The sequence below is a fragment of the Sphingobium aquiterrae genome (assembly GCF_037154135.1).
Lineage (GTDB): Bacteria > Pseudomonadota > Alphaproteobacteria > Sphingomonadales > Sphingomonadaceae > Sphingobium > Sphingobium aquiterrae.
In genome coordinates this window covers 109814-167484 of record NZ_JBANFL010000008.1, presented here as the reverse complement: position 1 = coordinate 167484, position 57671 = coordinate 109814, and the positions used below count along the sequence as shown (strand labels likewise).

48 protein-coding genes and 1 pseudogene (2 of these 49 running past the window's edge) are annotated in these 57671 nt (G+C 66.6%); 26 read left to right on the top strand and 23 right to left on the bottom strand.

Translation table 11 applies throughout. From position 1 onward, the window contains the following. A protein-coding gene (gene thiS, locus WFP78_RS10695; RefSeq protein WP_336961662.1) for a sulfur carrier protein ThiS crosses the window boundary here: on the bottom strand, window positions 1–888 show its 5' portion. 117 nt of this gene lie to the left of the window's left edge; 888 of the gene's 1005 nt are visible here — the first part of the coding sequence; its start codon is at window positions 886–888; the stop codon falls past the left edge of the window. Between the two features lie 166 nt (window positions 889–1054). Here thiS and aroQ point away from each other — a divergent pair, with 166 nt between their 5' ends. The 4 genes from aroQ to WFP78_RS10675 all read left to right on the top strand — a co-directional run bounded on the left by aroQ (window position 1055) and on the right by WFP78_RS10675 (window position 3748). Continuing rightward, window positions 1055–1495, top strand: coding sequence for a type II 3-dehydroquinate dehydratase (gene aroQ / locus WFP78_RS10690; RefSeq protein ID WP_336961660.1), 441 nt, complete (start codon window positions 1055–1057; stop codon window positions 1493–1495). A gap of 76 nt (window positions 1496–1571) precedes the next feature. Further along, a complete protein-coding gene (accB, locus tag WFP78_RS10685) occupies window positions 1572–2039 on the top strand; it encodes an acetyl-CoA carboxylase biotin carboxyl carrier protein (RefSeq protein ID WP_336961658.1) in 468 nt (155 codons plus the stop codon). Window positions 2040–2048: 9 nt separating this feature from the next. Next, window positions 2049–3407 (top strand): acetyl-CoA carboxylase biotin carboxylase subunit, encoded by a 1359-nt coding sequence (accC, locus tag WFP78_RS10680; RefSeq protein ID WP_336961655.1) that lies wholly within the window; start codon window positions 2049–2051, stop codon window positions 3405–3407. Continuing rightward, entirely contained in the window at window positions 3404–3748 is a 345-nt protein-coding gene (locus WFP78_RS10675; protein WP_336961652.1) for an arsenate reductase family protein, read from the top strand. Before accC ends, WFP78_RS10675 begins: the two co-directional genes overlap by 4 nt. 25 nt (window positions 3749–3773) lie before the next feature. On the opposite strand, the gene WFP78_RS10670 is transcribed toward WFP78_RS10675, so the two are convergent. The 3 genes from WFP78_RS10670 to WFP78_RS10660 all read right to left on the bottom strand — a co-directional run bounded on the left by WFP78_RS10670 (window position 3774) and on the right by WFP78_RS10660 (window position 6549). After that, window positions 3774–4214, bottom strand: a complete 441-nt coding sequence (locus tag WFP78_RS10670; RefSeq protein WP_419722948.1) for a c-type cytochrome — start codon at window positions 4212–4214, stop codon at window positions 3774–3776. A 55-nt stretch (window positions 4215–4269) separates the two neighbouring features. Further along, a complete protein-coding gene (locus tag WFP78_RS10665; protein ID WP_336961646.1) occupies window positions 4270–5448 on the bottom strand; it encodes an ROK family protein in 1179 nt (392 codons plus the stop codon). Between the two features lie 96 nt (window positions 5449–5544). Next, on the bottom strand, window positions 5545–6549 hold the full coding sequence (locus WFP78_RS10660) for a LacI family DNA-binding transcriptional regulator (RefSeq protein WP_336961643.1): 1005 nt from the start codon (window positions 6547–6549) through the stop codon (window positions 5545–5547). Window positions 6550–6786: 237 nt separating this feature from the next. Here WFP78_RS10660 and WFP78_RS10655 point away from each other — a divergent pair, with 237 nt between their 5' ends. Next, entirely contained in the window at window positions 6787–7539 is a 753-nt protein-coding gene (locus WFP78_RS10655) for a ParA family protein (protein WP_336961640.1), read from the top strand. A gap of 143 nt (window positions 7540–7682) precedes the next feature. On the opposite strand, the gene WFP78_RS10650 is transcribed toward WFP78_RS10655, so the two are convergent. After that, entirely contained in the window at window positions 7683–9434 is a 1752-nt protein-coding gene (locus tag WFP78_RS10650) for a fatty acyl-AMP ligase (RefSeq protein WP_336961783.1), read from the bottom strand. A gap of 149 nt (window positions 9435–9583) precedes the next feature. Between WFP78_RS10650 and WFP78_RS10645 the strand changes: the two genes are divergently transcribed. The 4 genes and pseudogenes from WFP78_RS10645 to WFP78_RS10630 all read left to right on the top strand — a co-directional run. Then, the gene (locus tag WFP78_RS10645) at window positions 9584–10159 is read left to right on the top strand and encodes a regulatory protein RecX (protein WP_336961636.1); all 576 of its coding nucleotides are present in this window, start codon (window positions 9584–9586) and stop codon (window positions 10157–10159) included. 152 nt (window positions 10160–10311) lie between these two features. After that, window positions 10312–10929 (top strand): DUF192 domain-containing protein, encoded by a 618-nt coding sequence (locus WFP78_RS10640; protein WP_336961632.1) that lies wholly within the window; start codon window positions 10312–10314, stop codon window positions 10927–10929. A gap of 85 nt (window positions 10930–11014) precedes the next feature. Then, window positions 11015–11395 carry an NADH:ubiquinone oxidoreductase subunit NDUFA12 gene (locus tag WFP78_RS10635; RefSeq protein ID WP_336961629.1) on the top strand — a complete coding sequence of 127 codons (381 nt, stop codon included), beginning with the start codon at window positions 11015–11017 and terminating at the stop codon, window positions 11393–11395. Further along, window positions 11392–11784 (top strand): annotated as a pseudogene (locus WFP78_RS10630) (DUF2155 domain-containing protein); the annotation flags it as partial. The gene WFP78_RS10635 and the pseudogene WFP78_RS10630, both read left to right, overlap by 4 nt. Window positions 11785–11819: 35 nt before the next feature. Here the strand turns inward: WFP78_RS10630 and aat are convergent. Both aat and fsa read right to left on the bottom strand, forming a co-directional pair. Next, a complete protein-coding gene (gene aat / locus WFP78_RS10625) occupies window positions 11820–12587 on the bottom strand; it encodes a leucyl/phenylalanyl-tRNA--protein transferase (protein ID WP_336961626.1) in 768 nt (255 codons plus the stop codon). A gap of 484 nt (window positions 12588–13071) precedes the next feature. Then, window positions 13072–13725 carry a fructose-6-phosphate aldolase gene (fsa, locus tag WFP78_RS10620; RefSeq protein WP_336961623.1) on the bottom strand — a complete coding sequence of 218 codons (654 nt, stop codon included), beginning with the start codon at window positions 13723–13725 and terminating at the stop codon, window positions 13072–13074. A gap of 159 nt (window positions 13726–13884) precedes the next feature. Here fsa and WFP78_RS10615 point away from each other — a divergent pair, with 159 nt between their 5' ends. Beyond that, window positions 13885–14424, top strand: coding sequence for a gamma carbonic anhydrase family protein (locus WFP78_RS10615; RefSeq protein ID WP_336961620.1), 540 nt, complete (start codon window positions 13885–13887; stop codon window positions 14422–14424). Window positions 14425–14458: 34 nt separating this feature from the next. On the opposite strand, the gene WFP78_RS10610 is transcribed toward WFP78_RS10615, so the two are convergent. Continuing rightward, window positions 14459–16957, bottom strand: coding sequence for a zinc-dependent metalloprotease (locus WFP78_RS10610; protein WP_336961617.1), 2499 nt, complete (start codon window positions 16955–16957; stop codon window positions 14459–14461). Window positions 16958–17158: 201 nt separating this feature from the next. Then, window positions 17159–17680 (bottom strand): Lrp/AsnC family transcriptional regulator, encoded by a 522-nt coding sequence (locus WFP78_RS10605; RefSeq protein ID WP_336961614.1) that lies wholly within the window; start codon window positions 17678–17680, stop codon window positions 17159–17161. Between the two features lie 403 nt (window positions 17681–18083). Here WFP78_RS10605 and WFP78_RS10600 point away from each other — a divergent pair, with 403 nt between their 5' ends. The 4 genes from WFP78_RS10600 (at window position 18084) to WFP78_RS10585 (ending at window position 26042) form a co-directional block, all read left to right on the top strand. Further along, complete coding sequence (locus WFP78_RS10600; RefSeq protein WP_336961611.1) at window positions 18084–20972, top strand: TonB-dependent receptor plug domain-containing protein; 2889 nt, start codon at window positions 18084–18086, stop codon at window positions 20970–20972. A gap of 89 nt (window positions 20973–21061) precedes the next feature. Then, complete coding sequence (locus WFP78_RS10595) at window positions 21062–22666, top strand: amidohydrolase (RefSeq protein WP_336961608.1); 1605 nt, start codon at window positions 21062–21064, stop codon at window positions 22664–22666. Between the two features lie 83 nt (window positions 22667–22749). Next, window positions 22750–24357 carry an amidohydrolase gene (locus WFP78_RS10590; protein WP_336961605.1) on the top strand — a complete coding sequence of 536 codons (1608 nt, stop codon included), beginning with the start codon at window positions 22750–22752 and terminating at the stop codon, window positions 24355–24357. 80 nt (window positions 24358–24437) lie between these two features. Continuing rightward, window positions 24438–26042, top strand: a complete 1605-nt coding sequence (locus tag WFP78_RS10585; protein ID WP_336961602.1) for an amidohydrolase — start codon at window positions 24438–24440, stop codon at window positions 26040–26042. Window positions 26043–26063: 21 nt separating this feature from the next. Here the strand turns inward: WFP78_RS10585 and WFP78_RS10580 are convergent, their stop codons facing one another. Continuing rightward, window positions 26064–26738, bottom strand: a complete 675-nt coding sequence (locus tag WFP78_RS10580) for a TetR/AcrR family transcriptional regulator (RefSeq protein ID WP_336961599.1) — start codon at window positions 26736–26738, stop codon at window positions 26064–26066. Window positions 26739–26825: 87 nt separating this feature from the next. Between WFP78_RS10580 and WFP78_RS10575 the strand changes: the two genes are divergently transcribed. Genes WFP78_RS10575 through WFP78_RS10565 form a run of 3 tightly spaced genes read left to right on the top strand, consistent with a single transcriptional unit; the run spans window position 26826 to window position 31007 of the window. Further along, window positions 26826–28298 (top strand): efflux transporter outer membrane subunit, encoded by a 1473-nt coding sequence (locus WFP78_RS10575; protein WP_336961596.1) that lies wholly within the window; start codon window positions 26826–26828, stop codon window positions 28296–28298. Beyond that, window positions 28291–29433, top strand: a complete 1143-nt coding sequence (locus WFP78_RS10570) for an HlyD family efflux transporter periplasmic adaptor subunit (RefSeq protein WP_336961593.1) — start codon at window positions 28291–28293, stop codon at window positions 29431–29433. The genes WFP78_RS10575 and WFP78_RS10570 overlap by 8 nt, the downstream gene beginning before the upstream one ends. A gap of 44 nt (window positions 29434–29477) precedes the next feature. Continuing rightward, entirely contained in the window at window positions 29478–31007 is a 1530-nt protein-coding gene (locus WFP78_RS10565) for a DHA2 family efflux MFS transporter permease subunit (RefSeq protein WP_336961590.1), read from the top strand. A 99-nt stretch (window positions 31008–31106) separates the two neighbouring features. Here WFP78_RS10565 and WFP78_RS10560 read toward each other — a convergent pair whose 3' ends face one another. Together WFP78_RS10560 and WFP78_RS10555 are read right to left on the bottom strand one after the other, a co-directional pair. Continuing rightward, the gene (locus tag WFP78_RS10560; RefSeq protein ID WP_336961587.1) at window positions 31107–31823 is read right to left on the bottom strand and encodes an alpha/beta fold hydrolase; all 717 of its coding nucleotides are present in this window, start codon (window positions 31821–31823) and stop codon (window positions 31107–31109) included. A gap of 5 nt (window positions 31824–31828) precedes the next feature. Continuing rightward, on the bottom strand, window positions 31829–33040 hold the full coding sequence (locus tag WFP78_RS10555) for a BaiN/RdsA family NAD(P)/FAD-dependent oxidoreductase (protein WP_336961584.1): 1212 nt from the start codon (window positions 33038–33040) through the stop codon (window positions 31829–31831). Between the two features lie 152 nt (window positions 33041–33192). Between WFP78_RS10555 and WFP78_RS10550 the strand changes: the two genes are divergently transcribed. Continuing rightward, on the top strand, window positions 33193–34644 hold the full coding sequence (locus WFP78_RS10550) for an ABC transporter substrate-binding protein (RefSeq protein WP_336961581.1): 1452 nt from the start codon (window positions 33193–33195) through the stop codon (window positions 34642–34644). A 24-nt stretch (window positions 34645–34668) separates the two neighbouring features. Next, complete coding sequence (locus WFP78_RS10545) at window positions 34669–35091, top strand: DUF4112 domain-containing protein (protein ID WP_336961578.1); 423 nt, start codon at window positions 34669–34671, stop codon at window positions 35089–35091. A 275-nt stretch (window positions 35092–35366) separates the two neighbouring features. Here the strand turns inward: WFP78_RS10545 and WFP78_RS10540 are convergent, their stop codons facing one another. The 6 genes from WFP78_RS10540 to WFP78_RS10515 form a co-directional block, all read right to left on the bottom strand. After that, window positions 35367–36125: a ribonuclease T2 family protein gene (locus tag WFP78_RS10540; RefSeq protein ID WP_419722950.1), complete on the bottom strand. Its 759-nt coding sequence runs from the start codon at window positions 36123–36125 to the stop codon at window positions 35367–35369. A 124-nt stretch (window positions 36126–36249) separates the two neighbouring features. Then, on the bottom strand, window positions 36250–37119 hold the full coding sequence (gene nadC / locus WFP78_RS10535; protein ID WP_336961573.1) for a carboxylating nicotinate-nucleotide diphosphorylase: 870 nt from the start codon (window positions 37117–37119) through the stop codon (window positions 36250–36252). 82 nt (window positions 37120–37201) lie between these two features. Continuing rightward, the gene (gene cls, locus WFP78_RS10530) at window positions 37202–38617 is read right to left on the bottom strand and encodes a cardiolipin synthase (protein ID WP_336961781.1); all 1416 of its coding nucleotides are present in this window, start codon (window positions 38615–38617) and stop codon (window positions 37202–37204) included. 297 nt (window positions 38618–38914) lie between these two features. After that, window positions 38915–39901, bottom strand: a complete 987-nt coding sequence (gene nadA, locus WFP78_RS10525) for a quinolinate synthase NadA (protein WP_336961570.1) — start codon at window positions 39899–39901, stop codon at window positions 38915–38917. Between the two features lie 48 nt (window positions 39902–39949). Continuing rightward, a complete protein-coding gene (locus WFP78_RS10520) occupies window positions 39950–40663 on the bottom strand; it encodes a DUF4230 domain-containing protein (RefSeq protein ID WP_336961568.1) in 714 nt (237 codons plus the stop codon). Beyond that, window positions 40657–41541: an MBL fold metallo-hydrolase gene (locus tag WFP78_RS10515; RefSeq protein WP_419722947.1), complete on the bottom strand. Its 885-nt coding sequence runs from the start codon at window positions 41539–41541 to the stop codon at window positions 40657–40659. Before WFP78_RS10515 ends, WFP78_RS10520 begins: the two co-directional genes overlap by 7 nt. Window positions 41542–41822: 281 nt before the next feature. On the opposite strand from WFP78_RS10515, the gene WFP78_RS10510 reads away from it, so the two are divergent. After that, window positions 41823–43799: a putative bifunctional diguanylate cyclase/phosphodiesterase gene (locus WFP78_RS10510; RefSeq protein ID WP_336961562.1), complete on the top strand. Its 1977-nt coding sequence runs from the start codon at window positions 41823–41825 to the stop codon at window positions 43797–43799. Window positions 43800–44020: 221 nt separating this feature from the next. Here WFP78_RS10510 and WFP78_RS10505 read toward each other — a convergent pair whose 3' ends face one another. Further along, window positions 44021–45616: an isocitrate lyase gene (locus tag WFP78_RS10505; protein WP_336961559.1), complete on the bottom strand. Its 1596-nt coding sequence runs from the start codon at window positions 45614–45616 to the stop codon at window positions 44021–44023. Between the two features lie 170 nt (window positions 45617–45786). Between WFP78_RS10505 and WFP78_RS10500 the strand changes: the two genes are divergently transcribed. From WFP78_RS10500 to egtD, 5 genes are all read left to right on the top strand, one after another. Next, complete coding sequence (locus tag WFP78_RS10500) at window positions 45787–47202, top strand: helix-turn-helix domain-containing protein (RefSeq protein WP_336961557.1); 1416 nt, start codon at window positions 45787–45789, stop codon at window positions 47200–47202. Between the two features lie 152 nt (window positions 47203–47354). Beyond that, the gene (locus WFP78_RS10495) at window positions 47355–49691 is read left to right on the top strand and encodes a TonB-dependent receptor (protein ID WP_336961555.1); all 2337 of its coding nucleotides are present in this window, start codon (window positions 47355–47357) and stop codon (window positions 49689–49691) included. 3 nt (window positions 49692–49694) lie between these two features. Further along, complete coding sequence (locus WFP78_RS10490; protein ID WP_336961552.1) at window positions 49695–50753, top strand: alkaline phosphatase D family protein; 1059 nt, start codon at window positions 49695–49697, stop codon at window positions 50751–50753. Between the two features lie 164 nt (window positions 50754–50917). Continuing rightward, the gene (egtB, locus tag WFP78_RS10485; RefSeq protein WP_336961549.1) at window positions 50918–52186 is read left to right on the top strand and encodes an ergothioneine biosynthesis protein EgtB; all 1269 of its coding nucleotides are present in this window, start codon (window positions 50918–50920) and stop codon (window positions 52184–52186) included. A 3-nt stretch (window positions 52187–52189) separates the two neighbouring features. Further along, entirely contained in the window at window positions 52190–53209 is a 1020-nt protein-coding gene (gene egtD / locus WFP78_RS10480; protein ID WP_336961546.1) for an L-histidine N(alpha)-methyltransferase, read from the top strand. 211 nt (window positions 53210–53420) lie between these two features. Here egtD and WFP78_RS10475 read toward each other — a convergent pair whose 3' ends face one another. Both WFP78_RS10475 and WFP78_RS10470 read right to left on the bottom strand, forming a co-directional pair. Further along, complete coding sequence (locus WFP78_RS10475) at window positions 53421–54725, bottom strand: HD-GYP domain-containing protein (protein WP_336961543.1); 1305 nt, start codon at window positions 54723–54725, stop codon at window positions 53421–53423. 148 nt (window positions 54726–54873) lie between these two features. Then, window positions 54874–55872, bottom strand: a complete 999-nt coding sequence (locus tag WFP78_RS10470) for a FecCD family ABC transporter permease (RefSeq protein ID WP_419722946.1) — start codon at window positions 55870–55872, stop codon at window positions 54874–54876. A 110-nt stretch (window positions 55873–55982) separates the two neighbouring features. Here WFP78_RS10470 and WFP78_RS10465 point away from each other — a divergent pair, with 110 nt between their 5' ends. Further along, window positions 55983–56828 (top strand): ABC transporter substrate-binding protein, encoded by an 846-nt coding sequence (locus WFP78_RS10465; RefSeq protein WP_419722945.1) that lies wholly within the window; start codon window positions 55983–55985, stop codon window positions 56826–56828. On the opposite strand, the gene bluB is transcribed toward WFP78_RS10465, so the two are convergent. Both bluB and cobO read right to left on the bottom strand, forming a co-directional pair. After that, window positions 56815–57459 (bottom strand): 5,6-dimethylbenzimidazole synthase, encoded by a 645-nt coding sequence (gene bluB / locus WFP78_RS10460; RefSeq protein WP_336961540.1) that lies wholly within the window; start codon window positions 57457–57459, stop codon window positions 56815–56817. The genes WFP78_RS10465 and bluB overlap by 14 nt on opposite strands. A gap of 2 nt (window positions 57460–57461) precedes the next feature. After that, on the bottom strand, window positions 57462–57671 hold the end of the coding sequence (gene cobO, locus WFP78_RS10455; RefSeq protein WP_336961537.1) for a cob(I)yrinic acid a,c-diamide adenosyltransferase. The gene runs 396 nt beyond the window's last position; the window shows 210 of its 606 coding nt (coding positions 397–606); its start codon lies beyond the right edge, outside the window; it ends in the stop codon at window positions 57462–57464.

Genomic DNA, 57671 nt, shown 5'->3' with positions numbered 1-57671 from the left:
TACAGGATCGCGCGCCTCGGCGATAGCGGTGTTCATCAGCACGCCGGTGCATCCCAGCTCCATCGCCACCGCCGCATCGGATGCCGTGCCGACCCCCGCGTCGACCAGCACCGGCAGGCTGGTGCCCTCCACGATCAGGCGGATCGTCACCCTGTTCTGGATGCCCAGGCCCGATCCGATCGGCGCGCCCAGCGGCATGATGGCGACGGCGCCGGCATCCTCCAGCCGCTTGGCCGCGATCGGATCGTCGACGCAATAGACCATCGGCTTGAAGCCTTCCTTGGCCAGCACTTCGGTCGCGCGCAGCGTTTCGTGCATGTCGGGGTAGAGCGTGCGTGCCTCGCCCAGCACCTCCAGCTTCACCAAGTCCCAGCCGCCCGCCTCACGCGCCAGGCGCAGCGTGCGGATCGCCTCCTCGCCGGTGAAGCAGCCGGCGGTGTTGGGCAGATAGGTGACTTTCTTCGGGTCGATATAGTCGGTCAGCATCGGCGCCTTGGGGTCGGAGACATTGACCCGGCGCACGGCGACCGTGACGATCTCCGCGCCCGAAGCCTCCAGCGCGGCGGCGTTCTGCGCGAAATCCTTGTACTTGCCGGTGCCCACGATCAGCCGCGAGCGGAACGTCCGGCCGGCGACCGTCCAGCTATCGTCGCTCACGGCCGCGACATGGTCGCCGCCACCGACAAAATGCACGATTTCCAGCTCGTCGCCATCCTCCACCAGCACCTGCGCCAGGGTGGAGCGCGGCACCACTTCCAGATTGCGTTCCACCGCCACCTTTTCCGGCACCAGCCCCAGTTCGCCCGCCAGCCCGGCCAGGGTGATCCCCGCCCGCACGCGCCGATGCTCGCCGTTCAGATGGATGGAAATGGTGCCGTCAACGCTCATGCCTGGTCCTGTCGCTGCATATTCTCTCGCGCAGGGCGGGCCTGCGCATCATATCATGTCTCGACTTGGCGGGACACGAACGGCTAAGGACGTCCCCCAAGGGGACAAGCCGCTGACCGCATATAGGGACAGCACAGGCCCGCCCGCAACAGACAAGGATGCGCCGATGGCCGATGCCCGGAAAATCTACGTGCTGAACGGTCCCAACCTGAACCTGCTGGGAACGCGCGAGCCCGATATCTATGGCTATGACACGCTGGACGACATCGCCGAGCGGATGGACGATGCCGCCGCCCGCGCGCATGTGGAGGTGGATTTCCGCCAGTCCAACCATGAAGGCCATCTGATCGACTGGCTGCACGAAGCCAATGCGGAAGGCGCGCACGCCGTCATCATGAACCCCGGCGGGCTGACCCACACGTCCGTCGCGCTGCTGGATGCGATCAAGTCCATCACCGTCCCGGTGATCGAAATCCACCTGTCGAACCCGCATGCGCGTGAGCCTTTCCGGCACAAAAGCTATGTCGGCATGGCGGCGAAGGGCACGATCGCGGGCTTTGGCCCCCTCTCCTACATGCTGGCGCTGGAAGCCGCGCTGGAGCTTTGAGCGGTTGCACTCCGGGGCAAAGCGCAATAGGCGCTGGCGCCAATCCAAAGAACCGTAGAGATTTTCGAGGGTCGGAATGAACGACAAGAATGAAAAGGGCGCCATGAACGTCGATGTGGAACTGGTGCGCCAGCTGGCCGAGCTGCTGGATGTGACCCACCTGACCGAGATCGAGGTCGAGGACGGCGACCGCAAGATCCGCGTGGCGCGCAAGGCCGCCGCCATCGCCGCGCCCGCCTATGCCCCGGCACCAGCGCCGGTTGCAGCGGCCGCTGTCGCAGCGCCCGCCGCCGAAGCACCGGTGCCGGCCGCCAATGCCGTCAAATCGCCGATGGTCGGCACCGTCTACCTTGCGGCCGAGCCGGGCGCCGCGCCCTTCATCGCCGTGGGCAAGCAGGTGAAGGCCGGCGACACGCTGCTGATCGTGGAAGCGATGAAGGTCATGAACCCGATCACCGCGACCGCCGGCGGCACCGTGAAGGCCGTGCTGGTGGAGAACGGCCAGCCGGTCGAATTCGACCAGCCGCTTGTCGTCGTCGAGTAAGGCAAGGCCATGACCATCGAGAAGCTGCTGATCGCCAATCGCGGCGAGATCGCGCTGCGCATCCACCGCGCCTGCCATGAAATGGGCATCAAGACGGTGGCGGTCCACAGCACGGCCGATACCGACGCCATGCATGTGCGGCTGGCCGACGAAGCGATCTGCATCGGGCCGCCGGCGGCCAAGGACAGCTATCTCAACATCGCCAACATCATTTCCGCCGCCGAGATTTCCGGCGCGGACGCGATCCATCCGGGTTACGGCTTCCTGTCGGAAAACGCCCAGTTCGCCGAGATCGTGGAAGCGCATGGCATCGCCTTTGTCGGCCCGAAGCCCGAGCATATCCGGATCATGGGCGACAAGGTGGAAGCCAAGCGCACCGCCGGCGCGCTGGGCCTGCCGCTCGTCCCCGGCTCCGCCGGTGCGATCAGCGATGTCGCGGAGGCCAAGGCGATCGCGGCCGAAATCGGCTATCCCGTGCTCATCAAGGCGGCATCGGGCGGCGGCGGGCGCGGCATGAAGGTCGTCCCCTCCGAAGACCAACTCGAAACGCTGATGAAGCAGGCGGGCAGCGAGGCCAAGGCGGCGTTCGGCGACGACACCGTCTATATGGAAAAATATCTCGGCAATCCGCGCCATATCGAATTCCAGGTGTTCGGCGACGGCAATGGCAACGCCATCCACCTTGGCGAGCGCGACTGCTCGCTGCAGCGCCGGCACCAGAAGGTGCTGGAGGAGGCCCCCTCCCCCGTCATCTCGTCCGAGGTGCGCAACAAGATGGGCGAAGTGGTGCGCAAGGCGATGGCCGACATGAGCTATCGCGGCGCCGGCACCATCGAATTCCTCTACGAGGACGGCGAATTCTACTTCATCGAGATGAACACCCGGCTTCAGGTCGAGCATCCGGTGACGGAGATGATCACCGGCGTCGACCTTGTCCGCGAGCAGATCCGCGTTGCCGAGGGCAAGCCGCTCTCCGTCGAACAGGAAGACCTGCGCTTCACCGGCCATGCGATCGAATGCCGCATCAACGCGGAAGACCCGCGCACCTTCGCCCCCTCGCCGGGCACCGTCACCAGCCTGCACGTGCCGGGCGGCATGCATGTGCGCGTCGATAGCGGCCTGTATCAGGGCTATAAGGTGCCGCCCTATTATGACAGCATGATCGGCAAGCTGATCGTCTATGGCCGCACCCGCGAAGGCTGCATCATGCGGCTGAAGCGCGCGCTGGAGGAATATGTGATCGAGGGGATGAAGACCACGATCCCGCTCCACCAGGCACTGCTGAAAGACCCGGACTTCCAGAACGGCGACTATACGATCAAGTGGCTGGAAGAATGGCTGGCGAAGCAGAATGAGAGCGCCGCATGAAGGCGACCATCTGGCACAACCCCAAATGCGGCACGTCGCGCAAGACGCTGGCGATCCTTGAGGAAACGCCGGGCGTCGATGTGGAGGTGATCGAATATCTCAAGCAGCCCTATACGCGTGCCAAGCTTGCCCAGTTGATCGCCGACGCGGGCCTCACCCCGCGCGAGGCGCTGCGCCTGATGGGCACGGATGCCGAGGAACGCGGCCTGCCGGAGATGGACGGCGACGCCATCCTGGACGCGATGACCGCCGACCCCGCCTATGTGAACCGGCCCTTCGTGGAGACGGAAAAGGGCGTGCGCTTCTGCCGCCCGCAGGACAAGGTGCGCGAAATCCTGTAGGGATTGCGCCGGGCATGGCCGTGGCTCAGTCCGCCTGCGTCCGCAGATAGGCGATGATATCCGCCCGGTCGAGCGGGTCGGGCACCCCGGCGAAGGTCATCTTCGTGCCCGGCGCGAAACGCATCGGCGCGGCGATCCACGCATCCATGCGCGCGTCATCCCACCGGCCGCCCGCCGCGGACAAGGCATAGGTATAACCATAGTTCGGGCTGGCCCCGCCCACCGGCTTTCCCAATATGCCATGCAGATTCGGCCCCGCCAGGTCGAGCGCGCCCTTCCCGATGGAGTGGCAGGCCAGACATTGCCCGAATTTCCCCGCGCCCGCGTCCACGCTTGCAACCTTGAGCAACGCGGCAAGCGTCGGCCTGGGGCCGGCGGCGCGAAGCCGGGCGGCGTGATCGTCATCGGAACAGCCACCAAGGACCGCCGCCGACAGCAGGACCAGCGTGGAGATGAGCACGCGCATGAGCATGGCGCCCGTTAGCGCAGGCCGGGCGTTCTGGCCACCATGTCGCGCGCCCTTACAGCCCCGCCGCGTCGATCCCCAGCACGATGGCGCCCAGCGGGCCGGCATCGGCGCCCAGTGCCGGCGGCACCAGCAGCGCCGCCATCGCATCGGCATCCAGATCGTCCAGATAGCCGCCCAGCAGGCCCAGCGCATGGGCGCGGATGCGCGGCAGCAGCGCGCGGCGGGACTGGATGACGCCGCCGCCCAGCACCAGCCGCTCGGGCGACAGGGCAAGGATCAGCATCGCCGTCCATTCGGCCAGGTCGATGGCGACCCGCTCCCACAGCGGATCGTCGTCCGCCACCTGCGCCAGCGGACGCGGCGCGCGGGCGATCAGCCCCGGCCCGCTCACCAACCCTTCCAGGCAATCGCCATGGCTGGGACATCCGCCGGCAAAATCGTCCCCCGCCTGCCGCCGGATGCGCATATGCCCGGCCTCCGGGTGCAGGCGGCCATGGACCGGCCTGCCGTCCACCACCAGCCCCAGGCCGACGCCGGTGCCGATGGTCGCATAGCCATGCACGCCGCAGCTCACGGACGCGCCCCATCGCCCCTCCGCCAACGCGGCGCCCGCGACATCGGTGTCGATGCCGATGGGCACGGCGAAGCGGCGGGCGAAATGGCCATGGATGTCCACCCCCGCCCAGCCGGGCTTGGGGGTATTGCCCATATGGCCGAAGCCGGGCTTTGTGGGGTCCAGATGCAGCGGGCCGAAGCTGGCGATGCCGATCGCGGCAAAGGGCGACTCCCGCGCCCAGGCCGCCAGCATGCCGGACATCAGGTCCAGCGTGTCCGGCGTGCCGGTGGGCCAGCGCTGCTGGCGCAGGATCGTGCGGCCGCGCGCCAGCGTGGCGATGCATTTGGTGCCGCCCAGTTCGATCCCCGCGACCAGCGGCCCGTCCACCGGCTCCTGCGCGCTCATGCCGGCCTGGCCCGCGCGCCGTCCGGCATCGGGCGCGGTTGCGGGGCAGGCGTTCCGCCAACATGGGCGCGCGCGGCCACAACGGCCCGGCATGGGTGGGAAAGACCGATCATATCGCCCAAGGCTCTGCACCGTCGGATCGGGCAGGACAAGACCGCAATGGGCCTGAAATGGTGCTTTGCCCGGATTGGCCCCGGCGCCCGCAGGATGCTGGCGGACGCTCCATTCCGCCACGCCCCGCTCGCCCACGACCATATGGTGGAACGCCATCGCGTTACGATCGAGCGAGACGATTGCCGAAGCGAACCATTTTTGACAGCGACGGTGTGCCCTGTCCCCATGCGCCCGAACATTCAGGTCGGGCACTCAGGCCGATGCGCGCTTCACCAGGGTCGGCGCCATGCAGACCGATTCCGCGTCCCGCCCGGCCATGCGCGCGAACAGCAGGTCGACCATATGCCGGGCACCGCGCGCCACATCCTGCCTGACGGTGGTGAGCGGCGGCGTGGCCTGCGCGGCGATCATCGCATCGTCATGGCCGATCACGGCCACGTCGCCGGGCACCTGCAGCCCGGCCTCGGCCAGCGCCTGCAACGCGCTCATCGCGATCATGTCCGACGCGGCGACGATGCCGTCCAGGGCCGGCCGCTGGGCCAGGAAGGCGCGGATGGCCGCGTGCGAGGATGGTGGCGCCCAATGTGTCGGCAGTAGCAGCCCCGGCCCCTTGCCCGCCTGCGCCAGCGCCTGACGGAAGCCAGCAAGGCGCGCGGCGCATCCGGGCACCAGCGCATTGCCGAAAAAGGCCAGATGCGCGCGGCCCTGCGCCAGCAGATGTTCGGCAGCGATCCGGCCGGCCGCGACATTGTCCGTCCCCACGGTCAACTGGCGATAGCCGTCCATCGCGGCTCCCCACACCACCAGCGGGCGATATCGCGCCGCGACCCGCTCGATCATGTCGATCTGGCCGGATTGCCCGATCAGCAGCACGCCATCCACCCTGCCCCCGCGGACGATCCCGTCCAGCCATGCGCCGTCGCCCGGCATCGCGCGCGACAGCAGCAGGTCATAACCCCGCGCCGCCAGCGCATCGACCAGCGGGTCGAGCAGGCGCATGGCAAAGGGATCGGGCAGAGGCCGGTCGGCGCCCCGCCCCGGCGGCAGCACGACACCGATCGCCCCGGCGCGCTTCAGGCGCAGATTGCGGGCCGCGCGATTGATCTGGAAGCCATGCCGCTCCGCCAGCGCCGCGATCCGCCGGCGAGTCGCCTCCGCGATCATCGGGTTGCCGGCCAGCGCGCGCGAGACGGTGGACACCGAAACGCCCGCGATCCGGGCAAGCCCCGCAAGGCTGGAGACGGTTGGGGGTGGCATTTCGGAAAGAGCTTACACCATCGCCGTCGCACGCCAATCCGTGGCATGCGGCCGTCGCCATATCGCCTGCCCGGCGCGATGCATGATATCATATTGCGACGCGAACCTGCCCGGCAGGCGCCCCTGCCCTTCCTTGAGGGCGCACGCCCCATCGGCATGTCGCGCCGATGTCTCCATTCCGTAACATTCGCGTGATTGAACTTGCCACGGGGGGGCGGCAGGACTTAGCCTGCCGTCATGAACAAGGACGATACCGCATTGGCGACCATCGCTGTCTACAGCCTGAAGGGCGGCGTCGGGAAAACCACGGTTGCCGTCAACCTTGCCTGGGCCTCCGCCACCATCTCGAAACGCCGGACCTTGCTGTGGGATCTCGATCCGCAGGGCGCATCCAGCTGGCTGCTGTCGGGCGCGCCGGCGTCTAAGGATGCCGCGCAGGCGATCTTCAGCAAGGATGTCGACATCCGCGCGCTGATCCAGCCGTCCTCGGTGCCGGGCATCGACCTGATCGCCGCCGACACGTCGCTGCGCAGCCTGGACCATCTGTTCCGCGAGATGGACAAGAAGAAGCGGCTCGCCAAGCTGATCGACGGGCTGGGCAAGGATTATGACCGCATCATCCTGGATTGCCCGCCCGGCCTCACCGAAACCAGCGAGCAGGTGCTGCGCGCCGCCGATCTGGTGGTGGTGCCGGTCATCCCCTCGCCGCTGTCGCAGCGGGCGCTGGGCGAAGTCGCGCGCTATCTGGTGCAGCGCGGCGGCACCCACGCACCGATCCTGCCGGTCTATTCGATGGTCGACCGGCGGCGCGGCCTGCACCGCTCGGCGATCGAGGCGCAGCCCGACTGGCCCGTCATCCCGATGGCCAGCACGATCGAGCAGATGACGGTGCGCCGCAAGCCGCTGGGCAGCTTTGCGGGCACATCCCCGGCCGCGCAGGAATTTGCGGGGCTGTGGACCGCGATCGAGCGGCAGCTGGCGACGCGCTGAACGCCCAAGGCGTGTGCAGACCATGCCGCGCTCCTGCGGAGGCAGTCGAGATGAGTCACGTGCCTCACTCGACCGGCGCGTAGAAAAGCGGCCTCGGTCTTGAAACCCCTGGGCTCCTGCTTTCGCAGGAGCACGGGAACGGTTCAGGCCGCGATGTCGTAAGGCCGGATTTCACCCGAAAGATACAGGTTGCGCGCCTTCGAACGGCTGAGCTTGCCCGAGCTGGTGCGCGGCAGGGTGCGCGGCGGCACCAGCTCCACGACGCAGTTCATGCCGGTGATCGCGCGGACCCGCTCGCGGATCTGGTCGCGCAGGCGCGAACGCTCCTCATTGTCGGAGGTGCGGCAATGCACCAGCACGGCGGGCGTTTCCTCGCCGCCCGGCGTGGTGATCGCAAAGGCGGCGATATCGCCCTGCTTGAAGCCGGGAAGCTGTTCCACCGCCCATTCGATATCCTGCGGCCAGTGATTCTTGCCGTTGATGATGATCATGTCCTTGGCGCGGCCCACCACATACAGATAGCCGTCGCTCAGATAGCCCATGTCGCCGGTGTCGAGCCAGCCGTCGACCAGGCAGGCGTCGGTCGCCTCCTGGTCGCGGAAATAGCCGACCATCAGGCTGGGGCCGGTCGTCCACACCTTGCCGATCTGCCGTTCGGACAGGAGGGCGCCGTCCTCGTCGCGGATTTCGACCTTCATGTCCTTGGCGGGCTTGCCGCAATTGACGATGGCGCGGAAACGCTGGGGCCGCCCCTCGGTCGAATCGCCGCCCGAAAGGTCGGTCTCCTCGACCAGCTCGACCATGATGCCCTCGCCGGGCGGCATGATGGTGACGGCCAGCGTCGCTTCGGCAAGGCCGTAGCTGGGCAGGAAGGCGCCGGGCGAGAAGCCCGCGTCGCCGAACGCGTCGACAAAGCCCTGCATCACGTCCGGGCGGATCATGTCGGCACCATTGCCGGCCAGCCGCCAGCGCGACAGGTCGAAACGGTCGGCCGCCTTGGTCTGGCTGGACATGCGGCGCGCGCAGATATCGTAGCCGAAGGTCGGCGAATAGCTGATCGACGTGCCTTTGTTGCGGCTGATAAGGTCCAGCCAGGCGAGCGGACGGCGCGCGAAATCCTCTGTCTTCAGATAATCGCCCGATACCTGGTTGGCGATGAGCCCAAGGAAGCAGCCGACCAGACCCATGTCATGATACCAGGGCAGCCAGCTGATGCAGCGGTCGCTTTCCTGCAGGTGCATGCCATGGCTGTGCGCCGACAGATTGTGCAGCAGCGCACTGTGCGTCACCGCCACGCCATGCGGGAAGCGGGTGGAGCCGCTGGAATATTGCAGATAGCAGATATCGTCGGTCGACGCCTGCGGCAGCGGGCATTGCTGCACCGGCCGGGCGATGAAATCCTCGTAGGACATCGGCGCCACGCCATTCTGCCGCGCGGCCTCGCTCGCCATGTCGCCAAGCTCGGCGGGATAGAGCAGCATCCTGGGGTCGCAGCTCTGCAGCTGGACGGCGAGCTGGTCGATATAGCTTTCCTTGCCGCCGAAGCTGGTAGGCAGCGGCAGCGGCACCGGCCAGGCGCCGGCATAGACGGTGCCGAAGAACAGCTGGGCGAACTCCGTGCCCGTTTCGGCGACCAGCGCGATCCGGTCCTGCGGGCGCACGCCCTGCGCGATCAGGCGATAGGCGCAGGCCAGCGCATCGGCGCGCAGCTCCGAAAAGCGATAGGGCCGCACGAGATTGCCGCGCGGATCATGGAAGTTGAGGCCGCGCACGCCCTCCCCGGCATAATCCAGCGCCTCCCCCAGCGTGGCGAAATCCGAAAAACGGCGCGGCAGCGCATCGTTGGTGGGAGTCGGCGCGAGTGCAGCCTGCTCACCCTTGTGCGAACCCGTCATCTTGGTGTCACCCAATCTTTATATCCTGAAAGTTGCGACGTCCGGTCAATATCGTTCAGCCGGTCGCCTCGCATATTGCAACCCGGCCAGCGTTTCTACCCCATAAGCTGCGTTCAAATTCCGCCGTGACTGTGGCACAAACATGGCGCGTGAGCCCTTACCCACCCAGAAACGCCAGAAATGGCCGCCCCGCGCGTCCGCGCCCGCCGCTTGACGAAGAGTCCCTTCGCGCGCTCGCCCTGCATTATGCCGGGCGTTATGCGACGACGCGTGCCAGGCTGGCCGCCTATCTCCATCGCAAGATCGGCGAGCGCGGCTGGGGGGAGGAGGCGCCGGCCGATGTCGATGCGCTGGTCGATCGCTTCGCCGACCTGCGCTATGTCGACGATGCCGCCTATGCGCAGATGAAGGGCGAGGCGCTGGTCCGGCGCGGCTATGGTGCCCGGCGGATCGGCGAGACATTGCGCGCGGCGGGGGTGGGGGAAGAAGACCGGCAGCGGCCGGAAAGCGCCGCGCGGGCGAACCGCTGGGACGCGGCGCATATCCTTGCCCGGCGCAAGCGGATCGGCCCCTTCGCCACCGCACCCGCCGACCGGCCGACACGCGAAAAGCAGATTGCCGCCTTCCTGCGGGCAGGCCATGACTATGACACCGCGCGCCGCTGGGTCGACGCGCTCCCAGGAGAGATGCCCGATCGTGACCCGAGCGATGATTTTGAAGATTAATATGATGGAGATGAAGCTCATGCCATCAAAAGCTCGTCACCCTGAACCTGGTTCAGGGTCCATTTCCCCCACATACTGCGTCACCCAGAGGCGCAATAGATGCTGAAACAAGTTCAGCATGACGATCCTTATGTGACGGATTTCTGTTCCAGATGACAAGGCCAGCCTGCATCCTCATGGCGCTTGCCCTTGCCGCCTGCGGGGCCAAACCTGCATCCGATACGGCCAACGCGACCGGCAACGACGCGGACAACGCCGTCGCGGCGGCGGCGCAGGGCGCGACGATCCCGCTCACCATCGACACCGGCAAGGGCGTGCATCGCTTCACCGTGGAAGTGGCGCTCTCGCCCGAGCAGCAAGCGCAGGGCCTGATGTTCCGCAAGGAACTGAAGCCCGATGGCGGCATGATCTTCCCCATGACGCCGCCGCGCACCGCCAGCTTCTGGATGAAGAACACCGTGATCCCGCTCGACATGCTGTTCATCAACCCGGACGGCACCGTCGCCATGGTCGCCGCCAACACCAGGCCCTATTCGCGCGAGCCGGTATCGGCGGGCGTGCCCGTCTCCGGCGTGCTGGAGCTGGCGGGCGGGCGCGCGGCGGCCCTGGGCATCGGCACCGGCGCGGTGGTGCATTGGGGCAATTGCACCGCGCCGCAGCGGCCGGACGAGGCATGGGACAGCGTGAATTTCTGCCCGCCCTCACCCCGGCCCTCACCCGCGCCCTTGCCCACATCGCGCCCTGCCGCCGCCGCGGCACCGGCCGGATGAATCTCGCAAAAACCGGATGAATCTCGCAAAAGGACGCTACAACCGCCTTGCCAATCCACCGCCTGAAAGGCTAAGCGCTTCGCCCATGGGAATCCTCTCCAAGATCTTCACCTGGTGGGACGGCGCCACCATCGGCACCGCCCTCTGGAGCAAGCGCAACGGCACGCGCGTCGGCGAGGACCACGCCGGCAACGTGTATTTCGAGGGCAAGGGCCGCCGTTGGGTGATCTATAACGGATCGAACGACGCGAGCCGCGTGCCCGCCGAATGGCATGGCTGGCTGCACAACACCTTCGAGGACGCGCCCGAAAGCTTCCTGCCGCCCGCCCGCATCTGGGAAAAGGACTCCACGCCGAACCTGACCGGCACGGCTGCCGCCTATCGGCCGGGCGGCGCCATCGAAAAGGGCGGACGCCGCCAGATGGCCACCGGCGACTATGAGGCGTGGAGCCCCGACGCGTCATGATTCGCCTGACGGCGGGGGTCGTCCTGCCGGTTTCGTTGCTGTTGCTGTCCGCATGCGACAACAAGATCCCCGAAGCGGAAAAGACAGGCCCTGTCCGAATCGAAGGCAGCGGCATCGGGCAGCAGGGCGGCGCCACCCTGCCCGGCACGCCGATGGCCCAGCGCCAGGCCGTGATCGGCCTGCTCAACAAGCGCAACGGCCTCACCACCGACCTGCGGATGAAACCCGGCGAAGCGCTGCGCATCGGCGACGCCATCGTGCGCCTGCGCGCCTGCGAGACGACGGCGCCATGGGAGAACACGCCCGAAACCGGCGCCTTCGTGCAGCTGGATGTGCGCAGCCCCGCCGACAACAAGTGGCGGCGCAATTTTTCCGGCTGGCTGTTCAAGAACCGGCCGGACCGCAATGTCGTGCAGCACCCGGTCTATGACGTCTGGGTCAAGAGCTGCGCGATGGCATGGCCGGAAACCGGCCCGGAGACCCTCTCCGTCGGCGGCAAGGGGGACAGCAAGGCCGACGGCAAGGCCGGCGCCTCCACCCCGGCCAGCGGATCGAACGCCAGCGAAGCGGCCGAACCCGGCCCGACCGACAGCAGCACGCGCCCGGCGCCCAGCGGCACGCCGGCAACCGACCGGCCCAGCAGCGTCAGATAATCCGGCTGCCCGATCTCGATCGCGCCCAGCGATTTGAGATGATCGGTCATGAACTGGCAGTCGAGCAGGGTGAAACCGCCCACCCGCATCCGCGCCACCAGCCAGGCCAGCGCCACCTTCGACGCATCGGTGCGCCGCGACACCATGCTTTCCCCGAAAAAGGCGTCGCCCAGCGACACGCCGTACAGCCCGCCGACCAGCTCATCCCCCTCCCAGCATTCGATGCTGTGGGCAAAGCCGAGTCGGTGCAGCTCCAGATAGGCGGCCTCTATGTCATGGCTGATCCAGGTCGACGGGCGATCCGGCGCCGCCTCCGCACAGAGCGCGAGAATCGCGCCGAATGCGCGATTGGCCGTCACCGCGAAGCGTTCCCGCCGGATCGTCTTGCCCAGCGAATGGGAGAGGCGGAAGCCTTCGAGCGGCAGGATCGCCCGCTTTTTGGGCTCCACCCAATAGATTTCGTCCGCCTCGCGATCGTCCGACATCGGGAAGACGCCGATGGAATAGGCCTGCAGCAGGAGAAGCGGGTCGATGGTCATCGAATGCCTGCTGTAGAGCCTTTTCGCCGCAGGGGGAATCACCTGCTCGCTCGGAACCGGCGGCAAATCGAAAATCCGCAGGGGCCATGCGATCCGTTGGCACCACAAAGCGGCAGCAGGCGCTGGCGAGCATGTGCATTGCAGGGGGCGGAACGGCAGGCTGGTACACGCTCATCCTGCGGGCGGGTTTTCGACCGGCACCGCCTTTACCCTCGTCCCGGACAGGCGTGACGGACAGCGATTCCTAGAGCAGATTTCGATCCGTTTGCGTCGGCTCAATGCTCTAGCCCGTGAGACATCACGCCAACCTCGTGCCGTCATGCCGGACTTGATCCGGGACCCATTGACCACGACGGTCGCGCATGCGTGCAATGCTTGCGCTCATGGATGCCGGATCAAGTCCGGCATGACGGCATAGGGGGAAGGTCCGCGCGCTGCCTGTCCCGACGGCAGCCGTTGTGGGGACAGGCCCGGCGGCCCGCGATCAGCCGATGGTCTGGCCGGTCTTGGCCCAATCGTCCATGAATGCGGCGATGCCCTTGTCGGTCAGCACATGGTTGAACAGCGAGCGGATGACGGCCGGGGGCGCGGTCATCACGTCGGCGCCGATCTTCGCGCTTTCCAGCACATGGATGCCGTGGCGGACGCTGGCGACCAGGATTTCGGTGCCGAAATCATAATTGTCGTAGATCAGGCGGATGTCGGCGATCAGCTCCATGCCGTCGAAGCCATTGTCGTCATGACGGCCGACGAAGGGCGAGATGAAGCTCGCGCCCGCCTTTGCCGCCAGCAGCGCCTGATTGGCGGAGAAGCACAGGGTCACGTTGACCTGCGTGCCTTCCGACGAGAGCGCCTTGCAGGTCTTGAGGCCATCGACGGTCAGCGGCACCTTGATGCAGACATTGTCGGCGATCTTCCGCAGGATCTCCGCTTCCTTCATCATCGTTGCATGATCGAGCGCGACGACTTCGGCGGACACCGGGCCATCCACCAGCGCGCAGATTTCCTTCACGACTTCCAGGAACTGGCGGCCGGACTTGTGGATCAGGCTGGGGTTGGTGGTCACGCCGTCCAGCAGGCCGGTGGCGGCGAGATCGGCGATTTCCTTGGTGTCGGCGGTATCGACGAAGAACTTCATGGGCTCACTCCTCAAAAGGGCGGCAGGGGCCACATCGCGCGCCCTCCCGGGAATGGCGAGCCCCTTGCACCATCATGCCAAAAGTCTCTACCCCTATTTTCGCGAAATGGCCCGCCAGCCGGGCCCGGAAATGTGAACCCGAGATGGAGAAGACGCCCCATGCCCCTGTATGAATTCGAAGGGCAGCGCCCCACCCTGCCCGCCGACGGCTCCGCCTGGGTCGCGCCCTCGGCCGACCTGATCGGCGACGTGCGGCTGGGCGCACGGGCCAGCATCTGGTTCGGCGCCGTCATCCGCGCGGACAATACGCCGATCATCGTCGGCGACCGCAGCAACATCCAGGAAGGCGCGATGCTGCACTCCGACCCCGATGCGCCGCTGAGCGTGGGCGCGGACGTGACCGTGGGGCATCATGCCATCCTGCATGGCTGCACGGTGGAGGACGGCGTGCTGATCGGCATGGGCGCGATCGTCCTCAACGGCGCGCGGATCGGCGCGGGCAGCCTGGTGGGCGCGGGCGCGCTGGTGACGGAGGGCAAGAGCTTCCCGCCCGGCAGCCTGATCATCGGATCGCCGGCACGCGCGGTCAAGGAACTGCCCCCCGAAGCGCGCGCCGGGCTGATGGCGTCGGCGGCGGGCTATGCCGACAAACAGGCGCGCTTCGCCAAAGGATTGCGCCGGATCGACGTGGCGGGCTGACCCCCCTCCCCGATCCGGCCACGTCAGAACGACATCAGGACGGCAGCAGCCCGTCCGTCCAGTCGCCTTCCATCCATTCGGACTGGGCGCCGCCGATCGGCATGCCCGGCGGGATTTCCGGCGCGCGCGGCTTTTTCGCCAGTTCCTGCTCCAGCCCGTCATTGTCCCGCAGCAACCGGGCCAGTGCCGTGCCCCAGACCGCGTCCTCGCCGCCGCCCGACAGCTTCGCCAGACGATCGGCCAGCACGACCAGCCGTGCCGTCAGGATGCCGGCCGCTTCGGGCGATGTCGCCTTGTCCCGCGCGGCGCGGGCCATTTCCATCGCCGTGCGATAGGCGATGCGGCGGGCGACGGCGCTGGTGCGATTGTCGATGCTGGCGGCGAACAGCCGGTCGAGCAGGGCCTCCACCCCCGGCATCGCCGAGTCGCGCCGATGCTGTTCGAACAGGCGGGTGAGGCGCGTGGGCGCAAGCAGGGTGGAGAGCGTCACCTGCGCCGCGACATCGGCCGCGACCAGCGGATCGAAGGCGGACGGCCCGGCATTTTTGAGGATCTCGATCTCGAACGGCTTGTTCGACGCGCCCTGCAGGCCCGAGGAGAGCTGGAGCGTCAGCGCGTCGGGCACGGTGAGCGCCGCAGGCGAGAGCGTCGTCATCAGCGCGTCCAACGCCGCATTCTGGGCCGCGGCCGACACCGGCACCGGGGCCGGGCGACCGTCGCCCGCCACCGCATAGGCATAGTCGATGCCGCCCACCAGCTTGGCCGCCGCATCCACCTGATAGCGATGGAACAGCCAGACGGGGACGAACTTGCGCCGCATCTCCGCCAGCGGCTCGCCCGCGCGCAACACGCCGGGGCCGAAGCGGGCGATGGCGACCTTTCGCACATCCATCAGCCGCACCAGCTCCGCCACCGGATCGGGCCCATTGTCCCACATGCTGGTCCACGGGCTGGGCGCGTCGGGCGCGCGGCCGTCGACATCGGTCATGAAACGCATGGCGAGCGCCCTGGGGCTGGCGAGTCGCGCCTGCGCATCCGCATCGGGATCGACGCCGGGCGCCGCCTGACCATAGAGCCAGTCGACCGCCACCTTGTCCCACGCGCCGATACCGGCTGCATAGGCGTCGGACAGGTCGATGGCGCCGTCCGTCACCTTCACCAGCGGGCCGGGATAATCCATCACCGATGCGCGATCCTCGATGCTGGCGGCGAAATTGTGCATGAAGCCGATGGCGTGGCCGACTTCATGCGCGCCAAGCTGGCGGATACGGGCGAGCGAGGCTTCGACGGGGTCGTTCGGCCCGCCCTTGCCGGTATTGGCGGCGCCGGCCAGCCCTTCGAAGATCACCATGTCCTGCCGCACGCGCAGCGAGCCCAGCACGACGCTGCCCTTCACGATCTCGCCGGTGCGCGGATCGGCGATCACCTGACCATAGGACCAGCCACGGGTGAAACGGTTGGTCCAGTTGACGACATTGTAGCGCACGTCGAGCGGATCGGCGCCCGGCGGCAGCATCTTCACCTGGAACCCGCCGATGAAGCCCGCCGCGTCGAAGGCATCGGACCACCAGCCCACGCCTTCGAACAGCGCCTGACGGATCGGTTCCGGCGCGGCCGTGTCGATATAGAAGATGATCGGCTTCTTCACCGGCGAGCGGGCAGCGGCCGGATCGACCTTTTCCAGCCGGAAGCGGTTGGCGAGCTGGTGGACCAGATCCTGCCCCAGCGGGCGGGAGAAATCATAGACCTGGGTCGCGAAGCCGCCGGCCCGGATGTCGAATGCGCGCGGGGTATAGCCAAGGTCCGGCAGGCGGATCAGGCTGTGGTGGACGGTGAAGCTCACCTGCCGGGGCTCGGGCGTCATCGCCATCACTTCCGGGCCGGGCGCGTCGGACTGGAAGGTCTGCAGCGCGTCGATCTCGATATTGTCGGGGAAGACCTTGACCGAGGATGGATCGATAAGGCTCAGCGCATCCGTCATCTTGTAGCCCTTGCCGTCGCGGTTGAGGCGCCCGGCGATGTCCATGGCGTCGCGGGTCAGGAAAGACGTAATGTCGACCACGAGGCCGCCGCCCGGATCGGTCGAGACGATGTCCCCCACCCAGACCATGGATGTCGCGAAGCTCTCCCGCACGCCCTTCTGCACATCGGCGGAACCGCCGGTGTGGCGGAATTCCGGCTGCTCGAAGACGACCGTCATCTTCTTGCCCAGCCGGCGGAAGGCCAGCATCTGGGTGGGGCCGTTGCCGCCATGGTCGAGCCGCATATTGGGCGAGCCGAGGCCGCTGCGCAGCGAGGTCGCATAGAGGAAGCGCCCGGCATAGCCGTCCCTGTCGGGCGCCGGCAGGGTGATCAGCACCCTGCCTTCATTGGCGACGACCTTGACGGGGAGCAGCCCAGCCTCCGCCGGGCTGGCGGCGCTTGCCTGGGCCATGGCGGGCGCGGACGTGCCGGCCGATGTCGCCAGGGCCAGCGCGAGCGCGGAAACCAGCGCCATGCGGCGCGCGGGCGCGATCCTGTGAAATGCTGTCATGCGTTCCCCCCAATATGATGACGCGCGATGCGGACGATCGCGAAGCCTCCGGAGGCTAGCATCAAAAACAGCGTATGTTCCGCACATCTGCCATAAAAAACGCAGAACGCACGCAATATTCCTGCGCAATTTCAGGAATTGTCGCTGCTTTCCTGCATCCTGCATGCGAATCGCGCAGGATCGCCCATGCCGGCGGCGGCACTATTTCTTGCGGTCGAACAGGATCGGCGGATTGATGCGCCGGGCCACTTCCCGCATGACGAAGCTGCTCCTGATCTTGGCGACATTCGGCAGGATCGACAGTTCCTTGCGATAGATCAGATCATAATCGTTGAAGGAGTGGACGTGGATGATGATGATGAAATCCGTGTCGCCCGAAACGAAGCCGCAATAGGACATTGACGGGCATTTCACGACCTCCTGCTCGAATTCGTTGAGCACATTCTCCGCCTGCGACACCAGTTCGATCGCCACCACCACGACGCCGCTGAAACCGAGCGCCGCCATGTTCAGATTGGCGTTATAGGCCGAGATGATCCCATGCTCTTCCATGATCTTGCGTCGCCGGGCGACGGCAGTGCTGGAGAGGTTGATCCGCTCCCCCACGGAGACATCCGACGCCCGTCCATCATCGGAAAGCGCGCGAAGGATTCGAAAATCGACAGCATCCAGCGAAACAGTGATGGATTTTCTCCCATATTCCAGAAACGACGCATGATTCATGCCACGACATGCGGATAATTGCCGCAGAATCATGAGAACCGCAACAAACAATCTGATAGCCTCTAAATTGCGAAACGGGATTGCGGTTTTTGATCCGCCGACCGTTTTTCAACAGCAGGCGTGACCGCACAGGGCGGACTGGCAGTCTTGGCCGAAGGGGCCGGCGTGACAACGCCGGAACGGCAGTTTTCTGGCGAAAACTCGCCATGGAGTGCGCGTGCAAGGGAGCATGAACGGCCGGATACAGGCTGTCGTGCTGGAGGATGCCCGAGTTGGTGGAGGTCAACATAAGGGGGTAATAATGGGCGCTCAGCTTTTTTCGCGACGTGATGTGGGACAGTCTCCGACGAGGCTCCTGAAGCGTCATGCACTTGCAAGCGCAGGCATTGCCGCGCTCTGCCTCATGTCCCATCCGGCCTATGCGCAGGCCCTGCCGGAAACGCCGCAGGATGCGCAGGCATCGGATGATACGCCGGACATCACCGTCACCGGATCGCGCATCGTCCGCGACGGCTATGACGCGCCGACCCCGGTCAGCGTCATCAGCACCAAGGAACTGAAGGCCGAAGCGCCGGCGAACATCTCCGATTTCGTGAACACGCTGCCGGCCGTGCGCGGTTCGGGCACGTCGGCCAACTCCAACGGCTCGCTGTCCAACGGCGCGGCAGGCATCAACAGCGTCAATCTGCGCAATCTGGGCGCGAACCGCACGCTGGTGCTGTTCGACGGCCAGCGCTCGGTCGCGTCGACCGCGACCGGCCAGGTGGACGTCAACACCTTCCCGCAGGCGCTGATCGAGCGGGTCGAGGTCGTGACCGGCGGCGCCTCTTCGGCTTATGGCTCGGACGCGGTGTCGGGCGTCGTCAACTTCATCCTCAACAAGAAGTTCACCGGCTTCAACGTGGAATTCGAGCATGGCGTCACCACCTATGGCGACGCGCCGAACTACAAGATCGCCGCAACGGGCGGCAAGACCTTTGCCGACGGGCGCGGCCACATCATCCTGTCCGGCGAATATTTCAGCCAGAAGGGCGTCCAGACGATCGACCGCGACTGGAACGAGAGCGGCTATTTCACCGTCAACAATCCGGCCTACAGCGCTTCGGCCTGCTCCGACAGTTCGGCCAGCACGACCTGCTATCCTGAATTCCTGATCACGGCGGGCGCCGGCACGGGCACGTTCAGCCCCGGCGGCCTCGTGACATCCGGGCCGCTACGCGGCACCTATTTCGGCACGATCGATCCCGCCACGGGCAAGGCGACCGTCAACCAGCTCGCCTTCGGCACGACCAGCAGCCAGTGGATGGTCGGCGGCGATTACAACATCACCAGCGCCGGACATCGCGGCAGCGCCACGCTGCAGCCATCCGAAACCCGCCGCAGCGCCTTTGGCCGCCTGAGCTACGAACTCTCGCCCGCGATCGAAGTCTACGGCCAGGCATCCTACAGCCGCTATAGCGGGCAAAGCTATTATCAGCAGACGCCCACCACCGGCGTCACGATCCGGGTCGACAACGCCTATCTGCCGACCTCGGTCCGCCAGCAGATGATCGCCAACAATCTGACGTCGATCTCCATCGGCACCAGCAACGTCGATCTGGGCCAGCAAGGCAGCGACAATACCCGCGAAGTCTTCCGCTATGTCGCGGGTGCCGGCGGCGAATTCCGCGTGATCGGCGCGGATTGGAAATACGACGCCTATTTCCAGTACGGCAAGACCAAGACGCATGAAATGCTGACCAATGCGTGGAACCTGGCGCGCATGACGCTGGCCACCGATGCGGTCGTCGCGCCCGCCGGAAATGCGGCGGGGATCGCGGCGGGCACCATCGTCTGCCGTTCGACCCTCACCAGTCCGTCCAACGGCTGCGTGCCCTTGAACCGCATCGGCGTGGGCGGCGCTTCGGATGCGGCGATCAACTATGTGATGTATGACGGCGCCCAGCCGGTCCGCGAACAGAAGCTGACGCAAAAGGTCGGCGCGGTCAGCTTCTCGACCAACGATCTCTTCTCGCTCTGGGCCGGCTCGATCTCGCTGGCCTTCGGTGCCGAATGGCGCGAGGAAGCGGTGAGCGGCTTCGTCGATCCGCTCTACCAGCCGGTGGTTGCCAATGGCGTGACCAGCGGCACCTGGATCTACGGCAACTACCTGCCCACCTTCGGCAAGTACAACGTCAAGGAAGCCTTTGTCGAAACCATCATCCCGCTGTTCAAGGGCATGGATTTCAACGGCGCCTTCCGCGCGACCGACTATTCGACGTCGGGCACCGTCACCACCTGGAAGACCGGCCTCACCTGGCAGGCGATCCCGGACGTCAAGTTCCGCGGCACCATCTCCCGCGACATTCGTGCGCCCAACCTGCAGGAGCTGTTCGCAGCGGGCACCGGCCGGACCAACACCGTCACCGTGCCGAATGCAAACGGCACGCTGCGCACCGACCAGTTCAACGAATCGACGATCGGCAACACCGGCCTCAAGCCGGAAGTCGCCAAGACCTATGGTGCCGGCGTGGTCCTGACCCCGACGTTCCTGCCGGGCTTCGCCTTCTCGGCTGACTATTACAACATCAACCTGAAGAGCGCGATTTCCTCGCTCACCGCCCAGCAACTGGTCGACCAGTGCTATAATGACGGCAACACGGACTCCTGCTCCTTCATCTCGACCACCGGCGGCCGCGGCGTCGTGACGCCGGGCCTCGCGATCACCAGCATCGAGATCAAGCCGTTCAACTTCGTGGGCATCAAGACCCAGGGCATCGATTTCGAGGCGAGCTATCGTCGCGAGGTCGGCCCCGGCAACCTGACCCTGCGTGCCCTAGCCAGCTATGCGATCAGCCTGAAGACCGACAATGGCGTCGCCGCGGTGACGGACGATGCCGGCCAGAATACCGGCGGCCTGCCCGACTGGACCTATCGCTTCTCGGCGGGCTACGATCTTCATTCCGGCCTTGGCGTCCAGCTGGTTGCGCGTGGGGTCAGCCCCGGCAAGTACAACAACAATTATGTCGTCTGCACCACCGATTGCCCGGCATCGACCACCGACTACCGCACCATCAACTACAACCATATCGATGGCGCCTTCTTCTTCGACCTGAACACCAGCTACAGTTTCAACATCGGCGGTACGAAGGCCGAAGCGTTCCTGTCGGTGCGCAACGTCTTCAACAAGGACCCGGTTCTGGTCGCCATCGGCCCGAACGGCAACAATACGCCCGCCTATCCGCAGACCAATCGCGCGCTCTACGACGTGATGGGCCGCGTGTTCCGCATGGGCTTCCGCGTGAAGATCTGACCTGTTCCACCCGCCGGGGGCGATGTTCCCGGCGGGTCATGCTTTGACGTCCGTTATTTTTCCTAAACTTCTCAATTCCCGGGGGATGTATGATCAGGGGTTCCAAGCTCATCGCAGGCCTGTTGCTGTCGTCGGCGCTCACCATGCAGGCGGTCCCCGCCTATGCCGACGCCAGTCCCAAGCTGAAGAAGGAAGCCGAAGCCGGCGTCGATGCCCGCGCCAAGATGGTGCAGGAGATGGTCGATTCCGTCTTCTCCTTCGCCGAGCCCGGCTTCCAGGAGTTCAAGACCTCCGAATATCTGACCGGCATCCTGGAGAAGAACGGCTTCAAGATCACCAAGGGCGTCGCCGGTATCCCCACCGCCTGGACGGCGACCTGGGGCGAAGGCGGGCCGCTGATTGCGCTGGGCAGCGACATCGACGGGCTGCTCGGCCTGTCGCAGGTGCCCGGTTCCGCCAAGATCATGCCGCTGGTCGCGGGCGCGCCGGGCCATGGCGAGGGCCATAACAGCGGCATGCCGCTCGTCATCGCCGCCGCGCTCGCCGCCAAGGACGTGATGGTGAAGAACAACATCAAGGGCCGGCTGATGCTGTGGCCCGGCGTTGCCGAAGAATTGCTCGCGACCAAGGCCTATTATGTCCGCGCCGGCCTGTTCAAGGGCGTGGACGCTTCCATCTTCACCCATGTCGGCAACGGATTCAGCACCGGCTATGGCGAGATGGGCAATAACGGCATGGTCTCGGTGGAATATAGCTTCCACGGCAAGACCGCCCATGCCGCCGGCCAGCCCTGGTCCGGCCGCTCCGCGCTGGACGGCGTGGAGTTGATGGACATCGCCTGGAATTTCCGGCGCGAGCATCTGCCGCTCACCCAGCGTTCGCACTATGTCATCACCAATGGCGGCGGCCAGCCCAATATCGTGCCGGGCGAAGCCTCCGTCTGGTATTATTTCCGCGAGCAGACCTTCAAGTCGATCCGCGAACTCTACGATACCGGCAACACCATCGCGGAGGCCGCCGCCAAGGCGACCGGCACCACCGTCACCCGCAAGGTGCTGGGCTATGCCGCGCCCAATTTCGGCAATAAGCCGATAGCCGAGGCGGCGTACAAGAACATCCAGGCCGTCGGCATGCCCAAATGGACCGCCGACGACCAGGCATTCGCCAAGGCGGCGCAGGAAGCCAATGGCTTCAAGCTCCAGCCGCTGGCAACCACCGTCCAGCCGCTCTCCACGCCGGAAAGCCGCGGGCCTTCCATGGGCGGCGGTTCGGATGACATCGGCGACATCATGTGGACGGTGCCGACCATCACCATCCGTTTCCCCTCCAACATCCCGGGCATGATCGGCCACAATGTCACCTCCGCCTTCGCGATGGCGACGCCGATCGCGCACAAGGGCGCGGTGGTCGGCGCAAAGGCGCTGGCGATGACGGTGCTGGACCTGATGACCACGCCGACATTGATCGCGCAGGCCAAGGATTATTTCACCAACGTCCAGGGCAAGACCGACACATATGACCCGGTGCTGACCCCCGAAGACCAGCCGGCGATCTGGCTCAATGAAAAGACGATGAAGGAAATGCGGCCGCTGATGGAGCCCTATTATTACGATCCCGCCAAATACAGCTCCTACCTGGAACAGCTGGGCATCACATATCCCGTGAGCCCGACCGCGCCGCCCACGGCCAAGTGATCCACGGGGCCACCCCGGCCGCATGGCTGCGGGTGGCCCCTTTTTCCATCCGAAAACAGGACAAGGGCCGGAGTCGCGCCGCCATGAAGATGAGAACACGGACATTGGCCGCCCTGCTGGGAACAGCCGGCATCGTCGCGGCGACCATGGGCACCGCCCATGCGGACGCCAGCCCGAAGCTGAAGACGGAGGCCACCGCCAATGTCGAGGCGCATGCCAAGCTGGTGCAGGAGATGGTGGATTCCGTCTTCTCCTTCGCCGAGCCCGGCTTCCAGGAGTATAAGACCTCGGAATATCTGACCGGCATCCTGGAGAAGAACGGCTTCAAGATCACCAAGGGCGTCGCCGGCATCCCCACCGCATGGACGGCGACCTGGGGCGAAGGTGGGCCATTGATTGCGCTGGGCAGCGATATCGACGGCCTGCTCGGCCTGTCGCAGGTGCCCGGTTCCGCCAAGGTCATGCCGCTGGTCGCCGGCGCGCCGGGCCATGGCGAGGGTCATAACAGCGGCATGCCGATGATGATCGCGGCGGCCATCGCGGCCAAGGACGTGATGGTGAAGAACGGCATCAAGGGCCGGCTGATGCTGTGGCCCGGCGTTGCCGAGGAACTGCTCGCGACCAAGGCCTATTATGTCCGCGCCGGCGTCTTCAAGGGGGTCGACGCCAATATCTTCGCGCATGTCGGCACGGGGTTCGGCACCGGCTATGGCAAGCTGGGCAGCACCGGCATGGTCTCGGTGGAATATACGTTCAAGGGCATCACCGCCCATGCCGCCGGCCAGCCCTGGTCGGGCCGTTCCGCGCTGGACGCCGCCGAACTGATGGACGTCGCCTGGAACATGCGGCGGGAACACCTGCCGCTGACCCAGCGTTCGCACGATGTCATCACCAATGGCGGCGGCCAGCCCAATATCGTGCCGGGGGTCGCCTCCGTCTGGTATTATTTCCGCGAAAACACCTTCGATGCCGTCCGCAATCTCTACGAAACCGGCAACAGCATCTCCGAAGCCGCCGCGCAGATGACCGGCACCACCGTCACCCGCAAGGTGCTGGGCTATGCGGCGCCGACCTTTGGCAACAAGCCGCTGGCCGAGGCCGCGTACAAGAATATCGTCGCCGTCGGCATGCCCAAATGGTCGGCGGACGATCAGGCCTTTGCGCGGTCGATCCAGACGACCAACAGGTTCAAGGAATCGCTGCTGCCGACCACGGTGTCGCCGCTCTCCACGCCGGAAACGCGCGGCCCTTCCATGGGCGGCCCCTCCGACGACATTGGCGACGTGATGTGGAACGTGCCGACGATCACCGTCAGCTATCCCTCGAACGTCAACAACATCATCTTCCACAATGTCACCGCCGCGATGGCGATGGCGACGCCGATCGCGCACAAGGGGGCCGTTGCCGGCGCCAAGGCCGTGGCGATGACCCTGCTGGACCTGATGACCACGCCATCGCTGGTGGCCGCGGCCAAGGATTATTTCACCAACGTCCAGCTCAAGGAAGACAAATATGCGCCGGTGCTGTCGGCGCAGGACCAGCCCGCGATCTGGCTCAATGAAAAGACGATGAAGGAAATGCGGCCGCTGATGGAACCCTATTATTACGATCCCGGCAAATACAGCTCCTACCTCGAACAGCTGGGGGTCACATATCCCGCCAGCCCGACCGAACCGCCAAAAGTCAGATAATGTCAATGACCTGCGCCTGTCCGGCCATCGTCGGACAGGCCACCCCTCGGTGTCGCACACCCCCTCTGGAGACCTTGAAGATGAAGATAGCATCACGGTCACTTCTGGCATTGTTGAGTGCGGGCAGCATGATCGCTGCCGCCACCGGCACCGCCCATGCCGACGCCAGCCCCAAGCTGAAGGCCGAGGCCACCGCCAATGTCGAGGCGCATGCCAAGCTGGTGCAGGAGATGGTGGATTCCGTCTTCTCCTTCGCCGAGCCCGGCTTCCAGGAGTATAAGACCTCGGAATATCTGACCGGCATCCTGGAGAAGAACGGCTTCAAGATCACCAAGGGCGTCGCCGGCATCCCCACCGCCTGGACGGCGACCTGGGGCGAAGGCGGGCCATTGATTGCGCTGGGTAGCGATATCGACGGGCTGCTCGGCCTGTCGCAGTTGCCGGGCACGCCCAATATCACCCCGCAGGTCGCCGGCGCACCGGGCCATGGCGAGGGTCATAACAGCGGCATGCCGCTGATGATCGCCGCCGCCATCGCGGCCAAAGACACGATGATCAAGAACGGCATCAAGGGCCGGCTGATGCTGTGGCCCGGCGTTGCCGAGGAACTGCTCGCGACCAAGGCCTATTATGTCCGCGCCGGCCTGTTCAAGAATGTCGACGCGTCGATCTTCACCCATGTCGCGTCGGAATTCGGCACCGGCTATGGCAATACCGGGCTCAACGGCATGGTCTCGGTGGAATATACCTTCCACGGCAAGACCGCCCATGGCGCGGCGCCGTGGAACGGCCGTTCGGCGCTGGATGGCGTGGAACTGATGGATGCGGCGTGGAACATGCGGCGGGAGCATCTGCCGCTCACCCAGCGCTCGCATTATGTGATCACCAATGGCGGCGGCCAGCCCAATATCGTGCCGGATACCGCATCGGTCTGGTATTTCTTCCGCGAGCGCGATTTCGCTTCGATCCGCGCGCTGTTCGAGACCGGCAACGAGATTTCCGAAGCCGCCGCGCAGATGACCGGCACCAAGGTCTCGCGCCAGCTGCTGGGCTATGCCGCGCCCAATTTCGGCAACAAGCCGCTGGCGGAACTGGCCTACAGGAACATCCAGGCCGTCGGCATGCCGAAATGGTCGGCCGACGACCAGGCTTTCGCCAAATCGGTGCAGGCCACCAACAGCTTCCCGCTGAAGCCGCTGGCATCGACCGTTTCGCCGCTGTCCACGCCCGAACTGCGCGGCAACGCCAATTTCGGCGGATCGGACGATATCGGCGACATCATGTGGGCGGTGCCGACGATCACCATCTGGTTCCCCTCCAACATCCCCAACACCATCGGCCACAATGTCACCTCCGCCATGGCGATGGCGACGCCGATCGCGCACAAGGGTGCAGTCGCGGGCGCAAAGGCGGTGGCGATGACGGTGCTGGACCTGATGACCACGCCCGGCGTCATCACCGCCGCAAAGGATTATTTCACCAACGTCCAGGGCAAGACCGACAGATACGACCCGGTCCTGACCGCTCAGGATCAGCCGGCCATCCACCTGAACGAGAAGATCATGAAGGACATGCGCCCGCTGATGGCGCCCAATTATTACGACCCGGGCAAATACAGCTCCTATCTGGAGCAGCTCGGCATCGATTATCCGAACCCGCCCAAGGGGCAGCCCAAGGCGCAATAGCGCAGGCCATGCGCCGGGGCGTCACGACGCCCCGGCGTCGCCCCCCTTCGGGTCTTCCTTCGCCGGGGCATAGGCGCGCAGGAAAATATCCGCCGCAAAACACGCATCCGCTTCGATCTTGGCGGGATCGCGCGTCTCCACACGCCACATCATCCGCTGGTGATGCCCGCCGATGCACAGGGAGACGAGCGCCCGCGCCGCCAGCAGCGGGTCGTCCGCCCGCAAGCCGCCCCTGGCCATATGCTCCTCCAGGAAACCGGAGAGCAGCCTGAGTGTCATCATCGGCGCGCGCTCGAAGAAAATCGGCCCCAGTTCGGGGAAACGCGCGCCCTCCGCCTGGATCACCCGATGCAGGGCCAGCGCTTCGGGCGATGTCACCTTTTCCAGGAAGCCCCTGCAGAACCGTTCCACCGTGGCGCGCAGGTCATCGCCCGGATGCAGCAGCACCTTGAGCCGCTCGCGATATTCCGCCGTCGCGCTTTCCAGCACGGCCGAGAACAGGGCCTCCTTCGACGGGAAATAGGACCATAGCGTGCCCTTCGATCCCCCCAGGGTCGCGGCGATGGCGGACATCGACGTGCCTGCATAGCCCTGCTCAAGAAACGATGCCTGCGCGACCGTGATGATGGCGGCGCGGCGGTCTTCCTTACGGGCTTCGCGGCGAGTTTGCGCCTTGTTGGTCCAGCAGCTTTCCATAACCATACTATAGAGTACGATTTTCGATTGACAAGATCGGGGATACCCCCCACATGCGGTTCCGTACCAACCAGTACGGTTTTAATCATGAACGCAAATCACACATATGGGCGGATTTTCGCGGCTCTGCTTGGCAGCGCTGCCATGCTCTCCGCCTGTGCGCCGGTGCCGCAGCTCGGCGCCCGGCCACAGGTACGCGCGGCCGGCAGCATCGCGGCGGAACGCTCCCTGGGTGCCGCGACGGATGCCGCCACGCAATGGCCCGGCGCCGACTGGTGGTCGGCCTATGCCGACCCGCAACTGAGCGCGCTGATCGAGGAAGGACTGAAGGGCGCGCCCGATCTGGCCGCCGCGATCGCCCGTGTGCGCCAGGCCGATGCCTATGCACAGCAGGCGGGCGCCGCCCTGCTGCCTCGCCTGAACGTCGACGGGACGGCGAGCGAAAACAAGCAGAGCTACAATAACGGCATCCCCGCCGAATTCGTGCCGAAGGGGTGGAACGACACCGGGCGCGTGACCGCCAATCTGGGTTTCGACATCGACCTGTGGGGCCGCAACCGCGCCGCGCTGGCGGCCGCGACATCCGATGCGGAGGCCGCCCGGCTGGAGCTGGCGCAGACCCGCCTCACCCTCTCCACCGCCATCGCCACCGCCTATGCCGATCTCGCCCGGCTCCATGCCGACCGCGACGTGCTGGCGGCGACGGTGGACATCAGAACGCGCACCCAGGCGCTTGTCGCCCAGCGCGTCGCCACCGGGCTTGGCAATCGCGCCGACCTGAAGCTGGCCGATGCCGCCGTGCCGACCGCCCGCGCGGAGCTGGCCGCGACGGACGAATCGATCGCCCTCACCCGCAACCGGATCGCCGCGCTGATCGGCGCCGGGCCGGATCGCGGCCTTGCCATCGCGCGGCCAGGCGCAACGGTCGCCGCGCGCGGCATCCCCGCCGGCGCGACGACCGATCTGGTCGGCCGGCGCCCGGACGTCGCCGCAGCCCTTGCGCGGGTGCATGCGGCCGCCAGCCGGATCAAGGTGGCGCGGGCGGATTTCTACCCCGCGCTCAGCCTCAACGCCCTGTTCGGCGTCCAGTCTCTGGGCCTGTCCAACCTGTTCGACGGCGGCTCCACTTATGGCAATGCCGGCCCGGCGATCAGCCTGCCGCTGTTCCAGGGCGGCGCGATCTCCGGCCGTTACCGTGGCGCGCGCGCCACCTATGACGAGGCGGTCGCGAGCTATGACAAGACCGTCGTCGGCGCCTATCAGGATGTCGCCGATGCGGTAACGAGCCAGACCATGCTGGTCGCGCGCCTTGCCGATGCGCACAAGGCTTCGTCGGACACGCAGGAAGCCTATGATCTGGCGCTGCAGCGCTATCGCGGCGGGCTTTCCACCTATCTCGACGTGCTGACGGCGGAGCAGAACCTGCTCGCGAGCCGCCGCACCGTCGCGACGCTGGATGCGCGCGCCTTCACCCTCGACGTCGCGCTGGTGCGCGCGCTGGGTGGCGGCTTTTCCCGTTCCTCCCTCTCCATGACGTCCAAGGACAAGACCCGTGGCTGACACTGCAGAAACCCAGGCCCCCGACCAGAACGGGGCAGAAAAGAATGGCGCGGCGCGCCGCAAGCTGCTGACCGGCATCGGTGTCGCCGTTGCGGTGATCGCGGTCATCGTCGGCCTTTGGTACGTCCTGGTCGCCCGCAACCGGGTGACGACGGACAATGCCTATGTCGGCGCCGACAGCGCGCAGGTGACGCCGATGGTCGCCGGACAGGTGCTGGACGTGGCGGTATCCGACACGCAGGCGGTCAGGCGCGGCGACATCCTGCTGCGCATCGACGATCGCGATACCCGCATCGCCCTGGCCCAGGCGGAGGCGGACCTGGCCCGCGCCCGCCGCCAGTTCGGCCAGACGGCGGCGACCAGCACCGCCCTGTCCGCCCAGCTGGACGCGCGCGCCGCCGACATCGCCCGCGCGCGCGCCGAAGTGACCGCCGCACAGGCCAATTACGACAAGACCCGGATCGACCTCGACCGGCGGCGCACGCTGGCGCCCAACGGCGCTGTCTCCGGCGAGGAGCTGACGACCGCGACCAACGCCTTCGCCGCGGCGAAGGCCGCATTGGTGCAGGCGCAGGCGGGCCTGGTGCAGGCGGGCGCGACCCGTGGCGCCGCCGCCGGCAGCCTCGCGGCGAACGACGCCCTTATCAAGGGCACCACCGTCGCCACCAATCCCGAAGTGCTGGCGGCGCAGGCCGCCGTCGCCAAGGCGCGGCTGGACCTTGACCGCACGGTCGTCCGCGCGCCGCTGGACGGCATCGTCACCCGCCGCCAGGTGCAGGTGGGCCAGCGCATCGCGGCCGGCACGACGGTGATGACCATCGTTCCACTGAACCAGCTCTATGTCGACGCCAATTTCAAGGAAGGCCAGCTTGCCAAGGTGAAGGTGGGCCAGCCGGTGACGCTGACGTCCGACCTTTATGGGGGCGGCGTCACCTATCATGGCAGGGTCGCCGGCTTTTCCGGCGGCACGGGGTCGTCCTTCGCGCTGATCCCCGCGCAGAACGCCACCGGCAACTGGATCAAGGTGGTGCAGCGCCTGCCCGTCCGCGTGAAGCTGGACCCGCATGAGCTGGCCGCGCATCCGCTGCGGGTGGGCCTGTCGATGGACGTGGACGTCGACATTTCGGGCGACTGACCCGCCCCGTTCCTGCAACCGGCGCAAGCGAAGGCACATCGGCGATGAGCGACATCAGCAAAAGACCGGCCGACTGGTTCCAGCCCCTGACCGGCGCCCGGCTGCTGCTGGCCGGGCTGGTGCTGGCGGCATCCAATTTCATGGTCGTGCTGGACACGACGATCGCCAATGTCTCCGTGCCGCACATCGCCGGCGGGCTGGGCATTTCGGCCAGCCAGGGCACCTGGATCATCACATCCTATGCCGTGGCGGAGGCGATCTGCGTGCCGCTGACCGGATGGCTTGCCGCCCGGTTCGGCACGGTGCGCACCTTCATCATGGGGATGATCGGCTTCGGCATCTTTTCCACCCTGTGCGGCATGTCGACGACGCTGGGCATGCTGGTCGCCTGCCGCATCGGCCAGGGGCTGTGCGGCGGGCCGCTGATGCCGCTGACCCAGACCCTGCTGCTGCGCATCTTCCCGCCCCAAAAGCGGGCGCAGGCGATGGCGATGTGGGCGATGACCACCGTCACCGCGCCGATTTTCGGCCCCATCCTGGGCGGCACCATCAGCGACAACTGGTCGTGGCACTGGATTTTCTTCATCAACATCCCGGTCGCCATCGCCTGCGCCTTCGGTGCGATGCGCCTGCTGCGCCGCGCCGAGACGCTGCTTGTCCATCAGCCGATCGACCGCATCGGCCTGGCGCTGATGGTGCTGTGGATCGGCGCGCTGCAGATCATGCTGGACCTGGGGCGGGAACATGACTGGTTCGGCGATCCCCTCATCGTCGCCCTCGCGGTGATCGCGGCAATCGGCTTTGCCGTCTTCATCGTCTGGGAAATCACCGAGCGCCAGCCGATCGTCGACCTGCGGGTGTTCCGCCATCGCGGCTTCACCGTCAGCACCATCTCGCTCTCCTTCGCCTTCGGCACCTTCTTCGCGTCGGTGGTCATCCTGCCGCAATGGATGCAGCAGAGCCTGGGCTACACCGCGACCTGGGCCGGCTATGCCACCGCGTTCAACGGCGTCGGCGCCGTCATCATGTCCCCCATCGTGGCGAAGCTGGCGAATAAATGGGACCCGCGCGGGCTGGTGTGCTTCGGCATATTGTGGCTGGGCATGACCTCCCTGCTGCGCACGATGTGGACGAGCGACGCCGATTTCTGGACGCTGGCGATGCCGCAGATGCTGCAGGGCATCGCCATGCCCTTCTTCTTCATTCCGTTGACGACCATCGGGCTGGGCGCCGTGGAGCCGCATGAAACGGCGTCCGCGGCGGGCATCATGGCGTTCATGCGCACGATGTCGGCCGCCATCGGCACCTCTGTCGCGACCACCATATGGGACGATTATGCCCGGTCGGCGCGCAGCAACCTGTCCGGGCTGGTCAACAGCGGCGCCCTGCCGGCCTCCAACCTGAGCACGGAACAGGTGAGGCGCCTGATCGAGCAGCTGGTCGACAAGGAAAGCCTGGCAATCGCGACGAACCATATCTTCGCCATCGCCGCGGTGATCTTCTTCTTCTCGGCGATGATCATCTGGCTCTCGCCGCGCCCCTCACACCCCGTCGATCCCAGCGCCGCGCACTAAGGCGATTTCTAATCAGATGGAATCATTTGATGACTCGGAAATCGTGTAAAATCAACAAACTGGCGCGGTTGATCCGACGCAGTCGGATCGCAAACCGCTCTAGGGCGCGAGCGTCAGCAGGCAGCGCGCCAGCGCATCCGGTTGGGAGACGGCCGGCGAATGATCGCTCTCAAGCGTGAACAGCGGGACGCAGGGCAGCGCCGCCTGCATCGCGCGTTGCAGGGGCAGCGGCACGGTGAGGTCGCCGGTGCATTCGACATAGGCGCGCGGCACCGTGCCGAAGCGCGCCTCGCTGAGTGTCAGCGGGGTTGCGAACACATCCATGGGCTCGGCGCACAGCCGCGCGACGGCGCGGTCGCGCCATTGCGGCGGCGTGGCCGAATAGATGACGTCGGCGGCAGCCTGCGGCACCAGGGTCGTGCTGTTATGCGGGCCGGACTTCAGCATCTTGCCGGTCGCGCGCGGGGGATCGCTGTGCGAGACCTCCAGCAGCGTGCCGCCGTCCGGGATGAGGAACGCCGCGACATAGACAAGGGTCGCCACTTTCTCCGGCACCCGCTCGGCCGCTTCGCTGATGACGATCCCGCCCCGGCTGTGCCCGGCGAGGATCACCGGCTCCGCCTGCGCGCGCAGGATATCGGCGACCTGATCGGCCCAGAGCGCCAGCGACACATGCTCCAGCGGCGTGTCGTCGGCGCCCATGCCTTTCAGGTCCGGCGCGATCACCCGATGCCCCGCCGCTTCCAGCAGCGGCACGATCCGCTCCCAGGCCCAGGCGCCATGCCAGGCACCATGCACAAGCACATAGGTCGCCATGCCGTTCATCCCTCCCCGGTCGCGATCGCCTGCCCCGCGGCCCAGCCGCTGGCCCAGGCCCATTGGAAATTATAGCCGCCCAGCCAGCCGGTGACATCCACCGCCTCGCCAATGGCGTAAAGCCCCGGCAGATGCCGCGCCGCCATGGTGCGGGACGACAGGCCGGCGGTGGAGATGCCGCCCGCCGCCACTTCCGCCCTGGCATAGCCTTCCGACCCGTTGGGCATGAAGGTCCATCCCGCCAGCCGCTTGCCGGCCTCCGCCAGCGCGCGGTCGGGCAGGTTGGCAAGCTCGCCCGGCAGCGCCATGCGCTCGGCCAGCGCTTCGGCGAGCCGGGCGGGCAGCGCCGCCGACAGGAGCAAACGCAAGGTCGCGCGCGGCTGCGCCCGTTTGGCGGCGAGCAGCCAGTCGCCCTCCCGATCCGGCAGGAAGTCGATGGTGACGGGCTGGCCGTGGCGCCAGTAGGAAGAGACCTGCAGGATCGCCGGGCCGGACAGCCCGCGATGGGTGAACAGCGCCGCTTCCCGGAACGATGCCTTGCCGCTGCGCGCGACCACCTCCGTCGACACGCCGGACAGCGCGCGGAACAGCGCCTCTTCGCCGGGCAGGGTCAGCGGCACCAGCGCCGGGCGCGGCTCCACCACCTTCAGGCCGAAACGCCGGGCGATGTCATAGGCGATGCCGCTGGCCCCGACCTTGGGAATGGAGGGGCCGCCGGTGGCGATCACCAGCGCGGGCGCCTGCGCCAGCCGGTCGCCGACCTGCACCGTGAAGCGCCCGTCGGCATGGGATATCTCGCCCAGCGGTTGCCCGAAGGCGAAGGTCACGCCGCCCTTCTCGCATTCCGCGACCAGCATGGCGACGATCTGCCGCGCGGACCCGTCGCAGAAGAGTTGCCCCAGCGTCTTTTCATGCCAGGCGATGCCGTGGCGGTCGACCATCGCGATGAAATCGGCGGCGGTATAGCGGCCAAGCGCGGACTTCATGAAATGCGGATTGGCCGACAGATAGCGGTCGGGCGCGCTGTGGATATTGGTGAAATTGCACCGCCCGCCACCGGAAATCAGGATCTTGCGGCCCGGCTCGTCCCCATGGTCGACCAGTAGCACGCGCCGCCCGCCCTGCCCGGTGACCGCCGCGCACATCAGGCCCGCGCCCCCCGCCCCCAGCACGATCGCATCGAAGTCATGAGCAGGCGCGGAAACGGGGGCAGGCATCGCCCAGCCTATGAACGCATCCGCGCCGAACACCAAGCCTCTTCCCCGCTTGGCGTGGGAGGGATGGCGATGTAGACCCACGGACACGCCCAAGCGAAGAACCATCCGCACAGATCATGCCTGCCCCATTTCCCCTCCCGCCACGCGCAAAAATGCTTTGGGGCACCGTGCTGGCGGCGCTGCTGCTGCCCGGCTGTTCGCAGGAGCAGAGCGGGCCCGTGGTCGTCAGCGTCATCGGCAGCCGCCGCGATCTGGACGAGCCGATGCGCAACATCCTCTCGCCCGCGGCCAAGCTCATCATGGAATCGACCGCGCAGGGGCTGGTCGCTTTCGATGCGGCGGGCGACATCATGCCGGCGCTGGCGGAACGGTGGATCGTGGAGGACGGGGGGCTGAGCTATATCTTCCGCATTCGCCGCGCCCGCTGGTCCACCGATGTCGATGTGACCGCGAAGGAAGTTGCCCGGCTGCTCGACGCGCGGATCAGGGCGAATGTCGCGCTCGATCCGCATGGCGACCTGAACGCCGTCGAAGAGATCGTGCCGATGACCGGCGAAGTCATCGAAATCCGCCTGTCGGCGCCGCGCCCCTATCTGCTGCAGATGCTGGCCCAGCCGCAGATGGGTATCATCCGCAGCGGCGACGGCACCGGCCCCTATCGCGCCGAGGACCGCGACAAGGCGCTGTTCCTGACGCCGGTGCCCGATCCGGACGATGGCGATGGCGCCGACACGCCGGTCGCCCCGCGCGACGATCGCGTGCTGCGCGCGGAACATGCCGCCCATGCCATCGCCCGCTTCCAGCTGGGCCTGTCGGGTCTGGTGCTGGGCGGGCGCTATAGCGACATGCCGCTGCTGACCGGCGCGGACATCGACAATAATGCCGTGCGCATGGACCCGGCGCAGGGGCTGTTCGGGCTGTCGATCACCGGCCATAATGCTTTTCTGGGCGATGCCGCGATCCGCGCGGCGCTGAGCATGGCGGTGGAGCGCGAACGGATACCCTCCGTGCTCTCGCTGGGCCGCTGGACCTTCACCGACCGGCTGCTGCCGCAACAGTTCGACCTGCCCGCCCCGGCCGCGCCGCCGATATGGGACGGGCAATCCATCGACGACCGCCGGGCGGCGGCTGCCGCCGCGGTGGCCAAATGGACGGCGGCGAACGGCGCGGCGCCGGTGCTGCGCGTGGCCATGCCCGCCGGATCGGGCACGCGCCGCCTGTTCGCCACCATCACGGCCGACTGGCAACGGATCGGCGTGCGCGCACGGCTGGTGCCGCTGAACGCCGCGGCCGACCTGATGCTGGTGGACGAGGTCGCCGCCTATGACAGCGCGATCTGGTATCTCGACCGCATCAGCTGCGCGCGCGGCATCCATTGCGACGACAGCGCGGAGGCGCTGCTGGAGAGCGCGGCGCTTGCCACCGACGCGAACCAGCGCGCCGCCACCCTTGCCGAAGCGGCCCGGCGGATCATCGACCATGGCGGCTATATTCCGCTGGGCGCGCCGATCCGCTGGTCGCTGGTCTCCCGCACGCTTAACGGCTTCACCCCCTCCCCGCGCGCGCGCCACCCATTGAACCAGCTGTTCCGCGCCACCAATTAAGAGCGCGAGGGGACAGGAGGATCAATGCCCATTTCCCAGGACCAGTTCGACCGCATCGCCCGCACCCTGCCCGGCATCGGCACCGATCCGCAATCGATCCGCCGCCGGATCGAGATGATGGAGGCGCTGCTGGAGGGGCTGTTCGTCGTTCCGGGCACGCGGTATCGCGTCGGGCTGGACAGCATCGTCGGCCTGGTGCCGGTGGTGGGCGACATCATCACCGCGGGCATGGGCGCGTGGATCGTGTGGGAAGCGCGCAACCTTGGCATGTCGAAGCTGCAGCTGACGCGCATGGCCGCCAATGTCGGCATCGACACGGTGCTGGGCGCCATTCCCTTTGTCGGCGATGCCTTCGATTTCGTCTTCAAGTCGAACAGCAAGAACCTGAAGATCATCAGGAAACATCTGGACCGGCATCATCCCGGCACGGTGACGATCGAGCGCTGAGCGCGATAGGCATTGGGCGACCTATTCCCGTTCGGGCCAAGCCTGCCCCGGATTAGATCCGGGGGCGAACAGGCGCAGGATTAGGCCGAATCGGCATTCAACTCTCTTGAATGATTGAACTATGTTTATTTCAATTCGTCATGCTGAACGTGTTTCAGCATCCATTCCTCCGCGCGCGCGATGGCTTCAGGAGGCGCGATGGATCCTGAAACACGTTCAGGATGACGATGGTCCTGGCGGTAGCCAACCTGCCCCTTTCTGAATGTCGACCCGCCCTAATCCTGCGCCCGTTCGCGCTCGGCCGCTTCCATGTCGAGCTTCAGTTGCAGGGCGGGCCTTGGTGTCGGCCGGGCCGGCAGGGGCCGCTGGGCGATGCGCGGCCCCGGCGTGATGCGCAGTCTTGCCGATAGAGACGCGCCGGGCTTGCCGCCGGGGCAGCGCGCATAGTCGAGCGCGCTGTCGAGGCAAAGCCACAGCTCCTGCAGCCAGCCCTGACGGGTCGTGCTGACGCGGATCATATTGGCGCGCAGGCTGGGATTGGCTGCGGCGAACGCCTGCACGAAACCCCCGACCGTCAGCGAAGGGCGGCGCGCGAGCGCGGTCATGTCGGGATAGCGGATATCCTGGTAGAGGGCGCGGGAGAGGTTGAAATACAGCTCCGGCTTCGTGGTCATGCAGGTGCCGTGCTTGGCCCATTCATGCTGCAGCAACTGGGCCGAAGGCGTGGTGCAGAGATTGTCGCGAATGACCTTCTGCGGCAGCAGCGCGGTAGAGCGGCAATATTGCGGCCAATCCCGCCCGCGCCCGTCGGGCCACAAGCCATGGAGCGTGAAGCCGAAGCGCCCGGCGCGGGCGCTGCACTGGAACTCGCCGCGATGGGCGGGCGAGAAGCAATATTGCGGCGTCCAGCTGAGCGCCAGCGTATAGCCGCCGATGGGCAGCAGCCGCCGGGGTTGCCCGGCATCCGGCAGCTCGGGCCGGGGGCGCGGCAGGGCAGCAGGCGCGCTGCATTGCGCGACCTGCGCCAATGCCATGCCGGGCAGTCCCCCGCCCGCCAGCGCCGCAAAAAGGGCCAGCACCGCCGGCAGCGGCGCGCGCTTCGACTTGTTTTCCCTGATTTCCCAGGCGTTGGAGGAGCCCATCCGGCGCGGAATCACTCTAAAGGCTGGCAAAATCAAGGCCGATGTCCGCCGCCGGTGCCGACTGGGTCAGGCGGCCGACCGAGATATAGGTGACGCCCGTTTCGGCAATCGCCCGGATCGTGTCCAGCGTCACCCCGCCCGATGCCTCGGTCGGCACGCGTCCGCCCACCAGCGCCACCGCGTCGCGCAGCATGGGCGGCGCCATATTGTCGAGCAGCAGATGGGTGGCCCCGGCGGCCAGCGCCGGCGCGATCTGGTCGATCCGGTCGACCTCCACGATGATCCGCGCGATGCCGGCGGCGACGGCGCGGCGCACCGCTTCCTCCACCGATCCGGCGACGGCGACATGATTGTCCTTGATCATCGCCGCATCCCACAGGCCCATGCGGTGATTGGTCGCGCCGCCCATCCGGGTCGCATATTTTTCCAGCAGACGCAGGCCGGGGATGGTCTTGCGCGTGTCGAGCAGGGTCGCGCCGGTGCCCGCGATCCTGTCCACATAGGCGCGGGTCATGGTGGCGATGCCGGTCAGGTGCTGGGCGGTGTTGAGCGCGGACCGCTCCGCCGTCAGCATCGCCCGCCCCCGCCCCTTCAGGCGCATGATGTCGGTGCCGGCGGCGACCTGCTGCCCGTCCTCGACCAGCAGCTCGATCTCCACATCGGGGTCGAGCGCGCGGAAGAAGGCGGCGGCGATCGGCAGGCCGGCGACGGTCACGGCATCGCGGCTGTCCATCACGCCGGTGAAGCTGGCGTCGGCGGGGATCACCGCCTCGCTCGTCACGTCGCGGCCTTCGGGGCCCAGATCCTCCGCCAGCGTCGCCGCGACGAAGGCGTCGGGATCGAAGCCCGGCAGGCTCCAGTCGCGGGTGGTCGTTTCAGTGGTCATGCGCGTCCCCGCGAATCGTCGTTGCTGTTGCTGTGGCGGCTTTTGGCACGGTCGCCCGGCCACGCCCATAGGCGGCGGCGGGTTACAGCAGCGATCCCACCATGCGCGCGACATTCTCGGCGACCTTGCGGTGGAAGGGCCTTGCCTCCCATGTCGCCCGGTCCAGATGGTCGCTGGCCGCCAGATAGCCCTGCTGCACCGCCTCCACCGCCGCGACGGACGCGGCGTCGAGCAGCAGCAGGCTCGCTTCTTCGTTCAACTGGAAGGACCGCATGTCGACATTGCTGGAGCCCACCACCGCCAGCTGCCCATCAATGCTGACCGCCTTCGCATGCAACAGATAGTCGCGATAGGTGTGGATGCGGATGCCCGCCGCCAGCAGCTCGGCATAATAGCTGCTCTGCGCGAAATGGACGAGCCACTGGTCGACCACGGAAGAGAGCACGATATCCACCCGCACCCCGCGCATCGCCGCCGTGCGCATCGCGTCCAGCAGGTCGTCGTCGGGAATGAAATAGGGCGTCACCAGCACCGCATGGGAACGCGCCTGATGCAGCTGCCAGACGAGCAACGTCTTGAACCCTTCCAGCGGATGATTGGCGCCGCTGGGCAGCAGTTGCGCCACCACATCGCCCGTCGGCTCGGGGATGACCAGCGGGACGTCCGGCAGGCTGCGCGTTTCCATATACCAGTCGGCGCGGACCAGCGCTTCCATCTCCGCCACGACGGGGCCGGTGACGCGGGCGACCAGTTCCCGGTTGACGATGCCGGGCTTGAAATCGGGCGCGACGATATTCTGCGATCCGACATAGCCGATCTCGCCGTCGATCACGAAGAGCTTGCGGTGGTTGCGCATGTCGCGCCGGGTGCGCCCGCGCAGCCAGCGCAGCGGCAATGCCTGGCGCACATCGACGCCGGCCTGCTCCAGCATCGGCCGCAACCCCTTTCGCCACGGGCGCGAGCCCACCGGATCGAACATCACCTGGCAGGGCACGCCGCGCGCGACGGCGCGGCCCAGCGCCTCCGCCACCCGATGCCCCACGGCATCGTCGGCGAAGATATAGACGAGGATGCGCACATGCCGCCGCGCGCCGTCGATGTCCGCCACCAGCCGGTCGATGGCCTCGCCATAGTCGGCGATCAGGGCGACGGCATTGCCCGCCGTCGCCGGCATCTGCCCCAGCGCATGGCTGAGCGCGACGATCGGGTCGCGCCCGGCATCGGGCGGCGGCGCGACAATGGCCAGCCGCTGGCCGACGACGGTGAACCACGGCTCCAGTTCGCGAAAGCGCATCCGCCGCCATTCGGGGAAGCGCGGGCTGCCGATGGTCCAGAACAGCAGCAGCCCCGGCACCGGCAGGAAGAAGATGAGCAGCAGCCACGCCCGCGTCGCCGCCGGACTGCGGCGAAAGGGCACGGTCAGCAGCGCGCCCAGCCGGATGATCCATTCCAGCGTGTAGAAGGCCGCGCCCAGATCGCTTTGCGGAAGGCCCATTATGCGTCCGGCCCACTTTGCCAGCCCTTTGCCGCCGGCCATGCGCGGCAGGCGTCGCCGGGCGAACAGATATGTTCAGGCGCGATCATGCCGCCATCTAATCGCCCGCCGACGATTGTGACAATCGCTTTTGGCCGGAGAGCAGCGACGGCCGCCCTGCCGGCATTGCTTGCCCGCATGATCCAGCGGCGATGGCCGCGCGCCAAGGGCGGCCTTCGGTTCGGACAATCTCATGCCCTGGCGGTCGAACAACGGGAAGATCGCCCCCAGAAACGAGGGGCAAGCCATAGGATAAAGGGCTTAACGCGCGCCCAGATCGCCCTGCCCGACCGTGTTGCTCGCCATTTCCAGCATCCGGTCGAGGCTCTTCTTCGCGGCGAGGCGCAGCCCCTCCTCCATCTCGATCCGGGGCGTCAGGTCGCGCAGCGCCAGGTACAGCTTCTCCATGGTGTTGAGCGCCATATAGGGGCAGATGTTGCAGTTGCAGTTGCCGTCCGCGCCGGGGGCGCCGATGAAGGTCTTTTCCGGCACCGCCTTTTCCATCTGGTGGATGATATGCGGTTCGGTAGCGACGATCAGCGTGTCGCCGGGCATCGTCTTGGCAAAGTCCAGGATGCCGCTGGTCGAGCCGACATAATCGGCATGGTCGACGATATAGGGCGGGCATTCGGGGTGCGCGGCAATCGGCGCGTCGGGGTGCTGCGCCTTGAGCTTCAGGAGTTCGGTTTCGCTGAACGCCTCATGCACGATGCAGACGCCGGGCCACAGCAGCATCTCGCGCCCCAGCTTGCGGGCGAGATAGCCGCCCAGATGCTTGTCCGGGCCGAAGATGATCTTCTGGTCCTTCGGGATCTGCGAGAGAATCTTTTCGGCGGACGAGCTGGTGACGATGATGTCACTGAGCGCCTTCACCTCCGCCGAGCAATTGATATAGCTGAGCGCGATATGATCGGGGTGCGCTTCCCGGAACGCCTTGAACTGCGCGGGCGGGCAGCTGTCCTCCAGCGAGCAGCCGGCGTCCATGTCCGGCAGGACGACGATCTTCTGGGGCGACAATATCTTTGCGGTTTCCGCCATGAAGCGCACGCCGCAAAAGGCGATCACGTCCGCGTCGGTCTCCGCCGCCTTGCGCGACAGCTCCAGCGAATCGCCGACGAAATCGGACAGGTCCTGAATTTCGGGCTTCTGGTAATAATGACCCAGAATGACGGCATTGCGCTCCTTGCGCAGCCGGTCGATCTCCGCGCGCAGGTCCAGTCCCTGTGGAATGGCGGTAATCGCGTTCATGTCCTTACTCCCTCAGGCCCCATGCTCCTATGGACCAGTACCGGCGCCCTAACGGGCGGGCGGGCGATTGGCCAGTACCTCGTTGATCGGGGTGGTGACGTCCCATTGGTCCTTGTTGGTCGGGAAACGCTCGGGCGGAAAGGTCACGACCACCCGCGCGTCACCATAGCCCATTTTGGCGAGCGGGGCGCCGAGCAAACGGCCCAGCGCCTTGCGCCCGTTCTCGCGCGCCTGCGCCATGCGCTCGGCGGAGCGGGCGACCGTTTCCGCCTGGCCCTGCGCATGGGCGGACGCGCGCCGGCTCAGCTCCTCGCCCGCCTGGCGGGTGACGAACAGGCCGTTGGTCTGCACCAGCGTCCGGCGGCTCTCGTCCACATTGGCGCGCGCCGCCTTCACGTCGGGCGCATTGACGATCAGCGTGCGGGACGATTCTACCCATTCCAGATCGCCCGGCCCGATGGCGCCGACATCCACGAAATAATCGACGCTGAAGGGCATCTTCACGACCTGATCGGATTTCAGCAGGCCAAAGCCGCGAATGTCCGATGCCGTGCTCTGCACCGTGCCGGACAGTTCCGACACCTTCAGGCTGCTGGCGCCGACAAAGCGCTCGGCGATCACTTTGGTGATGGCGGTGCCGTCCTCCTCGGCGGTGACGACATAGTCGCGGCTATAGAGCCGCCAGCCCAGGGCGATCGCGAGGATCAAGGCAAGGAGCAGCGCCACCGATACCCCGGCCAGCGCCCGCCGGGCCGTCAACATGCGCGCCATCGCCCGTCCGCAGTCGCACGCGCCAGCCCGCGCTGCTGCAGGTCGATCAGATGCGCCAGCACCGATCGGCCGGCGGCGGGGTGCAGGCCGGGGTCGATGCCCTTGTACATCTGCAGCACCATGTCGGGGATGGCGACCTCCTCCTCCCCGATCAGCCGCATGATCTGCCCCTCGCGATGCTTGCGATGGCCCATCATGCCGCGCACCAGCCGCTGCGGCTTTTCCACCGGATCGCCATGCGCCGGGTAATAGATGGCGTCCTCGCGCGCCAGCAGCAGCTGCATGGAGCGCATATAGGCAGCCATGTCGCCATCGGGCGGGGACACGACGCTGGTCGACCAGCCCATCACATGATCGCCGGTGAACAGCGCCCTTTCCTCTTCCAGCGCATAGCACAGATGGTTGGACGTATGCCCCGGCGTCGCCAGCGCGCGCAGCGTCCAGCCATCGCCCGCCAGCGCCTCGCCATCCTCCAGCACGCGGTCCGGCGCATAATCGGCGTCGAAGGCGGCGTCGGCGCGCGGGCCATCGTCATTCAGGGTGAGCGGCGCGCAGCCGATGATCGGCGCGCCCGTCTCCGCCGCCAGCGGCGCGGCGGCGGGGCTGTGATCGCGATGGGTGTGGGTGCAGACGATCGCCCGCACCGGCCGGCCGCCGATCGCCCGCATCAGCGCGGCCAGATGGTCCGGCGCCGCCGGGCCGGGATCGATCACGGCCACGTCGCCGGCGCCCACGACATAGGTCTGGGTGCCCCAATAGGTGAAAGGCGACGGATTGGGCGCCAGCACCCGGCCGACGAGCGGCGTCAGCTGCATCAGATCGCCCGCCGGCGGCCTGTCCGTGTCGATCGGCATGTCCATGCCCCCCATGTGCCATCTGCCGCGGCGATTTCAAGCGGGGCGGCATGCAATAGGGGCGGCGGGACCGTCCGCCCTCTCCCTCCCGAAAACAATTTCGATGTCGCGGGAAGACCGGCAACGGCCACAATATTTCATAGGCTTAGGCCGCAGCTATGCTCATCGGGACCAGATCGCGACGCCCGCTGCCCTCGCCGTTTAAGCCACGCTTAAACTATTTTTGCGATGGCCTCCCGAACGAGGGAGATTCCAGACAGTATATGCCGCCCCGGTTCGATTCCTTTTCCTGGCTTATGCTGCGACGAACCAATCCGGTCGTGGCCGTTGCGCAGTTTCACGCGCTGCGCCGGCAGGTTCCCTTTCTCTATGCGCTGTTGACGGTGAACGGCTGGGCGGTCGCCTACACCCATTTCGGCATCGCGCCCGACAGCCTGACCATCGGCGCCAGCATGATCCTTACCGGCATCTGCCTGACGCGGATGATCGCCTGGATCATGCCCATGCGCACCGCGATCACGGCAGAGGCCGCCATCGGGAAACTGCGCCGGACCACCCTTTTCGCCGGCCTGCTGGCGGTCGCCTTCGTCGCATGGTCGCTGATGCTCGACCGCTATGGCGGCGCCTTTGCGCGCGGCCATGTCGCGCTGTTCATCGCGATCACGGTGATCGGCTGCATCTTCTGCCTGATGAGCCTGCCGCAGGCGGCGCTGCTCGTCACCGTGCTCGTGACCATTCCCTATATGGTCTATTATCTCTGGTCGGGCGAACCGGTGTTCATCGCCATCGCGACCAATATCGCGCTGGTGACGGCAGTGATGATCCATGTGCTGCTCTCCAGCTTCCGCAGCTTCACGATCATGGTGGAATCCCGCGCGGAACTGGCCAGCAAGCAGGCCGAGGCGCAGCGGCTGAGCGACGAGAATGCGCGCCTGGCCCATACCGACAGCCTGACCGGACTGCCCAATCGCCGCTTCTTCTTCTCCCGCCTGGAAGAGCTGATCGCCCAGCGCCGGAAAGACCGGGAACCCTTTGTCGTCGGCGTGATGGACCTCGACCGGTTCAAGCCGGTCAACGACACCTACGGCCATGTGCTGGGCGACCGGCTGCTGGGCGAGATCGGCGACCGCCTTTATGCGGTGTCCGGCCCGGACATGGTCATCGCGCGGCTGGGCGGCGACGAATTCGGCCTGATCCTGACCCATGGCGCGGGCGACGCGATGCGCGTGGGCCAGATGCTGTGTGACCTGATCGGCCAGCCCTTCATGTTCGACGACATCCGCATCACGCTCGGCTGTTCCTGCGGCATGGCGATCTTCCCGGATGCCGGGACGAGCGCGCATGAGCTGTTCGACCGCTCCGACTATGCGCTCTATCATGTCAAATCGCGGCGGGCGGGCGGCTGCGCGCTGTTCTCGCTGGAGCATGAAACCCGCATCCGCTCCGAGCGCGCTATCGAGGCCGCCCTGCAGAGCGCCGATTTCGAGGCGGAAATGGAAGTGCATTTCCAGCCGATCGTCGACACGGACAGGATGGCCGTGATCGGTGTCGAGGCGCTGGCCCGCTGGACCAGCCCCACGGTCGGCCCGGTGTCGCCCGAGCGGTTCATCGGCATTGCCGAGCGCGTCGGCCTGATCCACGCCATCACCCTCACCCTGTTCGAAAAGGCGCTGCGGCAGGCGGAAACGCTGCCGCCGGGCATCGGCCTGTCCTTCAACCTTTCCGCCAACGACATCGCATCGCCCGAGACGATCGCGACGATCGTGGCGCTGACCCGCGCGGCCGAAATCCCGCCCGAGACGATCACCTTCGAACTGACGGAGACGGCGCTGATGCGGGATTTCGACCTGGCGGTCGATGCCCTGCACAGGCTGCGGGCAATGGGCGCGCATGTCGCGCTGGACGATTTCGGCACCGGCTATTCCAGCCTCAGCTATCTGCGCCAGCTGCCGCTCGACAAGATCAAGGTGGACCGCAGTTTCGTCGCCGACCTGCACGAACCCTCACGCCGGAACATCGTGACCGCGATCCTGGGGCTCTGCAAGACCATGGCGCTCGACTGCATCGTCGAGGGTATCGAGAATATGCGCCAGCTGGAGCAGATGCGCGAGCTGGGCTGCCACATGGCGCAGGGCTTCCTGTTCGCGCGGCCGATGACGGTGGACGCATTGCGCGCCTGGCTGGGCAGCGACGATATCGGTCGCCACCTGACGACCGGCGGCGGCCCGGCCCGGCCCGCTCCGGAAACCGCCCCGGCCCGGCGCGTCGCTTAGAGCATTTTCCAGTCAGGTGGAATCACCAGACGGCTCAGAAAATGCGTCACATCAAAAGCCTGGAGCGGTTTGCGCATGTGATCCGGCCCGCCTGCAGGCTCCGAACCTCATGCCGCGCACGATCCTCCACGACAAAAAGACGGTCCGGGGGCTGCATCCCCGGACCGTCTCTCTCCCCATCCCCGGGGCACCGGCTTTTGGCCAGCGCCCCGTGGACATCTTCATGCCGCGAACTGGTTCATCGTGTTGTGGGCGCCACCGGCCTTCAGCGCGGCTTCGCCGGCGAAATATTCCTTGTGGTCGTCACCGATGTCGGAACCCGACATATTCTGATGCTTCACGCAGGCGATCCCTTCGCGAATCTCCTTGCGCTGCACGCCCTTGACGTAGCCCAGCATGCCGGCCTCGCCGAAATATTCCCTGGCGAGATTGTCGGTGCTGAGCGCCGCCGTGTGATAGGTCGGCAGGGTGATGAGGTGATGGAAGATGCCGGCACGCGCCGCCGCGTCGCGCTGGAAGGTGCGGATCTTCTCGTCCGCCTCGTCGGCCAGCGCCGTGCCGTCATAATCGACCGACATCAGCTTCGCACGGTCATAGGCCGACACGTCCTTGCCCGCTTCGCTCCACGCATCGAACACCTGCTGGCGGAAGTTCAGCGTCCAGTTGAACGAGGGCGAGTTGTTGTAGACCAGCTTCGCATTGGGAATGACTTCCCGGATGCGGTCGACCATGCCCGCGATCTGCTCGATATGCGGCTTCTCGGTTTCGATCCACAGCAGGTCGGCGCCGTTCTGCAGCGAGGTGATGCAGTCCAGCACGCAGCGATCCTCGCCCGTGCCCTTGCGAAACTCGAACAGGTTGCTGGGCAGGCGCTTGGGCCGCAGCAGCTTGCCGTCGCGGTTCAGGATGACATCGCCGTTGCGCGCGGTCGCCGGGTCGATCTCCTCGCAGTCGAGGAAGCCGTTATACTGGTCGCCAATGTCGCCCGGCGCCGTGCTGACCGCGATCTGCTTGGTGAGACCGGCACCCAGCGAGTCGGTGCGGGTGACGATGATGCCGTCCTCGACGCCCAGTTCCAGGAAGGCGTAGCGGCAGGCGCGGACCTTCGCCAGGAAGTCCTCATGCGGCACCGTGACCTTGCCGTCCTGATGGCCGCACTGCTTCTCGTCGGAAACCTGGTTCTCGATCTGCAGGGCGCAGGCCCCCGCCTCGATCATCTTCCGGGCGAGCAGATAGGTCGCCTCGGCATTGCCGAAGCCCGCATCGATATCGGCGATGATCGGAACGACATGCGTCTGATAATTGTCGACGGCATTGAGCAGCCGCTGTTCCTCGACTTGATTACCGGCGGCGCGCGCGGCGTCGATCTCGCGGAACATCATGCCCAGCTCGCGGGCGTCGGCCTGACGCAGGAAGGTGTAGAGTTCCTCGATCAGCGCGGGAACGCTGGTCTTCTCGTGCATCGACTGGTCGGGCAGCGGACCGAAGTCGCTGCGCAGCGCGGCGACCATCCAGCCGGACAGATACAGGTAGCGCCGCTCGGTGGAGCCGAAATGCTTCTTGATGCTGATCATCTTCTGCTGGCCGATAAAGCCGTGCCAGCAGCCCAGCGACTGGGTGTAGTTGGCCGGATCGGCATCATAGGCGGCCATGTCGCGGCGCATGATCGCGGCGGTGTAGCGCGCGATGTCGAGGCCGGTCTGGAAACGGTTCTGCAGCTTCATGCGCGCGACGGATTCGGCGCTGATGCCGTCCCATGCGCCATTGTAGCGGGAAATGAGCGCATTGGTCTGCGTGATGTGATTCTGGTAGGACATGAGCGGTGATCCTCGACTGGAAGGGCGGCGTGATGACGCTTCGCCTACGCCCATCCTTTGGCGCTGTGGATGCCTTCCGAGGTTTACCTGTAAAACTTTACAAGCTATTTGTGTAAGGATGTAAGGACACGACCTGTCGAGAAGACGGGTCGCCCTGTCGGAGCTTCGCCATGTCCAACGATCGGCCGGTTTACATGGGGCCACGCCTCAAGCGCCTGCGGCGCGAGCTGGGCCTGACGCAGGCGAACATGGCGAGCGATCTCGACATCTCGCCCTCCTATGTCGCGCTGCTGGAACGCAACCAGCGGCCGCTGACCGCCGACATGCTGCTGCGCCTGGCCCGCACCTACAAGATGGACATGGCCGACCTGGCCGGCGACGGCGGCGCGGAATATGGCGCGCGGCTGCAGGGCGTGCTGAAGGACCCGATGTTCGCGGACATCGACCTGCCCGCGCTGGAAGTGGCGGACGCGGCGACCAACTATCCCGGCATCACCGAGGCGCTGCTGCGGCTCTACACCTCCTATCGCGAGGAACAGCTGGCGCTCGCCGACCGCAGCGCGGGGGCCGGCGCGCCCGGCGACGCGGAGGATGCGTCCGATCCGGTGGCCGAGGCCCGGCGCTTCATCGCCGCGCGCCACAACAGCTTCCCGCTGCTGGACGACAGCGCCGAACGGCTGGCGCAGGAGATCGGCGGGCATGACGGCATGGCGGGGCATCTCAAGACCCGCCACCGGCTGCGCGTCCGCCGCCTGCCCGCCGACGTGATGATGGGCACGATGCGCCGGCTGGACCGGCACCGCGAGGAGATCTGGCTCAACGAGACGCTGGACGGCGCGAGCCAGAATTTCCAGCTCGCGCTCCAGATCGTCTATCTGGAGATGCGCGGCGAGATCGACGCGCTGCTGAAGGACGGCAGCTTCGCCAATGTCTCCAGCCAGCGCCTCGCCCGCCGCGCGCTCGCCAGCTATGCCGCCGCCGCACTCATCATGCCCTATTCCGCCTTCGCCAAGGCGGTCGAGGCCCGGCGCTACGATGTGGAAGCGCTGGCCCGCCAGTTCGGCACCAGCTTCGAGCAGACCGCGCACCGCCTGACCACCCTGCAGAAGCCGGGGCAGGAGCGCGTGCCCTTCTTCTTCATCCGGGTCGATCCGGCGGGCAATGTGTCGAAGCGGCTGGACGGCGCCGGATTCCCCTTCGCGCGCCATGGCGGCGCCTGCCCGCTCTGGTCGCTGCACCAGACCTTCCGCATGCCCCGGCAGATATTGACGCAATGGCTGGAGCTGCCGGACGGCCAGCGCTTCTTCTCCATCGCGCGCACGGTGACGGCGGGCGGCGGCGTCCATGGCGCGTTGCAGGTGGAGCGCGCCATTGCGCTCTGCTGTGCGGCCGAACATGCGGGCAAGCTCGTCTATACCCAGGGCCAGGGCGACCTGCGCGCCCAGCCGGCGACGCCCATCGGCGTCACCTGCCGCCTGTGCCATCGCACCGGCTGCACCGCCCGATCCGCCCCGCCCATCGGCCGGCAGGTGATGCCGGAGGATTTCCACCGGGTGAGCGCGCCCTTCGACTTTGCCGACGGCTGACCGGGGCGAAGCGCGGCACGGCGCCTGCCATGTGTGATATTTTCACATCGTCATATTGGCGCTTCTTTTCGTAACGCAATCGCAATCGACCTGCCGCCAAAACGTCATCCCCGACAGGCAATCGCTCCCGCACAGACACAGGGAGACCATCCATGCGCATCGCGTTTCATTCCTTGTTGGCCACGGTCGCCCTTGCGGCCCTGATCCCGGCAGCCGCCCTGGCGCAGGAACCTGCCGCCGATCCCGCCCCCGCCGAAGCGGCTGACGATGCCATCGTCGTCTACGGCTTTGGCGAAACCCGCCAGGTCCAGTCCATCGGCAAGGACGATATCGCCCTGCTGACCCCCGGCACGACCCCGCTGAAAGCGATCCAGAAGCTGCCCGGCGTCAATTTCCAGTCGGCCGATGCCTTTGGCGCCTATGAATGGTCCTCGCGCATCTCGCTGCGCGGCTTCAACCAGAACCAGCTCGGCTTCACGCTGGACGGCGTGCCGCTGGGCGACATGAGCTATGGCAATTATAACGGCCTGCACATCAGCCGCGCGATCATCTCGGAAAATCTGGGTTCGGTCGCGGTCAGCCAGGGCGCGGGCAACCTTGCCACCGCGTCCACCAGCAACCTTGGCGGCACGCTCGCCTTCACCTCGCGCGATCCGTCCAGGGATCTGGGCATCGCGGCGTCGGCCACCTATGGCAGCGACAACACCATGCGCGGCTTCGTGCGCCTCGACAGCGGCGACCTGGGCGGCGTGCGCGGTTATGTGAGCTATGGCTATCTCACGACCGACAAGTGGAAGGGCTGGGGCGAACAGCGCCAGCATCAGGTGAATGCCAAGGTCGTGGCCGATGTCGGCAACGGCAAGATCACCGGCTTCGTCAACTTCTCCGACCGGCGCGAGAACGACTATCAGGACATGTCGATGGGCATGATCCAGCGGCTGGGCCGCGACTGGGACAATATCTCCAACGACTGGCCGACCGCCTATGCCGTCGGCGCCATCTTGCAGAACCAGGCATGGCTGGCCGCCAACGGATCGGCCTTCCCGCAGAGCCCGCGGCCCTTTCCGGGCTATGGCTTCGCCTTCCCCTCCCCGCTGGCGACGGCCGACGACGGCTATTTCGACGCGGCCGGCCTGCGCCGCGACTGGCTGACCAGCCTCACCTTCGAAACGCCGATCACCGACGGCATCCAGTTCAAGCTGCAGGGCTATTATCACAACAACCACGGCCAGGGCCTGTGGTGGACCCCCTATACGCCCACGCCCGGCGGTGCGCCCGTCTCCATCCGCACCACCGAATATGACATGGACCGGGCAGGAACGCTGGGCAGCGTCGTATGGGAGACGGGGCCGAACCGGCTGGAGATCGGCGGCTGGTACGAGAGCAATGATTTCCGCCAGGCACGGCGCTTCTACGGGCTGGCGGACACGCTTGCCGGATCGTCGCGCGACAGCCTGAAGTTCCAGACCAACCCGTTCTTCACCCAGTGGGATTTCCACTACGATACGGAGACCATGCAATATTATGTGATGGACCGGCTTGAACTCGGTGCCTTCACATTGTCGGGCGGGTTCAAGGGCGTGCGGGTCAAGAACCACGCCACCCCCATCGTCAAGGGCGGCCTTGCGGAAGGCAGCATCGATTCGGAAGACTGGTTCCTGCCCCAGGTCGGCGCGCTGTTCCACGTCACCGACAATGCCGAGCTGTTCGTCAACTATACCGAGAATATCCGTCCCTTCGTGTCGGCGGCGACGGCCAGCATCTTCGGCCAGAGCGACGCTTCGTTCGCGGCCAGCCGGGCGACGCTGAAGCCCGAGACGTCGAAGACGATCGAGGGCGGCGCGCGCTTCCGCTCCGGCCCATTCCAGGGATCGCTCGCCGCTTATTATGTCGACTTCAAGGACCGGCAGCTCAGCGTCCAGGTGGGCTCGCCCATCCTCGGCCTGCTGCCGTCCCTGCAGAATGTGGGCTCCGTCCGCTCCTACGGCTTCGAGGCATCGGGCACGGTCACGCTGATGCGCGGCCTCAGCGCGACGGCCTCCTATGCCTATAACGACTCCTCCTATCGCGACGATGTGGTGAACAACGGCCTGGACGCGAACGGCAATGTCATCGACATCGTCGTGCCGCTCAGGGGCAAGACCGTGGTGGACAGCCCGCGCCACATCGCCTCGGCCGAAATCGCCTATGACGGCGACCTGTTCTTCGGCCGGATCGGCGCCAACTATATGTCGAAGCGCTACTATACCTACACCAACGACCAGTCGGTCGGCGGCCGGGTGGCGGCCGACGCCAGCATCGGCATCAAGGTGCCCGAAGGCATGGGCTTCCTGACCGGCTTCGCCATCGAGGGATCGGTGACGAACCTGTTCGACGAGGATTATGTCGGCACCGTCGGTTCGGGCGGCTTCGGCAACAGCGGCGACGCGCAGACGCTGCTGCCCGCCGCGCCGCGCCAGTTCTTCGTCACCCTGCGCAAGGGGTTCTGAGCCATGGCGGGGGAGATCGACCGTCGCGGCCTGTTGGCCGGCGGCATGGCGGCCACCACCATCGCCGCCCTCTCCCCCGCGCAGGCCGCCACGAGCGAGCCGGCGCTGACCCGCATCGCCTTCGGCTCCTGCGCGCATCAGGACAAGGAACAGCCGATCTGGGACCGGGTGAATGCCTGGAACCCGGAACTGTTCATCTTCCTTGGCGACAATATCTATGGCGACACGCAAGACATGGGCGTGATGCGCGCCAAATATAAGAAGCTCAGCGAAAAGCCCGGCTTCCGCACGCTGCGCACCAATGCCCGCTGCATCGCGACGTGGGACGACCATGATTATGGCGTCAACGACGGCGGCTTCGAATATCCGATGAAGACAGAATCGAAGGCGCTGTTCCTGGAATTCTGGAACGAGCCCGCCGACGGTTTCCGCCGCAGCCATGACGGTCTCTACACCAGCTATGTCTTCGGGCCGAAGGGCAAGCGCGTGCAGGTGATCCTGCCCGACAATCGCTGGTTCCGCACGCCGCTCACGGGCCTCAGCGTCGAGCCGGAAGACCGGGGGCAATATTTCGTCAATCCCGATCCCAGGGCGACGATGCTGGGCGCGGAGCAATGGCAGTGGCTGGAGGCCGAGTTGCGCAAGCCGGCCGACCTGCGCATCTTCGCCTCCTCGACGCAGGTGCTGGCCGACCAGCCGGGCTATGAGGCGTGGATCAACTTCCAGGCCGATCACCAGCGGCTGCTCGACCTCATCGACTTCGCGCAGGTCGAAAATCTCGTCATGATCTCCGGCGACACCCATTATGCCGAGCTGTCGCGCCTGTCGGACGGGGTGCCCTATCCGCTCTACGACCTGACCTCTTCGGGCCTGACGCAGGTGTGGGAGGTGTTCGGCCCCAATCGCAACCGCATCGCCAAGGCGCCGCTGGCCCCCAATTTCGGCCGCCTGACCATCGACTGGGGGCCGAAAGACCCGGCCGTGCTGATGGAGGTGCAGATGCTGGACGGCACCGTCGCCATCAGCCAGCGGGTGCCCTTCGCCGCACTCAAACAGGGGTAAACGCCCCCGCAGCAACCCTGTAGCCCGCCGGCTCTTCGCCCGCCCGGAAATTTTCTGACGAACCCGTAACAATCGCGTGACCTTGCCCGGATATGGGAACATAATCCCCCGGTCATGCGCTCTTGCCGGGACGAGAGCGGCACACCGTATCGGGAAGGGCGAGCATGGCAACCAGCCGGACCGCGTACAGGCATGACGATCTGGCGGAGCATTATCGTTCCGTCCGCGCCCTGACCCAGGCGCTTGCCGCGCCGCTGAGCGATGCCGACGCCACCGTCCAGTCGATGCCGGACGCCTCGCCCGCGAAATGGCATCTGGCCCATACGAGCTGGTTCTTCGAAAGCTTCGTGCTGCGCGACCATGTGCCCTATTACCGGCCGTTCGACGCACGCTACGCCTATCTGTTCAACAGCTATTATGAGGCGGAAGGCCCGCGCCAGGCGCGCGCGCGGCGGGGCCTGCTGACCCGGCCGGCACTGGACGAAATCCGCGCCTATCGCACCCATGTCGACACCGCCATGGCGCAGGCGATCCCCTCGCTTGGCGATGCGATCCACGATCTCGTCACCCTTGGCCTGCAGCATGAGCAGCAGCATCAGGAACTGCTGCTGACGGACATGCTGCACCTGTTCGCGCAGAACCCGCTGGAGCCGGCGATGTTTCCGGCCAGGCCCTCCACTCCGGTGCCGATGCCCGGCCCGCTTCACTGGCTGGAGGGGCGGCAGAGCCTGGTGGAGATCGGGCATGATCCGTCCTCCGGCTTTGCCTTCGATTGCGAGACGCCGCGCCACAAGGCGGTGCTCGCCCGCCATGCCCTGGCCCATCGCCCCGTCACCAATGGCGAATGGATCGCCTTCATCGAAGATGGCGGCTATCGCGAGCCCCGCCACTGGCTATCGGATGGCTGGGCATGGGTGCAGGCCGAAGCCATCGCCGCGCCGCTCTACTGGCGGCGGGAGGAGAGCGGCTGGACTGCCTTCGACCTCGATGGCCGCCGCCCCGTCGACCTTGCCGCGCCCGTCACCCATATCAGCTTCTTCGAGGCGGACGCCTATGCCAGCTGGGCCGGCGCGCGCCTGCCCACCGAGGCGGAATGGGAGAGCGCGGCCCAGACCATCTCCCCCTGGAGCGGCGTGCAGCTGGACGGGGCCGCCTGCCCGCGCCCGCTGCCCGGCGATTATGACGGCACGCTCGCCCAGATGTTCGGCGATGTATGGGAATGGACGGGCAGCGCCTATCGCCCCCATCCCGGCTTCCGCCCCGCACCCGGCGCGGTGGGCGAATATAATGGCAAGTTCATGTCCGGCCAGTATGTGCTGAAAGGCGGCAGCTGCGCCACGCCGCGCGGGCATGTGCGCGCCAGCTACCGCAATTTCTTCTACCCCCACCAACGCTGGCAGTTCACCGGGCTGCGGCTGGCGAAGGATCTTTGAGCGATGCTGCTGACCTCCGACATCCAGACCCGCGCGCTTGTCGACAGGCCGCTCGCCGATCCGGCGTTCCGGCGCGCCATGCTGGAGGGGTTCGCACGCAGCCCGAAAGCGACCCCGCCGGTCTGGTTCTACGACCGTCGCGGCTCCGAACTGTTCGAGGCGATCACCGACCTGCCGGAATATTATGTGACCCGCACGGAAGCGCGGTTGCTGGCCGATATCGGCCCGCAGGTCGCAAAGGCGGTGGGCGGCGGCCGGGCGGTGGTGGAATTCGGCGCGGGCAGCGCGCGCAAGACGCCGCTGCTGCTGGAGGCGATCGCGCCCGCCGCCTATGTGCCGATCGACATCAGCGGCGCCTTCCTGCATGACAGCAGCCTCGCCCTCGCCCGGCGCTTCCCCGGCCTGCCGGTGATCCCCATCGCGGCCGATTTCAACGCGCCCGTCCGCCTGCCCGATGCGATTTCCCGCCTGCCCATGCTCGGCTTCTTTCCCGGATCGACCATCGGCAACCAGGAACCGGCCGATGCCGTCAACCTGCTGCGGGCCATGCGCCAGTCGCTGAGCCAGCATTCTCCGGGACAGCATTCGCCCGGACAGCCGCCGGAACAGGGCGCCATGCTGCTCATCGGCATGGACCGCATCAAGCCGGTCGAGCGGCTGATCCCCGCCTATGACGATGCCGCCGGGGTGACGGCAGCTTTCAACCTCAACCTGCTCCACCGGATCAACCGCGAGCTGGATGGCGACATCCCCGTCGACGCCTTTGCCCATCGCGCGATCTGGAATGAAAGCGCCGCCCGGATCGAAATGCATCTGGAGGCGCTGCGCGACATCCGCTTCCATATCGACGGCATCCCCTTCGCCATGGCGCAGGGCGAGACCGTCCATAGCGAGAGCAGCCACAAATATGGCCCGCGCGACAGCCGCCTGCTGCTGCGCGCCGCCGGTTGGGAACCGCGCGCGGAATGGCAGGATGAAGAGGCGCTGTTCTCGCTGATCCTCGCCACGGCGACAGCGCCATGACGCATGCGCACGCGATGCCGGGGCGGTCGGTCCGGCCCTGTCACATCGGCGTCACATCGGCATGCGGTTGCCCGGACGGATTAGCACATAGTAGGGCATTCCGAAGTCGGCTGGAACAGCCGACGGCGCGCAGGATACGGAACACAAAAGACAATCGGGACGATGAACGATTCCATCCCATCGTCCACCGCTCCAGCGGCGGCCGCGCCGTTCAGCGCTTACCCGTGACCAGCCTGGCGCTCATCGCGTCCCAGTCCGTGATGCCCCAGTTTTCCGGCGTTTCGCGGGCGATGATCTGGTCCCTGCCGAAACAGTTGCTCAGGTCGATATCCTCGGTCGTTTCGAACGCCATGTCGTGCAGCGAATAGAAGGCGCGCACCTTTGGCAGGGTCACGTCCTCCGGATTCTGGTCGATGACGACGGCCAGCCTGTGGCTCCTCAGCCGGACCAGCGAACCGACCGGGTAGATGCCCACCGCCCGCTGGAAGGCCGCGAAGATCTCCGCGTCGAACAATATGCCGGCGCCCTCGATCTGCAGCAGCACCGCCGAGGGATCTTCACCCCGCCTGTGGGTCCGGTTGGACGTCATCGCATCATAGGTGTCGCAAATCGCCGCCATACGGGCGAACAGGCTGATCTGGTCGCCCGCCAGCCCATCGGGATAGCCGCTGCCGTCCAGCCGCTCATGATGATGCAGGCAGACGTCGAGCACCGCTTCGGGCAGTTCACCGCCCATGCCCAGGATTTCGCGGGCCAGCCTGGTATGGCCCTGCATCACGGTCCGTTCCTCGGGCGTCATCTCTGAGCCCTTGTCCCAGATCTCCTGCGGCACATGGCCCATGCCGGCGTCCATCAGCAGGCCGGCAAGCCCCGCCTGCTGCGTTTCCTCCGGCCCCAGGCGCAGCTGATGCGCCAGGCTGATCATCAGCGCGCAGACGGACAGGGAATGCAGATAGAGATATTCGCTCGTCTTCTTCAGGCGCGAGACCGCCATGAACGCCTGGGGGTTGCGCTGGACCGAGCAGGAGATTTCATCGATGATCGGTTCCAGCGTCGCCAGCTTCACGGCCTTGCCCAGGCGGGCGGCGTCGAACACCTTCTTCATGGTCTTTGTCGATTTGCGCACAAGGCCGGTGGCCTGCGCCATCTCCGCCTCGATCGAGCGCCGCGCCTTCGACAGGGGATCGAAGGGCTCGACCGCCGTGCGGGTCGTCGACCAATGTGCCGCCGCGGCCCCAGGCGCGCGGGCGCGCCCGAACGTGCCTTCCCGCCGCCCGGCCGGTGCCGCGGGCGCAAGCGTGCGCGCCGCCGGCATGGGATCGTCCACGCGGATATCCAGGCCCTTCGACGTGTCGATCTGGACCCATTCCACCTTGCTTGCCTTGAGTTCCGCAAGCTGATCCGCACTGTCCAGCAGCAATTTGCTTTTCCAGAACGGATGCAAGAACCACGAGCCTTCCAGCTTGTGCAGGAACATCCCAAGCTTGACGTCTTCAGTCCTGATGCGTTTCAACATATGTGCCGCGTTGCCCTATTTCAGGGCGAGTTTTCGCAGGCAACGCTTTCAAAGAGGTAAAGAACCGCGACGTAAGTGCATGATTTTGCGCCGGGCCGACCTGTTTTCCATGCCGGTTCCCGCGCCTTGCCGCGCCGACCGCTCCCCCTCATGCCTCCCCGCCTTGCCGCTGGATCTGGGCGATGAACACAGGGACACCCAGGATGGCGGTGATGACCCCCAGTTTCAGTTCATTCGCCGTCGGCACATAACGCACGGCAACATCGGCCAGGGTCAGCAGAACCGCGCCCGCCAAGGCGGAAGGCATCAGCGTCGACGACGGCGCCCGATCCGTGAACGGGCGCACCAGATGCGGCACGATCAACCCGATGAACCCGATGGCGCCCGCCACTGCGACGGCGCTGCCCACCGCCAGCGCCACGGCCGCAAGGATGGTCGCGCGCAGGCGGGCAAGATCGACGCCCAGCGAAATCGCCGTGCCTTCGCCAAGCGCCAGCGCGTCGATGGCCCGCCCGGTGCGCATCAGCAGCATGGCGCCCACGGCCATGCCCGGCAGCGCCATCCACAGATGCTTCATCGACCGGCTGTCCAGCGAGCCCAGCAGCCAGTTGGTGATTTCCGCCGCGGCGAAGGGGTTGGGCGAGAGGTTGAGCGCAAGGCTGATCCCGGCGCTGGCGACGGTGCCGATGGCGATGCCGGAAAGGATCAGCGTGAGGGCGCTCACCGAGCGGCGGTTCAGCACGAACAGCACCACCAGCCCCAGAAATGCGGCCAGGATCGCGGCGGCCGGCAGCGCCATCGGCCAGGCGTCGGCATAGCCGAAATAAATGGCGAGCACCGCGCCCAAGGCGGCCATGTTGGACGTGCCGAGCACGGAGGGATCGGCCAGCGGATTGCGCAGATAGCCCTGCACCACGGCCCCCGCGAGCCCCAGCGTCGCGCCGATGGACAGCGCGAGGAGCGTGCGCGGCAGGCGCAGGTCGAACAGGATGATCCCGGCGATGCGGTCGCCCGGATGCCATAATGCGCTCCACAGGCGGCCGGGCGCGATGGCGGCCGATCCGACCAGCATCGAAAGCAGGGCGGCGGCGGCCAGAAGGACGAGCAGGGCCGCGAACAGCCGCGACAGGCGGGAAGGCAAAGACAACGAAGGCAGCAAAGGCAGCGAAAATATGGAAGACATGGAAGACCTCTGAAGATGGATCGGTCGCCCCGTCACGCTTGTGTCCCGGGGTCATATGACGCATGGGCGTCGCCATGCCGCGTCTTTTTCGCCAGTCATTCCATGAGCTTTGCGCCTTTCTGGGCCTTGCCATGCTGGCGCCGCCCGTATCGGCCGGCGCCGCTGACGAACCGCCGCCGCCGCGCCGCATCGTCTCGCTCAACCTGTGCGCCGACCAATATCTTCTGGCGCTGGCGGACCCCGCGCAGATTGCCGGCCTCACCCCCCTCTCGCGCGATCCGGCGATGTCGACGGACGCCGACAAGGCACGGCGGCTGCCGGTCAGCCGGGGGACGGCGGAAGACATCGTCGCGCTTGATCCGGACCTCGTCATCCTGCGCCCCGCGCGCCGCAAGGGGCTCGGGCAGGCGAAGGAGAGCGGCACCTACCGGACGATCGCACTCGCGCCGGTCCACAGCTATGCCGATATCGTGGCGCAGATCCGCGAGGTCGCCGCCGCGGTCGGCCATCCGGCACGCGGAGAGGCGATGATCGCGCGGATGGATGCCGGGCTCGCCCGGCTGCCGCGCCCGCGCAGGACCGGCACCGCCGCCTTCTACCAGCGCCGCGGCTATCTGACCGGCACGGGATCGCTGGTCGATGACCTGATGCATCGCGCGGGCCTCACCAACCTCGCCGCCCGGCTGGATCGCCCCGCCCTGTCCCGCCTGACGATCGAGCAGATGGTGGCGGCGCAGCCCGACTTCCTGATCGTGGAGGACAGAGCGGGCGGCATCACCGACCAGGGCAGCGAAATGCTGGACCACCCCGCCCTGCGCGCCATTCCGCGCCTGCGCCTGCCACAGGCATGGACGATGTGCGGCGGCCCCGCCTATGTCGCCGCCGCCCGCAGCCTGATCGACCAGATCAACGCACGCTGACATGGTCGCGCCAGTCGGTGCGGCGTTCCCAGCCGCGCTGCTCCAGTTCCGGACGGTCATCATGCACGGCCGGCCGGCCCAGGCAGAGCAGGCCAAGGCAGCGCCAGCCGGACGGCACCTCCAGCAGCCGGTCGACATGGTCCGGATCGAGGATCGAGACCCAGCCCAACCCGATCCCGCGCATATGGGCCGCCAGCCACAATGTATGGATCGCCATGACGCAGGAATAGCGCCGCGCCTCCGCCATGGTCGCCGCGCCCAGCCCCGCGCCGGTCTGCGTGTCTTCGTCGCAATAGGCGGCGAAGACGACCGGCGCTTCCCGCAGGCCATGGAGTTTCAGGCTGTCGTAGAGCCGGCGCCGTTCGCCTTCATAACAGCCGCCCGCACGCGCCGCCGCGTCATCCACATGCGCCGCCAGCGCCGCGCGCACCCCGGCGGAGAGGATGCGGACATAGCGCCAAGGCTGCGACAGGCCCACCGACGGCGCGCCATGGGCGAGCGCCAGCAGTGCGTCGACATCGGCCTCGTCCAGCGGATCGGGCCGGAAATGCCGGATGTCGCGGCGCATCCGCACCAGCGCGGCGAAGGCGTCGGAATCGCAGGGGGGATCGCAGGGGGTGGCGGGGCGCAAGGTCAGAACTCGATGCCTGCCTGCGCCTTCACCCCGCTGCGGAACGGATGCTTGATCTGCGTCATCTCCGTGACCAGGTCTGCCGCGTCCATCAGCGCGTCGGCGGCATTGCGGCCGGTGACGATGACATGCTTCATCGGCGCGCGGGCGGCCAGCACCGCCAGCACCTCGTCCAGCGGCAGATAGTCGTAGCGCAGCACGATGTTCAGTTC

Excerpts from the sequence above, each read along its gene's own strand:
- WFP78_RS10600 (WP_336961611.1), top strand. The coding sequence starts at position 18,084 with ATGTCCCATCCGGCCTATGCGCAGGCCCTGCCGGAAACGCCGCAGGAT.
- aroQ (WP_336961660.1), top strand. The coding sequence starts at position 1,055 with ATGGCCGATGCCCGGAAAATCTACGTGCTGAACGGTCCCAACCTGAAC.
- egtB (WP_336961549.1), top strand. The coding sequence starts at position 50,918 with ATGGCAACCAGCCGGACCGCGTACAGGCATGACGATCTGGCGGAGCAT.
- WFP78_RS10640 (WP_336961632.1), top strand. The coding sequence starts at position 10,312 with ATGACAAGGCCAGCCTGCATCCTCATGGCGCTTGCCCTTGCCGCCTGC.
- WFP78_RS10660 (WP_336961643.1), bottom strand. The coding sequence starts at position 6,549 with ATGCCACCCCCAACCGTCTCCAGCCTTGCGGGGCTTGCCCGGATCGCG.
- WFP78_RS10670 (WP_419722948.1), bottom strand. The coding sequence starts at position 4,214 with ATGCGCGTGCTCATCTCCACGCTGGTCCTGCTGTCGGCGGCGGTCCTT.
- egtD (WP_336961546.1), top strand. The coding sequence starts at position 52,190 with ATGCTGCTGACCTCCGACATCCAGACCCGCGCGCTTGTCGACAGGCCG.
- WFP78_RS10610 (WP_336961617.1), bottom strand. The coding sequence starts at position 16,957 with ATGACAGCATTTCACAGGATCGCGCCCGCGCGCCGCATGGCGCTGGTT.
- WFP78_RS10505 (WP_336961559.1), bottom strand. The coding sequence starts at position 45,616 with ATGTCCTACCAGAATCACATCACGCAGACCAATGCGCTCATTTCCCGC.
- WFP78_RS10615 (WP_336961620.1), top strand. The coding sequence starts at position 13,885 with ATGCCCCTGTATGAATTCGAAGGGCAGCGCCCCACCCTGCCCGCCGAC.
- accC (WP_336961655.1), top strand. The coding sequence starts at position 2,049 with ATGACCATCGAGAAGCTGCTGATCGCCAATCGCGGCGAGATCGCGCTG.
- WFP78_RS10655 (WP_336961640.1), top strand. The coding sequence starts at position 6,787 with ATGAACAAGGACGATACCGCATTGGCGACCATCGCTGTCTACAGCCTG.
- WFP78_RS10500 (WP_336961557.1), top strand. The coding sequence starts at position 45,787 with ATGTCCAACGATCGGCCGGTTTACATGGGGCCACGCCTCAAGCGCCTG.
- WFP78_RS10555 (WP_336961584.1), bottom strand. The coding sequence starts at position 33,040 with ATGCCTGCCCCCGTTTCCGCGCCTGCTCATGACTTCGATGCGATCGTG.
- WFP78_RS10495 (WP_336961555.1), top strand. The coding sequence starts at position 47,355 with ATGCGCATCGCGTTTCATTCCTTGTTGGCCACGGTCGCCCTTGCGGCC.
- WFP78_RS10590 (WP_336961605.1), top strand. The coding sequence starts at position 22,750 with ATGAAGATGAGAACACGGACATTGGCCGCCCTGCTGGGAACAGCCGGC.
- WFP78_RS10635 (WP_336961629.1), top strand. The coding sequence starts at position 11,015 with ATGGGAATCCTCTCCAAGATCTTCACCTGGTGGGACGGCGCCACCATC.
- WFP78_RS10595 (WP_336961608.1), top strand. The coding sequence starts at position 21,062 with ATGATCAGGGGTTCCAAGCTCATCGCAGGCCTGTTGCTGTCGTCGGCG.
- WFP78_RS10565 (WP_336961590.1), top strand. The coding sequence starts at position 29,478 with ATGAGCGACATCAGCAAAAGACCGGCCGACTGGTTCCAGCCCCTGACC.
- WFP78_RS10650 (WP_336961783.1), bottom strand. The coding sequence starts at position 9,434 with ATGACGGGTTCGCACAAGGGTGAGCAGGCTGCACTCGCGCCGACTCCC.
- WFP78_RS10540 (WP_419722950.1), bottom strand. The coding sequence starts at position 36,125 with ATGGCATTGGCGCAGGTCGCGCAATGCAGCGCGCCTGCTGCCCTGCCG.
- WFP78_RS10465 (WP_419722945.1), top strand. The coding sequence starts at position 55,983 with ATGCCGCGTCTTTTTCGCCAGTCATTCCATGAGCTTTGCGCCTTTCTG.
- WFP78_RS10675 (WP_336961652.1), top strand. The coding sequence starts at position 3,404 with ATGAAGGCGACCATCTGGCACAACCCCAAATGCGGCACGTCGCGCAAG.
- WFP78_RS10580 (WP_336961599.1), bottom strand. The coding sequence starts at position 26,738 with ATGGAAAGCTGCTGGACCAACAAGGCGCAAACTCGCCGCGAAGCCCGT.
- WFP78_RS10545 (WP_336961578.1), top strand. The coding sequence starts at position 34,669 with ATGCCCATTTCCCAGGACCAGTTCGACCGCATCGCCCGCACCCTGCCC.
- WFP78_RS10510 (WP_336961562.1), top strand. The coding sequence starts at position 41,823 with ATGCTGCGACGAACCAATCCGGTCGTGGCCGTTGCGCAGTTTCACGCG.
- WFP78_RS10585 (WP_336961602.1), top strand. The coding sequence starts at position 24,438 with ATGAAGATAGCATCACGGTCACTTCTGGCATTGTTGAGTGCGGGCAGC.
- WFP78_RS10490 (WP_336961552.1), top strand. The coding sequence starts at position 49,695 with ATGGCGGGGGAGATCGACCGTCGCGGCCTGTTGGCCGGCGGCATGGCG.
- nadA (WP_336961570.1), bottom strand. The coding sequence starts at position 39,901 with ATGAACGCGATTACCGCCATTCCACAGGGACTGGACCTGCGCGCGGAG.
- fsa (WP_336961623.1), bottom strand. The coding sequence starts at position 13,725 with ATGAAGTTCTTCGTCGATACCGCCGACACCAAGGAAATCGCCGATCTC.
- WFP78_RS10560 (WP_336961587.1), bottom strand. The coding sequence starts at position 31,823 with ATGGCGACCTATGTGCTTGTGCATGGTGCCTGGCATGGCGCCTGGGCC.
- nadC (WP_336961573.1), bottom strand. The coding sequence starts at position 37,119 with ATGACCACTGAAACGACCACCCGCGACTGGAGCCTGCCGGGCTTCGAT.
- WFP78_RS10665 (WP_336961646.1), bottom strand. The coding sequence starts at position 5,448 with ATGGCGTTCCACCATATGGTCGTGGGCGAGCGGGGCGTGGCGGAATGG.
- WFP78_RS10520 (WP_336961568.1), bottom strand. The coding sequence starts at position 40,663 with ATGTTGACGGCCCGGCGGGCGCTGGCCGGGGTATCGGTGGCGCTGCTC.
- WFP78_RS10475 (WP_336961543.1), bottom strand. The coding sequence starts at position 54,725 with ATGTTGAAACGCATCAGGACTGAAGACGTCAAGCTTGGGATGTTCCTG.
- WFP78_RS10550 (WP_336961581.1), top strand. The coding sequence starts at position 33,193 with ATGCTTTGGGGCACCGTGCTGGCGGCGCTGCTGCTGCCCGGCTGTTCG.
- WFP78_RS10605 (WP_336961614.1), bottom strand. The coding sequence starts at position 17,680 with ATGAATCATGCGTCGTTTCTGGAATATGGGAGAAAATCCATCACTGTT.
- WFP78_RS10575 (WP_336961596.1), top strand. The coding sequence starts at position 26,826 with ATGAACGCAAATCACACATATGGGCGGATTTTCGCGGCTCTGCTTGGC.
- WFP78_RS10515 (WP_419722947.1), bottom strand. The coding sequence starts at position 41,541 with ATGGGGGGCATGGACATGCCGATCGACACGGACAGGCCGCCGGCGGGC.
- aat (WP_336961626.1), bottom strand. The coding sequence starts at position 12,587 with ATGACCATCGACCCGCTTCTCCTGCTGCAGGCCTATTCCATCGGCGTC.
- accB (WP_336961658.1), top strand. The coding sequence starts at position 1,572 with ATGAACGACAAGAATGAAAAGGGCGCCATGAACGTCGATGTGGAACTG.